At 57.9% G+C, this 55,773-nt stretch carries 54 protein-coding genes and 4 tRNA genes (2 of these 58 cut by a window edge); 24 read left to right on the forward strand and 34 right to left on the reverse strand.

The window, feature by feature from the left end; translation table 11 throughout:
• From ACQR3R_RS26950 to ACQR3R_RS26960, 3 genes are all read right to left on the reverse strand, one after another.
• Positions 1-219, reverse strand: partial view of an ATP-binding protein gene (locus ACQR3R_RS26950; RefSeq protein WP_428277121.1) — the beginning only. 1,368 nt of this gene lie to the left of the window's left edge; 219 of the gene's 1,587 nt are visible here — the first part of the coding sequence; it begins with the start codon at positions 217-219; the stop codon falls past the left edge of the window.
• The gene (locus ACQR3R_RS26955) at positions 209-442 is read right to left on the reverse strand and encodes a PP0621 family protein (RefSeq protein WP_428277123.1); all 234 of its coding nucleotides are present in this window, start codon (positions 440-442) and stop codon (positions 209-211) included. Before ACQR3R_RS26955 ends, ACQR3R_RS26950 begins: the two co-directional genes overlap by 11 nt.
• A 134-nt stretch (positions 443-576) precedes the next feature.
• Complete coding sequence (locus ACQR3R_RS26960; protein WP_428277125.1) at positions 577-1,599, reverse strand: outer membrane protein assembly factor BamD; 1,023 nt, start codon at positions 1,597-1,599, stop codon at positions 577-579.
• Positions 1,600-1,750: 151 nt separating this feature from the next.
• Here ACQR3R_RS26960 and rluD point away from each other — a divergent pair, with 151 nt between their 5' ends.
• The 7 genes from rluD (at position 1,751) to ACQR3R_RS26995 (ending at position 6,840) form a co-directional block, all read left to right on the forward strand.
• Entirely contained in the window at positions 1,751-2,713 is a 963-nt protein-coding gene (gene rluD / locus ACQR3R_RS26965) for a 23S rRNA pseudouridine(1911/1915/1917) synthase RluD (RefSeq protein WP_007942311.1), read from the forward strand.
• Entirely contained in the window at positions 2,710-3,435 is a 726-nt protein-coding gene (gene pgeF, locus ACQR3R_RS26970) for a peptidoglycan editing factor PgeF (RefSeq protein ID WP_428277127.1), read from the forward strand. Before rluD ends, pgeF begins: the two co-directional genes overlap by 4 nt.
• A 131-nt stretch (positions 3,436-3,566) precedes the next feature.
• Positions 3,567-6,131 carry an ATP-dependent chaperone ClpB gene (gene clpB, locus ACQR3R_RS26975; RefSeq protein ID WP_428277129.1) on the forward strand — a complete coding sequence of 855 codons (2,565 nt, stop codon included), beginning with the start codon at positions 3,567-3,569 and terminating at the stop codon, positions 6,129-6,131.
• Between the two features lie 294 nt (positions 6,132-6,425).
• A tRNA-Asn gene (locus ACQR3R_RS26980) sits at positions 6,426-6,501 on the forward strand.
• Between the two features lie 9 nt (positions 6,502-6,510).
• A tRNA-Pro gene (locus ACQR3R_RS26985) sits at positions 6,511-6,587 on the forward strand.
• Positions 6,588-6,592: 5 nt separating this feature from the next.
• Positions 6,593-6,668 (forward strand) — tRNA-Lys (locus ACQR3R_RS26990).
• Positions 6,669-6,763: 95 nt separating this feature from the next.
• Positions 6,764-6,840: transfer RNA gene (locus tag ACQR3R_RS26995), tRNA-Pro, on the forward strand.
• Positions 6,841-6,953: 113 nt separating this feature from the next.
• Here the strand turns inward: ACQR3R_RS26995 and ACQR3R_RS27000 are convergent.
• The 3 genes from ACQR3R_RS27000 to ACQR3R_RS27010 form a co-directional block, all read right to left on the reverse strand.
• The gene (locus ACQR3R_RS27000; RefSeq protein WP_428277131.1) at positions 6,954-8,252 is read right to left on the reverse strand and encodes an FAD-dependent oxidoreductase; all 1,299 of its coding nucleotides are present in this window, start codon (positions 8,250-8,252) and stop codon (positions 6,954-6,956) included.
• Between the two features lie 60 nt (positions 8,253-8,312).
• Complete coding sequence (locus tag ACQR3R_RS27005; protein ID WP_032833555.1) at positions 8,313-8,486, reverse strand: DUF3094 domain-containing protein; 174 nt, start codon at positions 8,484-8,486, stop codon at positions 8,313-8,315.
• Positions 8,487-8,587: 101 nt separating this feature from the next.
• On the reverse strand, positions 8,588-9,214 hold the full coding sequence (locus ACQR3R_RS27010; protein WP_428277133.1) for a DUF1780 domain-containing protein: 627 nt from the start codon (positions 9,212-9,214) through the stop codon (positions 8,588-8,590).
• Between the two features lie 242 nt (positions 9,215-9,456).
• Here ACQR3R_RS27010 and ACQR3R_RS27015 point away from each other — a divergent pair, with 242 nt between their 5' ends.
• Genes ACQR3R_RS27015 through ACQR3R_RS27025 form a run of 3 tightly spaced genes read left to right on the forward strand, consistent with a single transcriptional unit; the run spans position 9,457 to position 13,326 of the window.
• Positions 9,457-10,824, forward strand: coding sequence for an aromatic acid/H+ symport family MFS transporter (locus tag ACQR3R_RS27015; protein WP_428277135.1), 1,368 nt, complete (start codon positions 9,457-9,459; stop codon positions 10,822-10,824).
• Positions 10,821-12,041: a benzoate/H(+) symporter BenE family transporter gene (locus ACQR3R_RS27020; RefSeq protein ID WP_428277137.1), complete on the forward strand. Its 1,221-nt coding sequence runs from the start codon at positions 10,821-10,823 to the stop codon at positions 12,039-12,041. Before ACQR3R_RS27015 ends, ACQR3R_RS27020 begins: the two co-directional genes overlap by 4 nt.
• A 16-nt stretch (positions 12,042-12,057) precedes the next feature.
• Complete coding sequence (locus ACQR3R_RS27025; RefSeq protein WP_428277139.1) at positions 12,058-13,326, forward strand: OprD family outer membrane porin; 1,269 nt, start codon at positions 12,058-12,060, stop codon at positions 13,324-13,326.
• A gap of 39 nt (positions 13,327-13,365) precedes the next feature.
• On the opposite strand, the gene ACQR3R_RS27030 is transcribed toward ACQR3R_RS27025, so the two are convergent.
• Positions 13,366-13,605: a DUF2790 domain-containing protein gene (locus tag ACQR3R_RS27030; protein ID WP_428277141.1), complete on the reverse strand. Its 240-nt coding sequence runs from the start codon at positions 13,603-13,605 to the stop codon at positions 13,366-13,368.
• A 204-nt stretch (positions 13,606-13,809) separates the two neighbouring features.
• Here ACQR3R_RS27030 and ACQR3R_RS27035 point away from each other — a divergent pair, with 204 nt between their 5' ends.
• The gene (locus tag ACQR3R_RS27035; protein WP_428277143.1) at positions 13,810-14,499 is read left to right on the forward strand and encodes an energy-coupling factor ABC transporter permease; all 690 of its coding nucleotides are present in this window, start codon (positions 13,810-13,812) and stop codon (positions 14,497-14,499) included.
• A 63-nt stretch (positions 14,500-14,562) separates the two neighbouring features.
• Complete coding sequence (locus ACQR3R_RS27040) at positions 14,563-14,778, forward strand: hypothetical protein (RefSeq protein WP_428277145.1); 216 nt, start codon at positions 14,563-14,565, stop codon at positions 14,776-14,778.
• 3 nt (positions 14,779-14,781) lie between these two features.
• Here ACQR3R_RS27040 and yacG read toward each other — a convergent pair whose 3' ends face one another.
• The 5 genes from yacG to pilB are packed head-to-tail and all read right to left on the reverse strand — an operon-like array spanning position 14,782 to position 19,393.
• Positions 14,782-14,982, reverse strand: coding sequence for a DNA gyrase inhibitor YacG (yacG, locus tag ACQR3R_RS27045; RefSeq protein WP_428277147.1), 201 nt, complete (start codon positions 14,980-14,982; stop codon positions 14,782-14,784).
• Positions 14,979-15,602, reverse strand: a complete 624-nt coding sequence (gene coaE, locus ACQR3R_RS27050; RefSeq protein ID WP_428277149.1) for a dephospho-CoA kinase — start codon at positions 15,600-15,602, stop codon at positions 14,979-14,981. The genes yacG and coaE overlap by 4 nt, the downstream gene beginning before the upstream one ends.
• Positions 15,599-16,471, reverse strand: coding sequence for a prepilin peptidase (locus ACQR3R_RS27055; protein ID WP_428277151.1), 873 nt, complete (start codon positions 16,469-16,471; stop codon positions 15,599-15,601). Before ACQR3R_RS27055 ends, coaE begins: the two co-directional genes overlap by 4 nt.
• A 1-nt stretch (position 16,472) precedes the next feature.
• The gene (locus tag ACQR3R_RS27060) at positions 16,473-17,690 is read right to left on the reverse strand and encodes a type II secretion system F family protein (protein WP_428277153.1); all 1,218 of its coding nucleotides are present in this window, start codon (positions 17,688-17,690) and stop codon (positions 16,473-16,475) included.
• A gap of 2 nt (positions 17,691-17,692) precedes the next feature.
• Positions 17,693-19,393, reverse strand: a complete 1,701-nt coding sequence (gene pilB / locus ACQR3R_RS27065) for a type IV-A pilus assembly ATPase PilB (RefSeq protein WP_428277155.1) — start codon at positions 19,391-19,393, stop codon at positions 17,693-17,695.
• A 225-nt stretch (positions 19,394-19,618) separates the two neighbouring features.
• On the opposite strand from pilB, the gene ACQR3R_RS27070 reads away from it, so the two are divergent.
• Both ACQR3R_RS27070 and ACQR3R_RS27075 read left to right on the forward strand, forming a co-directional pair.
• Positions 19,619-20,023 (forward strand): pilin, encoded by a 405-nt coding sequence (locus tag ACQR3R_RS27070; protein ID WP_428277157.1) that lies wholly within the window; start codon positions 19,619-19,621, stop codon positions 20,021-20,023.
• Positions 20,024-20,357: 334 nt separating this feature from the next.
• Positions 20,358-20,714, forward strand: coding sequence for a BON domain-containing protein (locus ACQR3R_RS27075; RefSeq protein WP_428277159.1), 357 nt, complete (start codon positions 20,358-20,360; stop codon positions 20,712-20,714).
• A 180-nt stretch (positions 20,715-20,894) separates the two neighbouring features.
• On the opposite strand, the gene ACQR3R_RS27080 is transcribed toward ACQR3R_RS27075, so the two are convergent.
• The 16 genes from ACQR3R_RS27080 to dksA all read right to left on the reverse strand — a co-directional run bounded on the left by ACQR3R_RS27080 (position 20,895) and on the right by dksA (position 41,381).
• Complete coding sequence (locus ACQR3R_RS27080) at positions 20,895-21,191, reverse strand: DUF2845 domain-containing protein (protein WP_428277161.1); 297 nt, start codon at positions 21,189-21,191, stop codon at positions 20,895-20,897.
• The gene (locus tag ACQR3R_RS27085; RefSeq protein WP_428277163.1) at positions 21,191-24,136 is read right to left on the reverse strand and encodes a DUF748 domain-containing protein; all 2,946 of its coding nucleotides are present in this window, start codon (positions 24,134-24,136) and stop codon (positions 21,191-21,193) included. Before ACQR3R_RS27085 ends, ACQR3R_RS27080 begins: the two co-directional genes overlap by 1 nt.
• Before the next feature lie 105 nt (positions 24,137-24,241).
• Positions 24,242-25,258 (reverse strand): class I SAM-dependent methyltransferase, encoded by a 1,017-nt coding sequence (locus tag ACQR3R_RS27090; RefSeq protein WP_428277165.1) that lies wholly within the window; start codon positions 25,256-25,258, stop codon positions 24,242-24,244.
• Positions 25,259-25,314: 56 nt separating this feature from the next.
• On the reverse strand, positions 25,315-26,187 hold the full coding sequence (locus tag ACQR3R_RS27095; RefSeq protein WP_428277167.1) for an oxygenase MpaB family protein: 873 nt from the start codon (positions 26,185-26,187) through the stop codon (positions 25,315-25,317).
• 50 nt (positions 26,188-26,237) lie between these two features.
• Positions 26,238-28,175, reverse strand: a complete 1,938-nt coding sequence (gene acs / locus ACQR3R_RS27100; RefSeq protein ID WP_428277169.1) for an acetate--CoA ligase — start codon at positions 28,173-28,175, stop codon at positions 26,238-26,240.
• A 195-nt stretch (positions 28,176-28,370) separates the two neighbouring features.
• The gene (gene pgi, locus ACQR3R_RS27105; RefSeq protein WP_428277171.1) at positions 28,371-30,035 is read right to left on the reverse strand and encodes a glucose-6-phosphate isomerase; all 1,665 of its coding nucleotides are present in this window, start codon (positions 30,033-30,035) and stop codon (positions 28,371-28,373) included.
• A gap of 230 nt (positions 30,036-30,265) precedes the next feature.
• Positions 30,266-30,646 (reverse strand): aspartate 1-decarboxylase, encoded by a 381-nt coding sequence (gene panD / locus ACQR3R_RS27110; protein WP_003228271.1) that lies wholly within the window; start codon positions 30,644-30,646, stop codon positions 30,266-30,268.
• Positions 30,647-30,680: 34 nt separating this feature from the next.
• Positions 30,681-31,541, reverse strand: a complete 861-nt coding sequence (panC, locus tag ACQR3R_RS27115; RefSeq protein ID WP_428277174.1) for a pantoate--beta-alanine ligase — start codon at positions 31,539-31,541, stop codon at positions 30,681-30,683.
• Positions 31,538-32,338 carry a 3-methyl-2-oxobutanoate hydroxymethyltransferase gene (gene panB / locus ACQR3R_RS27120; RefSeq protein ID WP_428277176.1) on the reverse strand — a complete coding sequence of 267 codons (801 nt, stop codon included), beginning with the start codon at positions 32,336-32,338 and terminating at the stop codon, positions 31,538-31,540. The genes panC and panB overlap by 4 nt, the downstream gene beginning before the upstream one ends.
• A gap of 256 nt (positions 32,339-32,594) precedes the next feature.
• Complete coding sequence (gene folK, locus ACQR3R_RS27125) at positions 32,595-33,086, reverse strand: 2-amino-4-hydroxy-6-hydroxymethyldihydropteridine diphosphokinase (RefSeq protein WP_428277178.1); 492 nt, start codon at positions 33,084-33,086, stop codon at positions 32,595-32,597.
• 3 nt (positions 33,087-33,089) lie between these two features.
• Positions 33,090-34,490, reverse strand: coding sequence for a polynucleotide adenylyltransferase PcnB (locus ACQR3R_RS27130; protein ID WP_428277180.1), 1,401 nt, complete (start codon positions 34,488-34,490; stop codon positions 33,090-33,092).
• A gap of 708 nt (positions 34,491-35,198) precedes the next feature.
• Positions 35,199-36,635, reverse strand: a complete 1,437-nt coding sequence (locus tag ACQR3R_RS27135) for a sigma 54-interacting transcriptional regulator (RefSeq protein WP_428277182.1) — start codon at positions 36,633-36,635, stop codon at positions 35,199-35,201.
• A gap of 22 nt (positions 36,636-36,657) precedes the next feature.
• Positions 36,658-39,606: an ATP-binding protein gene (locus tag ACQR3R_RS27140; protein WP_428277184.1), complete on the reverse strand. Its 2,949-nt coding sequence runs from the start codon at positions 39,604-39,606 to the stop codon at positions 36,658-36,660.
• The gene (locus tag ACQR3R_RS27145; RefSeq protein ID WP_003176118.1) at positions 39,596-39,772 is read right to left on the reverse strand and encodes a hypothetical protein; all 177 of its coding nucleotides are present in this window, start codon (positions 39,770-39,772) and stop codon (positions 39,596-39,598) included. The genes ACQR3R_RS27140 and ACQR3R_RS27145 overlap by 11 nt, the downstream gene beginning before the upstream one ends.
• A 77-nt stretch (positions 39,773-39,849) precedes the next feature.
• On the reverse strand, positions 39,850-40,737 hold the full coding sequence (gene gluQRS, locus ACQR3R_RS27150) for a tRNA glutamyl-Q(34) synthetase GluQRS (protein ID WP_428277187.1): 888 nt from the start codon (positions 40,735-40,737) through the stop codon (positions 39,850-39,852).
• Positions 40,738-40,937: 200 nt separating this feature from the next.
• A complete protein-coding gene (gene dksA, locus ACQR3R_RS27155) occupies positions 40,938-41,381 on the reverse strand; it encodes an RNA polymerase-binding protein DksA (RefSeq protein ID WP_030130357.1) in 444 nt (147 codons plus the stop codon).
• A 333-nt stretch (positions 41,382-41,714) separates the two neighbouring features.
• On the opposite strand from dksA, the gene ACQR3R_RS27160 reads away from it, so the two are divergent.
• Together ACQR3R_RS27160 and sfsA are read left to right on the forward strand one after the other, a co-directional pair.
• A complete protein-coding gene (locus ACQR3R_RS27160) occupies positions 41,715-42,887 on the forward strand; it encodes a pyridoxal phosphate-dependent aminotransferase (protein ID WP_428277190.1) in 1,173 nt (390 codons plus the stop codon).
• Positions 42,887-43,600, forward strand: a complete 714-nt coding sequence (gene sfsA / locus ACQR3R_RS27165) for a DNA/RNA nuclease SfsA (protein ID WP_428277192.1) — start codon at positions 42,887-42,889, stop codon at positions 43,598-43,600. The genes ACQR3R_RS27160 and sfsA overlap by 1 nt, the downstream gene beginning before the upstream one ends.
• On the opposite strand, the gene ACQR3R_RS27170 is transcribed toward sfsA, so the two are convergent.
• Positions 43,597-43,914, reverse strand: coding sequence for a Rieske 2Fe-2S domain-containing protein (locus tag ACQR3R_RS27170; protein ID WP_428277194.1), 318 nt, complete (start codon positions 43,912-43,914; stop codon positions 43,597-43,599). The genes sfsA and ACQR3R_RS27170 overlap by 4 nt on opposite strands.
• Positions 43,915-44,080: 166 nt before the next feature.
• Here ACQR3R_RS27170 and ACQR3R_RS27175 point away from each other — a divergent pair, with 166 nt between their 5' ends.
• Genes ACQR3R_RS27175 through ACQR3R_RS27190 form a run of 4 tightly spaced genes read left to right on the forward strand, consistent with a single transcriptional unit; the run spans position 44,081 to position 47,626 of the window.
• Positions 44,081-44,953: an ABC transporter substrate-binding protein gene (locus tag ACQR3R_RS27175; RefSeq protein WP_428277196.1), complete on the forward strand. Its 873-nt coding sequence runs from the start codon at positions 44,081-44,083 to the stop codon at positions 44,951-44,953.
• Complete coding sequence (locus ACQR3R_RS27180; protein WP_428277197.1) at positions 44,950-45,987, forward strand: iron chelate uptake ABC transporter family permease subunit; 1,038 nt, start codon at positions 44,950-44,952, stop codon at positions 45,985-45,987. The genes ACQR3R_RS27175 and ACQR3R_RS27180 overlap by 4 nt, the downstream gene beginning before the upstream one ends.
• Before the next feature lie 44 nt (positions 45,988-46,031).
• Positions 46,032-46,754 carry a heme ABC transporter ATP-binding protein gene (locus ACQR3R_RS27185; protein WP_428277229.1) on the forward strand — a complete coding sequence of 241 codons (723 nt, stop codon included), beginning with the start codon at positions 46,032-46,034 and terminating at the stop codon, positions 46,752-46,754.
• A gap of 20 nt (positions 46,755-46,774) precedes the next feature.
• Positions 46,775-47,626: a ChaN family lipoprotein gene (locus tag ACQR3R_RS27190; RefSeq protein ID WP_428277199.1), complete on the forward strand. Its 852-nt coding sequence runs from the start codon at positions 46,775-46,777 to the stop codon at positions 47,624-47,626.
• 233 nt (positions 47,627-47,859) lie between these two features.
• On the opposite strand, the gene ACQR3R_RS27195 is transcribed toward ACQR3R_RS27190, so the two are convergent.
• From ACQR3R_RS27195 to ACQR3R_RS27210, 4 genes are all read right to left on the reverse strand, one after another.
• Entirely contained in the window at positions 47,860-48,660 is an 801-nt protein-coding gene (locus ACQR3R_RS27195) for a cyclic nucleotide-binding domain-containing protein (RefSeq protein WP_428277201.1), read from the reverse strand.
• A 15-nt stretch (positions 48,661-48,675) separates the two neighbouring features.
• Positions 48,676-48,948, reverse strand: coding sequence for a TfoX/Sxy family protein (locus ACQR3R_RS27200; RefSeq protein ID WP_007971093.1), 273 nt, complete (start codon positions 48,946-48,948; stop codon positions 48,676-48,678).
• Positions 48,949-49,155: 207 nt separating this feature from the next.
• A complete protein-coding gene (locus tag ACQR3R_RS27205; RefSeq protein WP_428277204.1) occupies positions 49,156-49,500 on the reverse strand; it encodes a pentapeptide repeat-containing protein in 345 nt (114 codons plus the stop codon).
• A gap of 91 nt (positions 49,501-49,591) precedes the next feature.
• Entirely contained in the window at positions 49,592-51,148 is a 1,557-nt protein-coding gene (locus ACQR3R_RS27210; protein WP_428277206.1) for an AAA family ATPase, read from the reverse strand.
• Between the two features lie 117 nt (positions 51,149-51,265).
• On the opposite strand from ACQR3R_RS27210, the gene mrcB reads away from it, so the two are divergent.
• Genes mrcB through ACQR3R_RS27225 form a run of 3 tightly spaced genes read left to right on the forward strand, consistent with a single transcriptional unit; the run spans position 51,266 to position 54,679 of the window.
• Complete coding sequence (mrcB, locus tag ACQR3R_RS27215) at positions 51,266-53,590, forward strand: penicillin-binding protein 1B (RefSeq protein ID WP_428277208.1); 2,325 nt, start codon at positions 51,266-51,268, stop codon at positions 53,588-53,590.
• Between the two features lie 16 nt (positions 53,591-53,606).
• A complete protein-coding gene (locus tag ACQR3R_RS27220; protein WP_428277210.1) occupies positions 53,607-54,344 on the forward strand; it encodes a tetratricopeptide repeat protein in 738 nt (245 codons plus the stop codon).
• Entirely contained in the window at positions 54,344-54,679 is a 336-nt protein-coding gene (locus ACQR3R_RS27225; RefSeq protein ID WP_428277211.1) for a YqcC family protein, read from the forward strand. Before ACQR3R_RS27220 ends, ACQR3R_RS27225 begins: the two co-directional genes overlap by 1 nt.
• An 18-nt stretch (positions 54,680-54,697) precedes the next feature.
• On the opposite strand, the gene ACQR3R_RS27230 is transcribed toward ACQR3R_RS27225, so the two are convergent.
• Complete coding sequence (locus tag ACQR3R_RS27230; protein WP_428277213.1) at positions 54,698-55,120, reverse strand: DUF4124 domain-containing protein; 423 nt, start codon at positions 55,118-55,120, stop codon at positions 54,698-54,700.
• A gap of 400 nt (positions 55,121-55,520) precedes the next feature.
• Here ACQR3R_RS27230 and ACQR3R_RS27235 point away from each other — a divergent pair, with 400 nt between their 5' ends.
• Positions 55,521-55,773, forward strand: partial view of an acetolactate synthase 3 large subunit gene (locus tag ACQR3R_RS27235; protein ID WP_428277215.1) — the 5' end (the start) only. 1,472 nt of this gene lie beyond the right edge of the window; only the first 253 of its 1,725 coding nucleotides appear in the window; its start codon is at positions 55,521-55,523; the stop codon falls past the right edge of the window.

Raw genomic sequence — 55,773 nt, forward strand, 5'->3', positions numbered from 1 at the left:
GGTGTTTTCGAGAAATACCACCAGGAAAATATTTAGCACCAGGTACAACCAACTGCCGCTGCGCAGCAGATCATCCTTGGCGGCCGTCAGCAAATGGTTGTCCATGTTGCTGGAAATCAACAGCACCAGCGTGATGCCGATGCTCAAACGGTAGAGGTGGTAAAGGCGCAGCAACCGCTGGGCCTGTTTGCTGCCGGGACTGGACGTCTCAGCGATCACTGGAACCCGGGCCTTGCTCTAGGTGAGCCTGGCTGCAATACCACTGCTGTTGAACGGCCAGCGCGCGGTCGCGAGGCAGATGAACGCCGCAATGAGCGCAGCGGACCATGGGCGCCGCTTCCAGCTCGGCGGAAGATTTGGGTGCAGAAGCCGATCCCTTGAACTTGCGCCAGAACCATACTGCAGCGGCAATCAAGGCGATCCAGAACAATAAACGAAGCATGGTGAGCTGCTTTTTGACTAATGATTCGGCAGTTTAGCCAAGGTCGGGTCACGCGCACAGCGCAATAGCACGACAATAAAAAACGCCCAATAAAAAGGAGCCCCGAAAGGCTCCTTTATTCACAACCGCAGGTGTCAGTCGAACACACCGAAGGTCATGTAGCTGAACCACGAGCGGTCGCTGTTGTTGCCGGCTGCTTCGTGTTGTTCTTCTTCGATCACGTCGCCATTCGAATCTTTAGGCTTGAGATCCTTCGGAATAGCGTCTTTGGCGTCCTGGAATTGCTTCTGCACGTCCTGGTTGGCGCGGGTTTCACCCGGCGGCAGCGGTGGACGGGATTCGATCAGGCCCAATGTTGCCTTGCTCAGCCACGAGCGGTTGTCTGCTTCGGCAACCGACGGCTTGAACTGACCGTCCACCAGGCTTGGGTGGTTCGGGTAGTTGAGCTTCAGGGTTTCGAGGCTGGTATTGGCCAGTTCGTCCAGATGCAGGCGCTGGTAGGACTCGACCATCACCGCCAGACCGTCACCGACCGAAGGGGTTTCCTGGAAGTTTTCTACCACGTAACGGCCACGGTTCGCGGCGGCGACGTAGGCCTGACGGGTCAGGTAGTAGTCGGCAACGTGAATTTCGTAGGAAGCCAACAGGTTGCGCAGGTAAATCATGCGCTGCTTGGCGTCCGGCGAATAACGGCTGTTCGGGAAGCGGCTGGTCAGCTGGGCGAACTCGTTATAGGAGTCGCGAGCGGCGCCCGGGTCACGCTTGGTCATGTCCAGCGGCAGGAAGCGCGCCAGCAGGCCAACGTCCTGGTCGAAAGAGGTCAGACCCTTGAGGTAGTAAGCGTAATCCACGTTCGGGTGCTGCGGATGCAAACGAATAAAACGCTCGGCGGCGGACTTTGCAGCCTCAGGCTCGGCGTTTTTATAGTTGGCGTAGATGAGCTCGAGTTGAGCCTGATCGGCGTAACGACCGAACGGATACCGCGATTCCAGAGCCTTCAGCTTGGCCGTGGCGCTGGTATAGCTGTTGTTGTCCAGGTCGGCCTGAGCCTGCTGGTACAGCTCGACTTCACTCAGGTTTTCGTCTACGACTTCCTTCGATGAGCAAGCAGCGGTCAATGCGAGGATGGCGATCAGCAGCAGGTGTTTCACTTGCATGGCGGCTTGCGTCCCTATGACGGCCGCTGTCTTGGGCGGGGCCGTCCTGTTATGATGAGCGCCCCGTTGAATAGCCTCGGGGCAAAAGACGCCTTATTTAACCACAAGCGCGCAGCCGAAACCAAAGGCTGTGCCGACGCCTAGTCTGAGCATGTCCGATAAAATTGAACTTCGCGCAGAGGTGCCGTCCGAATTGGGCGGCCAACGCCTCGATCAAGTCGCCGCACAATTATTCGCTGAGCACTCGCGCTCGCGCCTTTCCGCCTGGATCAAAGACGGCCGCCTGACTGTGGATGGGGCGGTTATCCGCCCGCGAGACATCGTTCATGGTGGCGCCATACTTGAGTTGACTGCCGAGCAGGAAGCTCAGGGTGAATGGATCGCCCAAGACATCGAACTCGACATCGTCTACGAAGACGACGACATCCTGGTCATCAACAAGCCTGCGGGCCTGGTGGTGCATCCGGCTGCCGGCCATGCCGATGGCACCTTGCTGAACGCCTTGCTGCACCACGTGCCGGACATTATCAATGTGCCTCGCGCCGGTATCGTGCATCGCCTGGACAAGGACACCACCGGCCTCATGGTGGTGGCCAAGACCATTCAGGCGCAAACGCAGCTTGTCACTCAATTGCAGAGCCGTAGCGTCAGCCGGATCTACGAATGCATCGTGATCGGTGTGGTGACTGCCGGTGGCAAGATCAACGCGCCGATTGGTCGTCACGGCCAGCAGCGCCAGCGCATGGCGGTAATGGAAGGTGGCAAGCAGGCCGTTAGCCATTACCGTGTGCTCGAACGTTTCCGCTCCCACACTCACGTGCGGGTGAAGCTGGAAACCGGTCGGACGCACCAGATTCGCGTGCACATGGCTCACATCAACTATCCGTTGGTCGGAGATCCCGCTTATGGCGGCCGTTTCCGCATTCCGCCAGCTGCCAGTGTGACCATGGTTGAATCGTTGAAGGCGTTTCCGCGCCAGGCACTGCACGCGCGGTTCCTGGAACTGGATCACCCGACGACCGGTAAGCGCATGAGCTGGGAATCGCCACTGCCCGACGATTTTGTCTGGTTGCTGACGCTGCTCAAGCAAGACCGTGAGGCGTTCATCGGATGAGCGACTGGCTGATTCCCGACTGGCCTGCGCCTGCCGGGGTCAAAGCCTGCGTTACCACCCGTGCGGGCGGCGTCAGTCTGGCGCCGTTCGACAGCCTCAATCTCGGCGATCACGTCGACGACAGCCCTGAAGCCGTCGCCGAAAACCGCCGTCGTCTCACCGATCATTTTTCTATTCAACCGGCCTGGCTACAGCAGGTTCACGGCATCGTCGTGGCGCATGCAAACCCAGGCCAGGTAGACGCAGCCGACGCCAGTTGGACTGCAACCCCCGGTATTGCCTGTACGGCGATGACTGCCGATTGCCTGCCCGCGCTGTTCTGTGACCGCGCCGGAACACGTGTGGCGGCGGCGCACGCGGGTTGGCGCGGATTGGCGGCGGGCGTGCTTGAAGCCACGCTCGACAGACTGGCCGTACCGCCGGCCGAGGTTCTGGTGTGGCTTGGCCCGGCCATTGGCCCGCACGCCTTTGAAGTTGGCCCCGAAGTGCGCGAAACCTTCGTCCAGCAATTGCCCGAAGCCGCCGATGCCTTTGTGCCGAGTCAAAACGCCGGTAAATTCATGGCTGACATCTATATGCTGGCGCGCCTGCGCCTTGCCGCTCGCGGAGTAAACGCTGTTTATGGTGGCGGTTTCTGCACCGTGACCGATCCGCGTTTCTTTTCTTACCGCCGTCACCCGGTCACTGGTCGATTTGCCTCCCTTATCTGGCTCGAGCGCTAAACTTCGCTGACCTGCATCAATTGTTTGATGCTTGAAACTCCCAGAATTGACCGCATCTATAAGGGTATCTGGCAGGTTTCTTCATTCAGGATGGTTTCTTAGGTCCGGCCTGCTCAAAAGGAAGGTGACTTATGCGTATAGACCGTTTAACAAGCAAATTACAATTAGCGTTGTCCGACGCCCAATCCTTGGCCGTCGGCCTTGATCATCCCGGCATTGAACCGGCGCACTTGATGCAAGCCATGCTTGAACAGCAGGGTGGTTCGATCAAGCCTCTGCTGATGCAGGTAGGGTTTGACGTCAACAGCCTGCGTAAAGAGCTGACTAAAGAGCTCGATCAACTGCCGAAAATCCAGAACCCGACCGGCGACGTCAACATGTCGCAGGACTTGGCGCGCCTGCTCAACCAGGCCGATCGTCTGGCACAGCAGAAGGGCGACCAGTTCATCTCCAGTGAGCTGGTATTGCTCGCCGCCATGGATGACAACAGCAAACTCGGTAAGTTATTGCTGGGCCAGGGCGTGAGCAAAAAAGCCCTGGAAAACGCTATCAACAACCTGCGTGGTGGCGAGGCAGTCAATGACGCCAATCATGAAGAGTCGCGCCAGGCGCTGGATAAATACACCGTCGACCTGACCAAGCGTGCCGAAGACGGCAAGCTCGATCCGGTGATTGGCCGTGACGACGAAATTCGCCGGACGATTCAGGTGCTGCAACGCCGTACCAAGAATAACCCGGTACTGATCGGTGAGCCGGGGGTTGGTAAAACAGCCATCGCCGAAGGTCTGGCGCAGCGAATCATCAATGGTGAAGTGCCGGATGGCCTGAAAGGCAAACGTCTGCTGTCCCTCGACATGGGGGCGCTGATTGCGGGTGCCAAGTATCGCGGCGAGTTCGAAGAGCGCCTGAAATCGCTGCTCAATGAGCTGTCGAAGCAGGAAGGGCAGATCATTCTGTTCATCGACGAACTGCACACCATGGTCGGCGCCGGTAAAGGCGAAGGATCGATGGATGCGGGCAACATGCTCAAGCCTGCGTTGGCTCGTGGTGAGTTGCACTGTGTCGGCGCAACCACGCTCAATGAGTATCGCCAATATATAGAGAAGGATGCCGCCCTCGAACGGCGCTTCCAGAAAGTGCTCGTGGATGAGCCGAGCGAAGAAGACACCATCGCTATTTTGCGTGGCCTGAAAGAGCGCTACGAGGTTCACCACAAGGTGGCGATCACCGACGGCGCGATCATCGCTGCGGCCAAGCTCAGTCATCGCTACATTACCGATCGTCAGTTGCCTGACAAGGCCATCGACCTGATCGACGAAGCGGCCAGCCGTATCCGCATGGAAATCGACTCCAAGCCGGAAGTGCTTGATCGCCTGGAGCGTCGCCTGATTCAGCTGAAGGTGGAATCCCAGGCGCTGAAGAAAGAAAGTGACGACGCGGCGAAGAAACGCCTGGAAAAACTCCAGGAAGAAATCGTTCGGCTCGAGCGTGAGTATTCTGATCTGGAAGAAATCTGGAACGCAGAGAAAGCAGAGGTTCAAGGATCTGCTCAGATTCAGCAGAAAATCGAGCAGTCCCGTCAGGAGCTTGAAGCTGCGCGCCGTAAAGGCGACCTGAACCGTATGGCCGAGCTGCAATACGGGGTCATCCCGGACCTGGAGCGCAGCCTGCAAATGGTCGACCAGCACGGCAAAACCGAAAACCAGTTGCTGCGTAGCAAGGTGACTGAAGAGGAAATTGCCGAAGTCGTCTCCAAGTGGACCGGTATTCCAGTGTCGAAAATGCTCGAAGGCGAGCGCGACAAACTGATGAAGATGGAAAGCCTGTTGCACCAACGCGTGATCGGTCAGGACGAAGCGGTGATTGCCGTTTCCAACGCTGTGCGACGTTCGCGAGCCGGATTGTCGGACCCGAACCGTCCGAGCGGGTCGTTCATGTTCCTCGGCCCGACCGGTGTCGGTAAAACCGAGTTGTGCAAAGCGTTGGCCGAGTTCCTCTTTGATACTGAAGAGGCGATGGTGCGAATCGACATGTCCGAGTTCATGGAGAAACATTCCGTGGCTCGATTGATCGGTGCGCCACCAGGATACGTGGGCTACGAAGAAGGTGGTTACCTGACCGAGGCTGTGCGTCGCAAGCCTTATTCGGTGATCCTGCTGGATGAGGTCGAAAAGGCCCACCCGGACGTGTTCAATATCTTGCTGCAAGTGCTTGAAGATGGCCGATTGACTGACAGCCATGGCCGTACGGTGGATTTCAAGAACACCGTGATTGTCATGACTTCCAACCTGGGGTCGGTTCAGATCCAGGAGTTGGTCGGTGATCGTGAGGCGCAGCGTGCAGCGGTGATGGATGCGATTTCCACGCACTTCCGGCCGGAGTTCATCAACCGGGTCGATGAGGTGGTGATCTTCGAGCCGTTGGCTCGTGATCAGATCGCCGGTATCACCGAGATCCAGTTGAGCCGTCTGCGCAGTCGCCTGACCGAACGTGAGCTGAAGCTTGATCTCAGCCCTGAGGCCATGGATAAGCTGATTGCCGTAGGTTACGACCCTGTGTATGGCGCCCGTCCTCTGAAACGAGCGATTCAACGCTGGATCGAAAACCCGTTGGCACAGCTGATTCTGTCGGGTCGGTTCATGCCGGGCGACACTGCCAAAGGCGTCGTGAAAAACGACGAAATTGTCTTCGACTGATCCACGTCGGCGGCAAAATGAAAGAGGCCTCGCATTGCGAGGCCTTTTTTTCGTTAGGCTGTTGAACTGAAAGGAAAAGGCTTGTAAAGTGCGCCCCGCAGTAAGTCACCCGGAAGGGTTTCTGCTCCCCAAGCAGGAATCTGAAATAAGTTGCAAATCATTAACTTGAATGCGATTTAGGGGGTTGACAGAGGTGCTTAAGATTGTAGAATAGCGCGCCTCAGCACACGAACGCAGCGATGCGAACGGGTCGAGATGCAGCAAGCTTCACCGTTGTAAATTGAAATATGTAGTTCCGTGATAGCTCAGTCGGTAGAGCAAATGACTGTTAATCATTGGGTCCCAGGTTCGAGTCCTGGTCACGGAGCCAATTTCAAACCGGGGTATAGCGCAGTCCGGTAGCGCGCCTGCTTTGGGAGCAGGATGTCAGGAGTTCGAATCCCCTTACCCCGACCATTTTTGGGTCGTTAGCTCAGTTGGTAGAGCAGTTGGCTTTTAACCAATTGGTCGTAGGTTCGAATCCCACACGACCCACCATTTTTGAAACCAGTTAACGCTGGAATCGAATCTTAAGATCAGCGGCCAAAAGCCATGATCGAAGAAGGCGACTGTAAAGGTCGCCTTTTTTTTACCGGGGTATAGCGCAGTCCGGTAGCGCGCCTGCTTTGGGAGCAGGATGTCAGGAGTTCGAATCCCCTTACCCCGACCATATTAAAAATCCTCGTATCGAAAGATACGGGGATTTTTTTTGCCTGCGAAAATATAAAAGGCACTGCTAAAACAACGGTGGGAGCCAGCAGGCCGGCCCCCACAGGTTTTATATCAATGCAGCTTCAGGCGGGGCTCGGTACCACGGCCGATCTTGCTGCCCAGCATCAACATCGCGGTGCGAAACGCGCCATACAGCGCCACTTGGTGCATGCGATACAGCGACACATAAAACATCCGCGCCAGCCAGCCTTCCAGCATCACGCTACCGGTGAGGTTGCCCATCAAGTTACCCACAGCCGAAAAACGCGACAGCGAGATCAGCGAGCCGTAATCGGTGTACTTGTACTCCGGCAGCGCCTTGCCTTCGATCCGCAGTTTCAGCGATTTGGCCAGCAACGAAGCCTGCTGATGTGCGGCCTGGGCGCGTGGCGGCACATTACGATCAGTGCCCGGTTGTGGGCACGCTGCGCAATCGCCGAAGGCAAAGATGTTTTCGTCACGGGTGGTTTGCAGCGTCGGCAGCACGTGCAGCTGGTTGATGCGATTGGTTTCCAGGCCATCGATGTCCTTTAGGAAACCCGGTGCCCGAATACCTGCAGCCCAGACTTTCAGGCTGGCATTGATCACTTTGCCATCAGCCGTAATCAGGCTGTCGGCGGTGACTTCACTGACCGCTGCATTGGTCATGACGTTAACCCCGAGTTTCTCCAGGGTTTTATGCACCGGTCCGCCAATTCGCTCTGGCAGCGCAGGCAGTACACGCGGGCCTGCTTCGATCAAGGTGATGTGCATGTTTTCCGGTTTGATCCGGTCCAGCCCGTAAGCGGCCAGTTCATGCGCGGCATTGTGCAGCTCGGCGGCCAGTTCCACACCCGTTGCGCCGGCGCCGACGATGGCCACGCTGATTTGTTGCACATCATCGGTTTGGCCCGCGTGAGCGCGCAGGTAATGGTTGAGCAGTTGCTGGTGAAAGCGCTCAGCCTGCTTGCGGGTGTCTAGGAACAGGCAATGCTGCGCCGCACCTTGTGTGCCGAAGTCGTTGGTGGTGCTGCCCACCGCAATCACCAATGAGTCGTAACCCACTTCACGCGCCGGCACCAGTTCCAGACCGGCCTCGTCATACGTTGCGGCCAGCTGAATTTTTTTCTGGGTGCGGTCCAGCCCACTCATGCGCCCCAACTGGAACTCGAAGTGGTTCCATTTCGCTTGGGCAACATAGTTGAGTTCATCTTCGGAGGAGTTCAGCGAACCGGCAGCCACTTCATGCAACAGCGGTTTCCAGATATGGGTCAGGTTCGCGTCGACCAGCATCACACTGGCCGTGCCGCGCTTGCCCAGAGTCTTACCCAGACGGGTAGCCAACTCCAGACCGCCGGCGCCGCCGCCAACGATAACAATACGGTGAGTCATGGGGATATCTCGCAAGGCTAAAAGAAATCGGTGCAATTACCCGAGCGAGCGCAAGGCAGCTCATAGCGTCAGGTAACTGATAAATCGGCTCAACAGGCCTAAACCAATGGTCACTGCCAACACCACAACAAGGAGCATCCACGGCCGGAAAGGTCGGCGCTCAACCTGGTGCTGGGACAGGTGCAGGTATTCTTCGACATGCTTCTGGTCATCGGGGTTCAGGCGGCTGGTCATTTCGGGCCTCGTCAGGGGTAGACGTTGCTTAATGTGAAGAAGCTACAGGGAATTATTCCCTCTGTGAACGGAGCATAGTCGCTGGCAGGGAAGGGCGATGCTCACAGGCTTATTCCGACATCAAAGACAATGCTGCGCCCCAGGTTGCTGCGCAAAAAATCCGGTGCATCGGGATGCGCAAACAGTACGCGGGCGAACGTCGGGCCAACCAAAGACAATGAACGCCAGCCCTGGCGCAAGTATTCAGTGGGCGGCGGAAAATGACTGTTGAGGTCCAACACTTCGCGCTTGAGGCTGGCGAACGCGATGATGTCCAGTTCTCCCAAATCCATGCCGCGTTCTTTGTAGTTGTGGGCTTTTTTACGCAGCGTGGGCGCCAGCCTCAGCAGGAATTCATTGGCCGGGATGCGTTTTGGCTTGGCTTCGCGGCGCACCAGCGAGCTGAGGGAAAACGCGCTGCGCCGACGCTGCAGTTCGTCACGCCATTCATCGTTGAGGCGTCGACCTTCATCCAGCACAAAGAACACCTCGAAACTGGCATCGCGAAACAGCACATCGGGCGGCTCGCCGGCAGGGGCAAACTCGTCGGTGCGGTAGGGAATGTTCAAGCCTTGCAGCAGGCGTTGGCAGACCCAACGCTCACGCTCCCATTTGCGGGCATTGGAGAGAAACGCGTTGGCTTGCTCGGCCGCAACGGTCAGCAGGCGTAAGTAATCTGAGTCATCCATAGGCCCAAGCTTAGCGTTCAAATGCGCTCGCAAAGAAGACAGTTTGTCGGAGAACAGCAAAAGCCTGCCTCAGCACCCTGCGCAAACTCGTGATCAAAGCCTGACAGGGCACTGCACAAAACGGATAGCGATCTGCGCTAAGCGGATATTGCTGCGTGCAGCTCAACCCTACCCTCGGCGTCAGGGACGTTAGCCGCTTTACCGACGCTCTTATAAAAAAACAACAACAAGAGATAAATGCCATGCGCAAGATCGACGTACATGAGGTTATCGACAACGCACGTTTCAACCGTTTTCACTGGATGGTGCTGTTCTGGTGTGCCCTGATCATCATCTTCGATGGTTACGATTTGGTGATTTACGGCGTTGTGCTGCCGATGCTGATGAAAGAGTGGGGGCTGAGCCCGCTGCAAGCCGGAGCCCTTGGCAGTTACGCGTTGTTCGGCATGATGTTCGGTGCGCTGTTTTTCGGCCCGCTGTCGGACAAGATCGGACGCAAGAAAGCCATCACGCTCTGCGTCATGCTTTTCAGCGGTTTTACCGTGCTCAATGGATTTGCCCGTAATCCGACCGAGTTTGGAGTTTGCCGCTTTATTGCCGGGCTGGGGATTGGCGGTGTCATGCCAAACGTCGTGGCGTTGATGAACGAATACGCGCCGAAGAAAATCCGCAGCACACTCGTGGCGATCATGTTCAGCGGTTATTCGGTGGGCGGCATGCTGTCGGCGGGCCTGGGTATCGTACTGATCCCGAGTTTTGGCTGGCAGTCGGTATTCTACGTAGCGGTGCTGCCGCTGTTGCTGCTGCCATTGATCATGTACTTCCTGCCCGAGTCGGTGGGTTTCATGCTGCGCCAAGGGCGTAATGACGAAGCGCGCGCCATCCTTCAACGAGTGGAGCCGGCTTACGTTGCGCAATCCGGCGATCTGTTGGAAATGAATGAAGTGAAAGGCACCGGCACGCCAGTGTTGCAGCTGTTTCGTGAGGGCCGGGCGCTGCGTACGCTGATGCTGTGGCTGGCGTTTTTCTGCTGCTTGCTGATGGTTTATGCCCTGAGTTCCTGGTTGCCGAAACTGATGGCTAACGCGGGTTATAGCCTGGGATCGAGCCTCTCATTTTTGTTGGTGCTTAACTTCGGGGCGATCTTTGGCGCGGTGGGGGGCGGTGTACTGGGTGACAAGCTCAACCTGCCGCGGGTGCTGGCGGTGTTTTTCGCGTTGGCTGCGGTGTCGATTACCTTGCTGGGCTTCAACAGCCCGATGCCGGTGTTGTACTTGCTGATCGCGATTGCCGGCGCCACCACTATTGGCTCGCAGATCCTGTTGTACGCCTGCGCCGCACAGTTTTACTCCATGACGATTCGCTCCACCGGTTTGGGTTGGGCTTCGGGCATCGGGCGCAATGGCGCAATTGTTGGTCCGTTGTTGGGCGGGGCGTTGCTTGGAATCAGCCTGCCACTGCAACTGAACTTCATGGCGTTTGCGTTACCGGGTGCGGTGGCTGCCATTGCCATGACTGTGTTCGCCATCAGCAGTCAACGCAGCGCGAAAAACGTGCCGGCGGACCAACGCAACGCATCGTCCAACGAGGCGGTAGGCGACGTTTCATGAAAACGTTACTCCGGGACTTTTCCCTGTCGGCTGCGGTGGCCGGATTTATCGCCACGGTGATTTCCTACGCGGGCCCCTTGGTGATTATTTTTCAGGCGGCCAACAGCGCGCATCTGTCGCACGACGTGTTGTCGTCCTGGGTGTGGGCGATCTCCATTGGCAGCGCGGTGTTGGGCATTGGCTTGAGCCTGCGCTACCGCGTGCCGGTGATCATTGCGTGGTCGGCGCCAGGCTCGGCATTGTTGGTGGCGCTGTTACCGGGCATCTCGATGCCGGAAGCGGTAGGCGCTTATCTGGTCAGTAGCCTGATTATCTTTGTGGTCGGGGTGTCGGGTGCCTTTGACCGAATCATCAGCAAACTGCCCGCCGCCATTGCTGCGGCAATGCTGGCAGGGATTCTGTTCAGTTTTGGCACCGGATTGTTCGTGTCACTGCAGGGCAAACCTCTATTGGTGCTGGCGATGTTTGCCACGTACCTGATCTGTAAGCGGGTGATGCCGCGTTACGCGGTGTTGATGGTGCTGCTGGTGGGCGTGTCGATAGCCTTGCTTGCCGGTGATCTGCACCGCGAAGCGTTGGTGATCGGCTTCGCTACGCCGGTATGGATTACGCCTGAGTTCACCGTGGGCGCAACCCTCAATATCGCGCTGCCGTTGGTGATGGTGGCGCTGACCGGACAGTTCGTTCCCGGCATGGCGGTGCTGCGTGCCAGCGGCTATGACACTCCCGCGAGTCCGATCATTGCCAGCAGTGCGTTGGGCTCTGCGCTGTTGGCGCCGTTCGGCTGTCACGGACTCAACCTGGCGGCGATCACTGCCGCTATCTGTACCGGTCGCGAGGCTCATGAAGACCCGGGTAAACGCTACGTGGCTGGCGTGGTCGGCGGCCTCTGTTACCTGGTGCTGGGGATCTTTGGTGCGACGCTGGTTTCGCTGTTTTCGGCATTCCCCAAGGAGTTGATCGCGGCATTGGCGGGGCTGGCGTTGTTCGCAGCGATTGCGGGCGCGTTGGCCGGCGCAATGGCGGTTCCCCGTGACCGTGAAGCCGCGCTGGTGACCTTTTTGGCCACCGCATCGGGTATGTCGTTGTTTGGTTTGTCTGCGGCTTTTTGGGGGCTGATTTTCGGCATGGCCACGCACCTGCTGTTAAGCGTCCGACGCCCCGTCCCTCGCAGCGAAAGGGCTGCCAGTGAAAATCTTCAACCTGTCGATCAATAACAATAAGAGAAAAACGATGAAACAGATTCTTCCAACAACCGGTTCAGTGTTGTCCATTTCTGTCGTCTGCAGTTTGTCCGCCGGGGCGATAGCCGCCGAGCGTGGTTTCATCGAAGACACCACGGCTACCTTGCAGGCACGTAACTATTATTTCAGTCGCGACTTCTCTGACATCGTCGGGGCCAATCAGCAATCCAAGGCTGAAGAGTGGGCACAGGGCTTCATCCTCAACGTTAAATCCGGTTACACCCAAGGCACAGTCGGTTTTGGCGTGGACGTCATCGGTTTGCTCGGCCTCAAACTTGATAGCAGCCCGGACCGTGTCAACACCGGCCTGTTACCCGTGCAGGATGATGGGCGAGCAGCCAATGATTACAGCCGTCTCGAGGCAGCGTTGAAAATGCGTTACTCGAAAACCGAGTTGAAGGTGGGCGAGTTGCAACCCAACCTGCCGGTGCTGGCCTTCAGCGATATTCGCCTGCTGCCGCCCAGTTATCAGGGGGCGAGCATCAGTTCGAACGAGATCAATGGCTTGACCTTGCAGGGCGGTCACTTGAGTTCGACCAGCCTGCGCAACGAGGCCGGTGACGAAAAAATGCAAGCCATGCTCGGACACGTTCCGCAGCGCCAGGTCAGCAGCGATGGTTTCAACTTTGCGGGCGCCGATTACGCCTTCAACGATAAACGCAGTTCGGTCAGTGCCTGGTTTGGGCAACTGGAAGATATCTACAACCAGCGTTTCCTGGGCTTCAAGCACAGCGAGCCGTTGGGTAACTGGACGTTGGGCGCCAACCTCGGGTACTACGATTCACGCGAGGACGGTAAAAAGCTGCTGGGTAATATCGACAACCGGGCGTTCTTTTCCTTGCTGTCGGCCAAGCGTGGTGGCCACACGTTTTATGTCGGTTACCAAGGCATGTATGGCGACAGCGCCTTCCCACGGGTTTTTGCCAACATCACGCCGCTGGGCAACGAAGTACCGACTTACGAGTTCGCCTACACCGATGAGCGTTCCTGGCAGGTGCGGTACGACTACGATTTTGCCGCACTCGGTATGCCTGGCCTGACCAGCACCGTGCGTTACATCACAGGCAACAATGTCGACACGGGCAAAGGATTCGAAGGCCGGGACCGTGAGCGCGACCTGGACCTCGGTTATGTGCTGCAAAGCGGCACTTTCAAAGGCCTTGGCATTCGTGTGCGCAATGCAATGGCACGGTCCAACTACCGCAGCGATATCGACGAAAATCGCTTGATTCTCAGCTACACATGGACGTTGCTCTGAGCGTCATAGGGTGCGGTTGAGCGGTGCTACGCATCAGTATCAGCCGGCGCTGCAGTTGCCCATGACTTTATAGGTCACGCTGTGGGTCTGGCCCTGGTGATCGACATAAACCATGGTCGCCGGCACAACGTCGCACGAGTTTGCAGTGTCGGTAATGGAAACCACTTCGGCGACGTCTAGAGGCTGTGCAGGATCGTACGCGGTCGTCGCCGGAATGCTATTGGCGGCCATGGCCGAGGTGGCTGCGACGGTTAAAAACAGGACCATTAAGGTTTTCATTTTGGTGTGCTCTGTGTTGATTCTGATGCTGGAAGTTTAGTCGTTGCCTGTGAGGGATAAAGTAGGGTTGGGCTGATTCAGTGTTGCGCAGAATGTAACAATCATCTGTTTTGTGCCTCGGTGGCCGCTAAATCCAGCCCGGGCAAACCCGGGTGTAAACTAAGACCCTGTCAAAGTCGGCCACATAAAGGAGTGCGCCCAGCGATGATCGGCGCCGATTTACTTTCATCTGAAACCCTCTCGGTGGGATGGCTGATCTACGTCTGCGCGCTGATCTGGGCGATTGTGCGGGCACCTTGGGTCGAACTTTTCAGTGACAACCGACGCCAACACCTGTTGTTTGGCACGGTGTTCGCGCTGTTCATGCTGTGGCTGGTACGAAGGGATTTTGATACCGGCGTGTCTTATCACTTCATCGGCCTGACAGCGGTGACGTTGCTGCTGGATTGGCCGTTGGCGATTGTGGGTGGCTTGATCGCGCAGGTGGGTTTGGTGTTGCTCGGGCGTCAGGACTTCGCTGCGATGGGGGTCAACGGCGCGCTGCTGATTCTGCTGCCGGTATTGGTGACCGAGTGCTGCGCAATCCTTGTGGAGCGTGCGCAGCCACGCAATCCCTTCGTGTATATCTTTTGTTCCGGATTCTTTGCGGCGGCGCTGGCGGCGTTGCTGTGCCTGCTGTTGACGCTGTGGTTATTGTGGTTCGACGGACAATTTGAAATGCCGTACTGGCTGGAAGATTTTGTCGGTTATATATGGCTGTTGATTTTTCCGGAGGCGTTTATCAATGGCGTAGTAATCACCGCGCTCGTGGTGTTTTGCCCCGATTGGCTGGAGACCTTCAATCGCACACGCTACCTTTCGGCGCCATGGAAAGACGACGATCCGAACTCTTGACCCACATCAAACCGCCACGGTGCTGACGCTCGCATGCTCCGCAAAACCTTCAGGAGCATCGTCATGAGTGTCTACGAGTGGGCAAGGCAGGAACTGCGCCAGAGTCTGGATACAGCGCAAGAAGTAGGATTTGATCCGGGGCTGAGCCTGCGCGCCTTGCTCAGCGCGGTGGTGCAGCAGAGCAAGGCTGTGCGCAGTGTCGAGGACCTGGCCGATGAGTTGCGTTTTCTGGCGGAAAACCTCGATGACGGTCAGGACTACGGTTTCATGCGGCCATAACGGTCAGTGACGTGGTTCGAAGTCTTCGCTGAACAGGTCGTCTTCGGCATCCGGGCTTACCGGAATCTTGTGTTCTTCAGAGGCCCAGGCCCCGAGGTCGATCAGTTTGCATCGGTCCGAACAAAACGGGCGGAAGGTACTGGCGGCGTTCCATTCAACAGGGGCGCCGCAGGTTGGGCATAGAACGATAGGGGGTTGGCTCATGACTGGCCTCCACGCAAAGTAAGGTAAAAGTTATGCAGGCGTTCGACCTCGCTGTGCAGCCAGGCGAGGTCGCGGTCGTTGACCACTACATCGTCGGCATGGCTCAAGCGGTCCTGGCGGCTGGATTGCACCTTGAGAATCGCCTGGACCTGTTGCTCGCTGGTCTGGTCACGTTGCAGCGTGCGTTCGATCTGTAGTCGCTCGGGAGCGTCGATCACCAACACCCGTTGGGTCATGGCGTACTGCCCGGACTCTATCAGCAATGGCGACACCAGAATCGCGTAAGGCGATTGTGCCTTGGCCAGGCTCTGCTCGATTTCCTGGTTGATCAGCGGGTGCAGCAGCCCCTCGAGCCAGCGGCGTTCATCCGGCACTTCAAAAATCAGCTTGCGCAGCGCCGCGCGATCCAGTTGCCCATCAGCCTGCAACACGCCAGGGCCGAAGTGCCCGGCGATCTCTGCCAGGGCTGGACGCCCCGGTTCCACGACCCAGCGCGCCGCGTGATCGGCGTCCACCACGTGCACACCAAGATCGATGAAGTGCTGGGCGGCCGCACTTTTGCCGCTGCCAATGCCGCCGGTCAATCCGAGAATCCAGGGTTTTTCCACAGGGGTATTCATTTCAAACCGACAAACTGCCAATAGAAGTCGGTTATTTGACCACCCCAGAGCAACGCAATCCAGCCGGCAATCGCCAGATAGGGACCGAAGGGGATAGGCGTTGAGGTATTTGCGTCACGCATACGCAACAAAATCACCCCGACCACCGCGCCCACCAAGGATGACAACAACACAGTCAGCGGCAAAATATGCCAGCCGCCCCATGCCCCGAGCATGGCCAGCAGCTTGAAGTCGCCTTGGCCGATGCCGTCCTTGCCGGTGATCAGCTTGAACACCCAGAACACCGACCACAACGCCACGTACCCGGCTACTGCACCCCACAGCGCGTCATGCAGCGGCACGAACAGCTCGAAACTGTTGACGATCAGCCCCAGCCACAGCAGCGGTAGCACCAGCACATCCGGCAGCAGTTGATGCTCGGCATCGATCAGGCTCATGGCTAACAGGCCCCATGTCAGCACCAGCGCCATCAAGGCCGGCCAGCCGAAGCCAAAATGCCAGGCAATGAATGCCGACAGCAAGCCACAGGCCAGCTCGGTCAACGGATAACGTGCGCTGATCGGCGCCGCGCAGCGTGAGCAACGGCCGCGCAGGAAGACAAAACTCAGCAATGGAATGTTTTCCCACGCCCGAATCCGATGCGCGCAGTGTGGGCACTGAGAGTGCGGCAGCATCAAGTTGTAGGTGGGTAGCGATGCTTCGGCGGGCAGGCCCAGAATCTCGTTTGCCTGGCCCCGCCACTCACGCTCGAGCATTCTTGGCAGGCGCCAGATCACCACGTTCAGGAAGCTGCCAATCAGCAGGCCAACCACCAGGGCGATGGCGACAAAGGCCAGTGGGTAAATCGTCAGTACTTCATTCAGTGGCATGTCAGATCGCAGAGCCCAATTGGAAGATGGGCAGGTACATCGCGACCACCAGGCCGCCGACGATAACACCCAGCACCACCATGATGAACGGCTCCATCAGGCTGGTGAGGTTATCGACCATGTTGTCGACCTCGGCCTCATAGAAGTTCGCGACTTTGTCGAGCATGTCATCCAGTGCGCCGGACTCTTCGCCAATCGCAGTCATCTGGATGGCCATGTTCGGGAAAATCCCCGAGGTGCGCATGGCGAAATTAAGCTGCATGCCCGTCGAGACTTCCTGCCTGATGCGCAACACCGCGCGTTTGAAAACGATGTTGCCGGTGGCGCCGGCCACTGATTCCAGTGCCTCCACCAGCGGTACGCCAGCGGCGAATGTGGTGGACAGCGTACGGGCGTAACGAGCCACCGCCGACTTGTACATCAGCGTGCCAACCAGCGGTAGTTTCAGCAGCCAGGTGTCTGTCCAGTCCCGGAAGGCTTGCGAAGTCCTGAACGCGCGGCGTACACCAAAGATTCCCGCAATCAGTGCGCCGAGGAGTATCCACCACCATTGCTGCATGAATTCCGAAAGGCGAATCACCATCACCGTGAAGGCCGGTAATTCGGCGCCAAACCCTTTGAAAACCGATTCGAACTGAGGCACGACCTTGACCAGCAGGATCCCGGTCACAATGATCGCCACGAAGACCACGGCCAGTGGATAGGTCATGGCTTTCTTGATTTTGGCCTTGAGGCTTTCGCTCTTTTCCTTGTACGTAGCCACCCGCTCCAGCAGCGTGTCCAATGCCCCCGCCTGCTCGCCTGCATCTACCAGGTTGCAGTACAACTCGTCGAAGTATTGCGGCTTTTTGCGCAGCGCCGCAGCGAAACTGTTGCCCGCCGCGACTTCCTGTTTGACCTCGTCCACCAATTTGCGCATGGCCGGGTTATCGAAGCCTTCGCCGATGATGTCGAAGGACTGCAGCAGCGGCACGCCGGCCTTCATCATGGTTGCCATTTGCCGGGTGAACAGTGCGATGTCCTGGGCTTTGATACGTTTGCCCAAACTGAAAATCGAAATCGACTTCTTGCGCACCTTGCCGGGATTGATCCCCTGTTTGCGCAGTTGAGCCTTGATCAATGCCGGGTTTTGACCGCTCAGCTCACCGGTCATTTTAGTGCCCTTACGGTCCGTGCCTTCCCAGGCATACACACTTATTTTTGCTGCTTTGACCGCCATGTTCAGTCCTTGGTGACCCGGTTGATTTCTTCGAGACTGGTGATGCCTTGCATGGCCTTGATCAGGCCTGAGGTGCGCAGGTCATCGAAGCCGTCCTTGCGCATCTGGGTATCGATTTCCAGTGAGTTGCCTTCGGCCATGATCAGCCGTTGCAGGTCCGGGGTGTTTTTCACCACTTCATAAATCCCGACGCGTCCTTTGTAGCCGCCGTTGCATAGATCGCAACCGACCGGTTCGTAGAGGGTGAACGAGCCGATGCGTTCCGCGGGGAAGCCTTCCTTGATCAGCGCCTCACGCGGGACGTCGATGGGTTTACGGCAATGGGTGCACAGTTTGCGTGCCAGGCGTTGAGCGATGATCAGGCTGACGGAGGTAGCGATGTTGAACCCTTGAATGCCCATGTTGTGCAAACGGGTGAGGGTTTCTGCGGCGCTGTTGGTGTGCAATGTGGACAACACAAGGTGACCGGTCTGGGCGGCTTTGATCGCGATTTCGGCGGTTTCCAGGTCGCGGATCTCACCGACCATGATCACGTCCGGGTCCTGGCGCAAGAACGAGCGCAGCGCTTGGGCGAAATCCATGCCTTGACGCGCGTTGACGCTGACCTGGTTGACGCCCTCCATGTTGATTTCCACGGGGTCTTCGGCGGTCGAGATGTTGATGTCCACGGTGTTGAGAATGTTCAGCCCGGTATAGAGCGACACGGTTTTACCCGAACCGGTGGGACCGGTGACCAGAATCATGCCCTGTGGCTGCTTTAGCGCTGCCATGTACAGGTCTTTCTGTGCTGGCTCGTAGCCGAGTGCATCGATACCCATTTGCGCGCTGGACGGGTCGAGAATACGGATCACCACTTTCTCGCCCCACAACGTGGGCAAGGTATTGACCCGGAAGTCGATGGACTTGCTCTTAGACAAGCGCATTTTGATCCGCCCGTCCTGGGGACGGCGACGTTCGGAAATATCCAGGCTGGCCATGACTTTCAAGCGAGCGGCGATGCGGCCGGCCAATTGAATCGGCGGTTTGGCAACTTCACGCAACATACCGTCAGTGCGCATTCGCACACGGTAGGTTTTTTCATACGGTTCGAAGTGCAGGTCGGAAGAACCACTCCTGATCGCATCCAGCAACATCTTGTGGACGAAACGCACCACCGGCGCGTCATCGGCGTCTTGCCCGGGAATGGTGTCCTGGTTTTTGTCGTCCATCGAGTCGATATCAACGCCATCGAGGTCAACGTCCGCCATGTCCTCGAGGCCGGTGGTGTGGGTGTCGAAAAACTTTTCGATGGCATCGCTGAGTTTGTCGTCCTCCACCAGAATGGCTTCGGTAGTGAGCCCGGTGCTGAACTGGATGTCATTGATGGCTTGATGATTGGTCGGGTCGGAAACCCCGACAAACAGTTTGTTACCGCGACGCCACAAGGGCAGGGCGTGGTGCTGGCGCACCAGTTTTTCGCTGACCAGGCCGCGGGGTTGCGTTTCTTTATCGAGGCAGCTCAGGTCAAACAGCGCCATGCCGAAGTGTTCCGAGGCGATCTCGGCAACTTGCCGGCTCCTCACCTGTTTGTTTTGCACCAGGTAGCTGACCAGCGAGGTGCGGTTGCGTTGGGCTTGCTGATACGCCTGTTGCGCGCTTTTTTCAGTGAGCAGCTCGGCCAGGACCAATTGCTTGGCCAGACCGCTAAGGGCGATGTCATTCATTGGGATACCGGACGCAGACAGTTCATGACTTATAGCCTAGTCAACGGATTGAGCCAAACCAGCGGTGCTCAAGTGACAAAAAATGTCAGATAGTGCGTTTTTCGAGGGCTGGCGGATCCTGTGTTCGGTGTTCATCCCCTGTCAGCAGGGCTTTGGACGGTTGGCATGCACTGTGCTGTGGCTAATTCAGATCATGAGATTTCGACTCATGCATGGAGCCTGTCTATGAATACACAAAAAGGTTTTACCCTGATCGAGCTGCTGATCGTGGTGGCGATTATCGGGATTCTGGCGACGTTCGCGTTGCCGGCGTACTCGAAATACCAGGCGCGGGCGAAGGTGACAGCTGGGGTGGCTGAAGTTTCGGCGCTTAAAGTGAATTATGAAGACAAGATCAACTCGGGAACCGCTGCCCCAGCTGTTACTGACATTACTTCGAATGCCACCACGCAAAACTGCACAATTACCGTCTCGGCAAGCCCTAACAATGGCATCATCTGTACGCTTGTCGGTGCGCCCGCGCAGGTGTCCGCCGCGACTATTACCTTGACTCGTGATGCCACTGCGGGTTGGTCCTGCAAAACCAGCGCCGCCGCTGATTTCGCCCCGGCGGGTTGCCCTCATGGCTAATGCCGGCTAACTAATCAGTAGCAGAAGACCAAGCCCCGCTCTCAAGAAGCGGGGCTTTTTTTGGTGGATTGCTTGAGAGTTGGTGTGCTGGTTACGTAAAAGTAAAACTTTCGTGAATTCATGGCCTTAGGCCTGCGATAAAACCCGCAACTTGCATGTAGATAATTTCCAAGTCATGCAATTTGCATGAATCCGAAAATTAACATTTTTCATAACTTTATGATTTATAAGGATTTATTGCGCTCTCAAAAGTTGGCACAGCGTTCGCAATATATCTGGCAACCCTGCTGACAAGACACGCAGCAGACTTTCCAGAAAAACAGGAGTTACTCGTATGAAGAAGTTTGCCATTACCGCCGCTGCTGCTACCGCGCTGACCCTGACCATGGCCGGTGCTGCATTTGCACAGACTACCCAAACCACCCAAGCGCCAATGACTCTGGCTGCCGGTGAAATGACCAAGGCTAAAGAAACCACTTCCGATACCTGGATCACCACCAAAGTTAAAAGCGACCTGGTAACCGAAAAAGGCATTCCAGGTACCGACATCAAAGTTGAAACCAACAAAGGTGTTGTATCGCTGTCGTCGACTGTAGCGATCACCGAAGCTCAGAAAACCACCGCAGTCGCTATCACCAAGAAAATCAAAGGCGTTAAAGCGGTCTCCGCTGACGGCCTGAAAGCCGAGTAAGGCAAGACTTCTCGCCTGGACTGGGAGAAGGCGTGGCAGACGGGCTGAGCAATACGTCTGCCGCCTCTTAGGAGTTCATGCGAAGGCCACAAGGACGTGGCCATTACAGGCCCCGGACATTCGTGTCAGGGGCCTGTTCTATTGTGGGTGGCGAAAAAGCACTGAGGAATTTTGATTCGTTCAGTTACCGCGTTTGCTGGTGATTTGCACCAGCCGGTTGCCTTCGAAACGCAGGTACTGGTACATCCCTCCGTTGGGCCCGTAGGTCCATTCCTCGACCTGAAACTCCTCACGTCGGTTGGCGCTGCGTTTGTAACCCAACGGATCCCGAGCGGCAGGTTGCCCGCACTTCTGCAGGACCTCGCTTGAGCGGTCACCCACGCTGATCAGTTGACTGCCACAGCGTAAGGTGTCGGCAGCCGACGCATAACTGGCAGCCATCGCGACGGCCAGGCCTATCAGCAAGCGCTTGATCATCACTCGGCGTCCAAGTGCATTGGCGTGATCACTCGACCGTCACTTTCAGCTTCGCCGAGGTTGGCGTCGATGAAGTACACGCGGTCATCAGCCAACTGGCCCTTGTCGACCAGATAATCCTTGATGCTGCTGGCCCGATCCTGTCCGAGCTGACGTAGCAACACCTCGCTGCCGCTCCAGAACTTGATCACGTCGGCGCGCATTTTGGCGGTGCGCTCTTCCTTGCCCAGGTCCTTCCATTCGGCGGGTGGCTGGATTTTCAGGCGCGTGCGGTAAATCCCTTCCAGCAACGGGCCTTTTTCACCGTCCGGCACCTGCAGCAAGGACGCTTGAGCAGGCACTTTGTCACCGCGCCGCTGGAGCATTTTGAAGTAGTTGTATTGGTATTCCCGCTCCAGGCGTTGCTCGGCAATCAAGGGGCCGTCGCTGCTCGCCGCTGCAGTGCCTTCAATTTCCAGGCGCAATGCCGGACGTGCCTTGAGCGCCTGCGACAGTTTGATCAGCGAACCTTCGGCGTCTTTGTTCAAATCGCTTGAACCCGGTGCGAACGAAACAGTGCCCAAGTCTTCAGAGCCACCGCCGCTGATCAGCCCGCCAATCAATTTGAACGGCGCGGCGGCGGCTTTGACGATCAGGTTGCGCAGGGTTTGCCAGACAATCGGCATCACGCTGAACTGTGGGTTGTTCAGATCGCCGGTAACCGGCAGTTCGATGGAAATCTTGCCGTCGACGTCTTTCAACAAGGCGATAGCGAGTTTCAACGGCAGGCTTACCGCGTCGGGGCTGTCGACTTTTTCACCCAGTTGCAGCTGCTCGATCACCACTTTGTTTTCGGCTTTGAGCTGGCCTTTGGTGATCAGGTAATGCACGTCCAGGTTGAGTCGGCCCTTGCGGATACGGTATCCGGCGAATTTGCCGGAGTAGGGCGTCAGTGTCGTCAGCTCTACCCGTTTGAAACTGGTCGCAATGTCGAGGCTGGCCATTGGGTCGAAGGGGTTGACCGCACCTTTGATGGTGACAGGCGCATAGCGGTCGACCTTGCCTTTGATATCGACACTGGCCGGTTTCGCCTGACGGCTGTCGATGGTGCCGATTTGACCGTTGAGTTGTTGAATGGCCGTCGCGAAGTTCGGTGTCAGGCTGAAGTCAGCGAAGTTGGCCGAACCGTCATTGATGGCGACGCCGCCAATGTGGATGCCCATCGGTTTCTCTTTGCTGGCCGGTTTGCTCACAGCGGTCTTGGCGCCGTTGTCGGCGGGTTGCGCAATCAACAAGTCATCGATGTTGGTGGTGCGGTCATCGTTGATCATGAATCGGGCATACGGCTGGTAGAGGTTGACCTTGTCGATCGACAGGCTGTCGCCGTGCTGATAGTTGAGGCCTTCGAGCACCAGTTGTTGCCACTTGAGGAAGTCGCGGGTTTTAAGGGTGTCGAGGGTGTGCAACTGATCGATCTGCGCTTTGCCTGTCACGCTGAATGCCAGCGGTTCAGTGCTTTTGAGGTCGACTGCCAGGTCACTGCCGAGCATACCGCTGCGCAGTTCAAGGCGAATGAACGGGTTGATATACGACTGGGCGACACGCAGGTCGATGTCTTTGGTCTGCACCTTCAGCTTGGCGCTGACCGGCGCCAGATTGACCACGCCGTCTGCTGAAATCTTGCCTTGCTTGCCCACGCCGGTGTCGAGCTTGAGGTTGAAAGGCGAGCCATTGAGGCTGTCGAAGTTCTTTAAATCCAGGTTCAGCGGGCCGACGTCCAACGCTACCGGCGGTTGTGCCTTGCGATCGGCCAGGTGCACCTGGTAATCGCGCAGTTGCACGTCTTTGAGCAGCACTTGCCAAGGTTTGCCCGGTGCGGCCGGCGCTGCTTTGGGGGAGTCGGCTGCTGCCGGAGTGCTGGCAGGTTCGGCATCTGCCTTGGCTTTGGCTGCAGGTTTTGGCGGCTGGCTGGCGAACAGTTTTTGCCAGTCAAGTTGCCCATCCGCCTCCAGAGCGGCCCAGGTTTCCAGTTTGTTGCTACGAATTTTGCCGACCACCACTTGCTGCTTGGCCAGGTCTATCGTGGTTTCACTGACGTCCAGGCGTTCGAGTTTCGCCAAGGGCCGACCATCGGGCGCCTTGATCGCGAACGGCGCCACACTGACCGCAACGTTACTCAGCAACAACTCGGTTTCTTTGGCCAGGTTCAGCTTGTAGTCGGTGCTGAGGTTAAGCACGCCGTTTTCCAAGACCAGCGGCAGCGCATCCCGTACGTAAGGCCACCAGACTTTCATCTGGCCATCGGTGATTTTCAACTTACCTTCGGAGGCAATCGGGATCAGGCTGAAGTTGCCGGTCCAGTCGATTTGGCCGCCCGCGGGGCCGGCCGCAACCAGCGTCATGTCAGCGTTATCATCGGGTAGTGTGCTGAGGTTCTTCAGCTCGAAATCGAGTTTGTCGTAGAGGAACTCAATCGGCTCGCTCGGCCGTGCGTCCTGAAAGTGCACGTAACCGCCCGCCAGTTTGATGCGCTCAATGCGCAGCGGAAACGGTTTGGCGTTTGGATCGGCGGGCGTTGGTTCACTGGCGGGCAGTTTGAACAGGGCAAGCAGGTTGAGTTTTCCGTCCTTGGCGAAGAGGATCTCGGTCTTGGGTTTGTCCAGTTCGATATCGGACAGATGCAGTGCTTTTGTCCACAGGCTATCGATTTGCAGGTTGGCGTAAAGACGTTCGAACCCGACCTGTTCCTTGCCGGGATCGCCGACGATCAAGCCCCACAGCGTGACTTCAAGGCTGAACGGGTTGAGTTCGATCCTTTGAATGTGCGCGGGTACCGTCGCGTAATTGGCCAGTTGCTGGTTGGCAATTCGCAGTGCGATACCCGGTAAAACCAGAAACCCCAGCAGGCTGTAGAGCGCCAGAGCAGTCAACAAGGCGCCGATAGCGCGAATCAATCCTTTGGGCATGTGCGGCTTCATCTGTCTGTTCGGAGTGTCTTGGAGTATGGCACGCGAATTAGGTTGCGAAGTGTTCATGGTTTTCAGGATGACGCTGATGGTGCGGTTGTGCCGTTAAAGTTGCAGGATCAGTGTCTTCAACGGCGGCTGTTGATCCATCGATGGAAAGTCGCCGCCCGGCTTCATCACCGTCCATTCACGGACCGGCCGGCCGGCCTTTTCAGCGCAACGCAACACCTGCTCGCGCCAGTCGTCCATGCTGACTTTTGCCAGGTTGTTGCAGCAAATCAGCACGCCATTTTCGGCGGTGGCGAGCAATGCCGGTTTCAACAGGCTCTGATAATCGCGCAGCAAGTCGACGGTACCGAACGCGCTCTTGGCCCAGGCTGGCGGGTCCAGCAGCACGAGGTCGTACTGACGCTGATCCAGACGCGGATAGCTCGGCAGTTTTTGTCCACGACGCTGGCTGATAGGCAAACCGGCCAACTGACGGATCGCCGGGAAATAATCGGACTGGATGAACTGCATGGTCGGCAACTGCGGGTTGAGCAGACCATTCTCGCGGCCGACAGCCAGATTGCCTTCTGCGAAGTCCAGGTTGCACACCTCGCTCGCGCCACCGGCAGCGGCACTGAGGCCGACGCCACAGGTGTAGGCAAACAGGTTGAGCACGGTTTTGTTATGGCTGTGTTCCTTGACCCAGCCACGTGTGTTGCGCAAGTCGAGGAACAACAGCGGATCTTGCCCGGCGTGACGCCCGCGAACGCGGTAGTTGAGGCCCCATTCGTGGCCGACCAGATCTTGCAGCGCGGCCTCGTCGGCACGGTAAACCGTATCTTCGCGGTCAATGCGCGAGTTGCCACGGGCGCGGTCGTTATAAACCAGCAGGGTTTCAAGGCCCAAGTGTTGGTTAATGATGTCGTGCAGTTGCAGCAACACCTCGCGTTCCAGTGACTGGTGAAAGCTCTGTACCAGCAATTGCGGGCCATAGCGGTCGATGGTCAGGCCGCCGGCACCTTCCTGGCTGCCGTGGAACAGACGATAGCAATCGGTACCTTGCTGATGCAGTTCACCAAGAAGATCCTGGCGATGTTCAAGGGCGGCGCGCAGCGCCTGATTCAAGGAAGACATGCGAGGCGCCTTGCAGAAGGGAATTTTGCGCGGCAGTTTAACACTGTGTCGAGGCCTCAGGTCAGCAAGCCCATCCGCCGTTTGGCCCGCTGCACCGACCCATTGCGCACTGCCCAGCGCAGCATGGGCGCGCTGCGGTTGACGCTGGCGCGGATCATTTTGCGCTGCAGTACATTCTGGCGAACACCGAGCATGTCACTCGCCCAGTCTGGCAGCAGGTCGATACCGGCCTGCATCATCAAGCTCCCGAAAGGTTTGGCTAAACGACTGGGCGAGGGTGCGGCCAACAACAGTCGAAGCACTTCGCGGCTGCGCTGATCGCACAACAATTGTGGGCGAACCCGCTGCAGGTAATCAGCGATCTCCTGGCGCGAACGCGGAACGTCGCGGGCGCCCAAACGTTCGGCGACCACGGCGATTTCAGCGTAATAACGGTCCTGATCAGCCGGCGACAGGTCCGGATTGCGGTAGCGCAAGTGTGCGCCGAGGAAGTTACTGACCTCGGCCACATGCACCCAGGTCAGCAGATCGGGATCACTGGCGGCGTACGGACGGCCATCCGGCGCCGTGCCGGTGACTTGCAGGTGGATGGTGCGCACTTTTTCGATCAGCCACTCAGCGTCCTTGCGTGAGCCGAACGTAGTACCGGAAATGAATTGTCCGGTACGTCTTAACCGGCCGAGCATGTCTTCCCTGAAATTGGAGTGGTCCCACACGCCCGCCAGTGCCAGCGGATGCAGTGCTTGCAGCATCAAGGCGCTGATGCCGCCGATCAGCATGCTGCTGAAATCGCCATGAACTTGCCAGCTCACCGAGTCCGGGCCGAACAGGCCGGGGTCACCCTTGGGATTTTCCAGGTCGAGTTGGCCGAGCGACAAACCGGTCAGGCTCATGATTTGGGTTTCGATGCGGGTGCGGATGAATTCCATGGCAACTCGGTTGGAAAGGAAGGGCGCGGCCAGTGCTGGCCGCGCAAAAGTTACGGGTTCAGGCGCGTATCGATCAAGCCCTGAACCACACTCGGATCAGCCAGCGTCGAAGTGTCGCCCAAACTGTCCAGTTCGTTGCAGGCAATTTTGCGCAGGATGCGACGCATGATCTTGCCCGAACGGGTTTTCGGCAAGGCTGGCGCCCACTGAATCAAATCAGGTTTGGCGAAACTGCCGATTTCCTTGCTGACATGATCCAGCAGTTCTTTCTTCAATTGGTCGTTGGGCTCAGCGCCGTTCATGGGGGTGACGAAGGCATAAATACCCTGGCCTTTGACGTCGTGCGGATAACCGACCACCGCCGCTTCGGCAATGCTGTCGTGCAACACCAGGGCGCTTTCCACTTCGGCGGTGCCGATGCGATGCCCGGAAACGTTGATCACGTCGTCGATGCGCCCGGTGATCCAGTAGTCGCCATCTTCGTCGCGGCGAGCACCGTCGCCCGTGAAGTAGTAGCCGGGGTAAGGTTTGAAATAGGTGTCGACCATGCGCTGCGGGTCGCCGTAGACGCTGCGAATCTGTGCCGGCCAACTGGATTTGATCGCCAGCACGCCGCTGCCGGGCCCGGTGATTTCCTTGCCGGTTTCATCGAGCAGCACCGGTTGCACGCCGAACATCGGCTGCGTGGCGCAGCCGGGTTTGATCCGTTGGGCGCTGACCAGAGGGCTGAGCATGATGCCGCCGGTTTCGGTCTGCCACCACGTATCGACAATTGGGCAGCGCTGCTCGCCGACCGCGTTGAAGTACCAATCCCATGCTTCGGGGTTGATCGGCTCGCCGACACTGCCTAGCAGCCTCAGGCTGGCGCGGGACGTTTCTTTCAAAGGCTCGGGGCCTTCGCGCATCAAGGAGCGCAGGGCGGTCGGCGCGGTATAAAAGATGTTGACGTGGTGCTTGTCGATCACTTGCCAGAAGCGTGAGCTGTCGGGATAGCTCGGCACACCTTCGAAAATCAACGTGGTCGCCCCATTGGCCAGCGGGCCATAGACGATGTAACTGTGCCCGGTCACCCAGCCGACATCGGCGGTGCACCAAAACACTTCGCCATCGCGGTAATCGAGCACGTATTTGAAGGTCATCGCCGCTTGCAGCAGGTAACCGCCGGTGGTGTGCAATACGCCTTTGGGTTTACCGGTGCTGCCGGAAGTGTAGAGGATGAACAGCGGGTCTTCGGCGTCCATAGGCTCTGGTGGGCAATCGTCGCTCACATCACGCAGGGCCTGGTGATACCAGATGTCGCGGCCTTCAACCCAAGCCACTTCGCCTTGGGTACGCTGCACCACGATGACGGTGCTGACGTCCGGGCAACTGTGCAGTGCTTGGTCGACCTTTTGCTTGAGTGCCACGCACTTGCCGCCGCGTACGCCTTCATCGGCAGTGATCACGGTGCGACAGTCGGCGTCGAGAATTCGGTCGCGCACAGAGTCCGGCGAAAAACCGCCGAACACCACCGAGTGCACTGCGCCGATCCGCGTGCAGGCGAGCATTGCGTAAGCCGCTTCGGGAATCATCGGCATGTAAATACACACGCGGTCGCCTTTTTTTACACCACGGCTTTTGAGCACGTTGGCCAGGCGGCAGACATTGTCATGCAGTTTTTTGTAGGTGATCTGGGTGGAATCGGCGGGGTCGTCGCCTTCCCAAATAATCGCGACCTGATCGCCACGCGTTTCCAGATGACGGTCGATGCAGTTGTAGCTGACATTCAACTGGCTACCTGCGAACCAGGTGGCTTCACCGGTTTTCAGGTTATAGCGCTGGACGGTGTCCCACGGCTTGCTCCAGTCGAGAAAGCGCTGAGCCTGCTCGCCCCAGAATTCAGTGGGATGTTCGATGGACTGGCGATACAGGCGCTTGTAGTCGTCTTGACTCAAATTCGCAGCCCGGCGTACGGCATCGGCTTTGGGGAACGTGCTGATATCGAACATGACGGTTCCTTATTCTTGTTTTGGTAAACAAGTAATAAAGATGCGCCGAGTGCCCAATGGGTTCAAGTCATACACAAAGCAAAGTGGGAGCGGGCGTGCTCGCGAAAGCGGTGTGCCAGCCAACATCATAGTTGAATGAGCAACTGCATTCGCGAGCACGCCCGCTCCCACAATGGGTAGCGGGGTGACTAACAGTCAGCCGCGGTGACGGCCGCGGAAGTAGTTGATCAACCCTTGAGTCGACGCGTCGTCGGCCGGGGTTTCTTCGCTGCCGACCAAGCGGTTATAGACGCCTTTGCCAAGCTCTTTGCCCAACTCCACGCCCCATTGGTCGAAGGCATTGATGCCCCAGATAACGCTTTGCACGAAGACTTTGTGTTCGTACATCGCCACCAAGGCGCCCAGTCGACGCGGGCTGATGCGCTCGACCACCAAGGTATTGCTCGGACGGTTACCCGGGATCACCTTGTGCGGCGCAAGCTTGTGTACTTCTTCTTCGCTCATGCCCTTGTCGCGCAATTCGGCTTCGGCTTCAGCCAGGGTCTTGCCGAGCATCAACGCCTGACTTTGCGACAGGCAGTTGGCGTAAAGCCATTGATGGTGATCGGAAACCGGGTTGAAGCTGACAATCGGCACGATAAAGTCAGCCGGAATCAGCTGCGTGCCTTGGTGCAGCAACTGGTGATAGGCATGCTGACCGTTGCAACCCACGCCACCCCAAATCACGGGGCCAGTGTCGGTCGACACCGGAGTACCGTCCTGGCGCACGCTCTTGCCGTTGGATTCCATGTCCAACTGCTGCAAATGCTTGGTGATGTTGCGCAGGTAGTGGTCGTACGGCAGGATCGCGTGGCTCTGCGCACCCCAGAAGTTACCGTACCAGACGCCAAGCAATGCCAGCAGAACCGGCATGTTCTGTTCGAATGGCGCGCTCTGGAAGTGCTGGTCCATGGTGTAGGCGCCAGACAGCAGCTCCTTGAAGTTCGACATGCCAATGGCCAGTGCAATCGGCAAACCAATCGCCGACCACAGCGAGTAACGGCCGCCAACCCAATCCCACATCGGGAAGATGTTTTCTTCGCGGATACCGAACGCCACGGCCGCCGCATTGTTGCTGGAGACGGCAATGAAGTGGCGATACAGCTCGGCCTCGGAACCGCCCTGAGCCAGGTACCAGGCGCGTGCAGCCTGAGCATTTTTCAGCGTTTCGAGGGTGTTGAAGGATTTCGACGAAACAATAAACAGCGTGGTTTCGGCACGCAGCTTCATGGTCAGTTCGTGGAATTCACTGCCATCAATGTTCGCCAGGTAGTGGCAACGCACACCTTTCTGGGCGTAGGACAGCAGCGCTTCGGACACCAATTCTGGCCCGAGGAACGAGCCGCCGATGCCGATGTTCACCACGTCAGTGATCGGCTTCTCGGTGTAACCGCGCCACAAACCGTCGTGGATGCGGCCCACGAGGTCGGTGATCTGGTTCAGTACCTTGTGCACTTCCGGCATCACGTTGACGCCATTCACCGACAGTTTGTCACCTACCGGGCGGCGTAATGCGGTGTGCAGTGCTGGACGACCTTCGGAGGAGTTGACGATTTCGCCTTCGAACAACGCCTTGATTGCGCCTTGCAGGTCAACTTCGTTGGCCAGGCCCACCAGCAGGTCACGGGTCTGGGCGTTGATCAGGTTCTTCGAGTAGTCCAGAAACAGGCCGCAGCTGCTGAGGGTAAATTGGGTAAAGCGCTGCGGATCAGCATTAAAGGCTTCGCGCATGCTGAAATCCTGCATGGCTTGGCGGTGATCATTCAACGCTTGCCAAGCGGGCAGAGCGGTCACGTCTTGAGGAGTGCGGTAGTACGCCATCGCTGCGGGTTTCCTTTTACTGAGCGGCCTTTTGAACACTATAAATCCCGGAGCGCTGCGGGTGGGCGATCCGGTCAACTGCGTCGATGCGATTTCATGGCGCAGGGCGAATACAGTAAACCTCGCGCTGCGATCTGTCTTGACTTTGTCTGACCCGTTCCCGGTACTTTTTTATACATCAAAGCAGGGAACGGTCCGACAAACGGAAGGGATAATGCCTACAAGCGTGATCAGGCGACCTGGACGGGGATGGCGTTGCTGGTGTGACTCAATTCGTTGCCCGGCGCCATGTACAGCATGCGCGGCTTGAAATTGAGCAATTCGGCCTCGCTGTAGTGGGCGTAGGCACAAATGATGACGCGGTCGCCGACCTTGGCTTTGTGAGCTGCTGCGCCATTGACCGAAATCATGCGCGAGCCTTCCTCGCCGCGAATGGCGTAGGTCGTGAAGCGCTCACCGTTGTCGACGTTATAGATCTGGATTTGCTCGTATTCACGGATACCGGACAAATCCAGCCATTCGCCGTCGATGGCGCAAGAGCCTTCGTAATCGAGGACAGCGTGGGTGACTTCGGCGCGGTGCAGCTTGGCCTTCAGCATGATGGCGTGCATATTTTTATTTTTCCGGGTGTTTTGTATTTAAGGCTCAGGCAGGAGCGTCGAGGTTCAGGTGCAGGTTGTCGATCAACCGCGTAGTGCCCAGGAAAGCAGCCACCAGAATCACCAGGTCACGATCCTGCGCCGTCGCCAGGCGTAACGTCTGAGCGTGGCGGATTTCCAGATAATCGGGACGCAAACCGGCAGCCTCAAGTTGCTTGCTTTGCGCCTCGATCAACGCCGGGTACTCGCGCTCGCCTCGCTTGATCGCGTCGGCAATCTGGCTCAGCGTGCGATACACAACCGGCGCCACGGCGCGTTGTGCTTCGCTGAGAAAACCGTTGCGTGATGACAACGCCAAGCCGTCGGCGGCCCGCACGGTTGGCTCGCCAATGATCTGCACCGGCATGTTCAGGTCATGCACCAGGGATTTGATCACGGCCAATTGCTGGAAGTCTTTCTGGCCGAAAACCGCGAGGTCCGGCTGAACCATGTTGAACAGCTTGCTGACCACGGTGGCCACACCTTCGAAATGGCCCGGGCGACTGGCGCCGCACAGACCTTCGGAAAGATGAGGAACACTGACCAGCGTCTGATCAGCCATGCCGTCCGGGTACATTTCTTCGACAGAAGGCGCGAACAGCAGGTGGCAACCGGCCTGCAGCAGTTTTTCCTGGTCGGCGGCGAGGGTTCGCGGGTACTTGTCGAGGTCTTCACCGGCGCCAAACTGCAGCGGATTGACGAAAATACTCGCGACCACGAAGTCGGCCCGCTGCGAGGCTTTGGCGATCAGCGCGATATGGCCGCTGTGCAGGTTGCCCATGGTCGGCACGAAGCCGACACGTTTGCCTTCACTGCGGGCACGGGCTACGGCGGCCCGCAGCTCGCGTACGGTTTTTACGGTGTTCATGCAGAGAATCCGTGTTCGGTACCTGGGAAAGTCACCGCTTTGACTTCTGTGACATAGGCGCTCAGCGCTGCTTGAATGCTGGTTTGGCCATTCATGAAGTTCTTCACAAACTTGGGCACCCGGCCGGTAATCGACAGGCCTAGCATGTCGTGAACCACCAGTACCTGACCGTCGGTAGCACTGCCTGCGCCGATGCCAATGACTGGAATTCTCACGGCCTGGGTGATTTCTGCCGCAAGTTCGCTCGGCACGCACTCCAGCAACAACATCGAGGCGCCGGCCTGCTCGAGGGCAATTGCGTCTGCGCGCATCTGCCGTGCCTGGTTTTCATTGCGACCCTGAACTTTGTAACCGCCCAGAATGTTAACTGCCTGTGGGGTCAGGCCCATGTGTGCGCACACCGGAACGCCGCGTTCGGCCAGGAGCCGGATCGAGTCCGCCAGCCACAGTGCGCCTTCGACCTTGATCATGTGCGCGCCCGCTTGCATCAGGGTTGCGCTGTTGACCATGGTTTGATCGAGGGTGGCGTTTGCCATAAAGGGCAGGTCGGCGAGGATCAGCGCATCGCTGTTGCCGCGTTTGACGGCCGCCACGTGGTAAGCCATCTCGGCAGTGGTCACCGGCAGGGTGCTGTCGTGACCTTGCAACACCATGCCGAGGGAGTCGCCCACCAGCAGCACTTCGACGCCAGCCTCATTAGAGGCGTGGGCGAATGTTGCGTCATAGCAGGTCAGCATGGTGATTTTTTCACCTTTTTGCTTCAGACCTTGCAGGGTGGTCAGGGTGATGGCTGGCATGAAAAGTTCCTCATTCAGGCGCTATGGAAACTACTGCGAGTAACGCGCGTGATTCTTCGTTTAAATACAGGCGCACGGTCTTTTGTCGTGCTTTTAAGGCCTGGATTGCGCACTTCAACGCCGTGTTGGCGGCAACGGGACGCCTATAGTCGTGAGGAGAACTCGGGAAGTCAATTGTGTGTGTTACCGCATTGTTACGGCAGAGGTGTTACCGGGGTAACTGATGCGTTTCAGCAGGTTTTTGCTGATGCACCGTTTACGACGAGATTGGCGAGAGGCGTTCCAGCCCGACGAACGGGCAGGCTGCCAGCAGTTCGCTCAGGGTGCGGCCATCCGCCAGTCGCAAATCAGCGGGCGCCACTTCAGCGAGCGGATACAGGACAAAGGCGCGTTCCTGCAGATGGTAATGCGGGACTTTGAGGCGGGGTTCGTCGATCAGGCGATCACCGAACAGCACGATGTCCAGATCAAGCGTGCGAGGCCCCCAGCGTTCAAGGCGTTCGCGGCCCTGATCGTTCTCGATGGCTTGCAAGGCATCAAGCAAATCCAGCGGTTTCAGGGTGCTGGACAGCGCGGCTATCGCGTTGGTGTAGCGCGGTTGGCCGGGCAGCAGCGAGTCACTTTGATAGAAGGCCGAGACCGCCACCAGTTCTGTCTGCGGTAGCTGTGCCAGCGCCTGGACTGCGCTGCGCAATTGCTCGGCGGGGTCAGCCAGATTGCTGCCCATGCCGATGTAGATGCGTTCCATCAACTACTCGCCTGTAGCGCTCGGTGCCCCGGCAACGCGTTTGCGCTTGGCACCGCCACTGCGACGGCGTTTGCGGGGGGCGCCAGTGCCGTCGTCTTTGCCGCTGAGGTCACGAATCATGTCGCGGCGCTCGCTGTCGTTGGCGTCCTGATAATCCGTCCACCATTCGCCCAGGCCGTCGGTCTGCTCGCCCGCGCTTTCACGCAGCAGCAGGAAGTCGTAACCGGCGCGGAATCGTGGGTTGTCCAGCAACAGGTCGGCGCGCTTGCCGCTGCGACGTGGCAGGCGCTCCTGCATGTCCCAGATTTCGCGGATCGGCAGGGTGAAACGCTTTGGAATCGCGATGCGCTGGCACTGTTCGGCAATCAACTCATGCGCCGCTTCCTGCATCGCCGGAATCGGCGGCATGCCACGTTCTTGCAGGCGTAATACGCGGGCCGGCAGGGCAGGCCACAGCAGGGCAGCGAACAGGAACGCCGGCGTCACCGGTTTATTCTGCTTGATCCGCAGATCCGTATTGATCAGGGCTTCACTGATGAGCGTGTGGGTGTAAGTCGGGTTGTGTTCCAGTGCTTCGGCGCTGGCCGGGAACAGTGGATCGAACAACTGCAGGTCGACCAGCATCTCAAAGGTGTCGGCGGCGTGACCGGACAGGAACAGTTTGAGCACTTCTTCGAACAGGCGTGCCGATGGTATCTCGCGCAGCATTGGCGCCAGTTCGCGAATGGGCGCCGCGCTGTGTTTTTCGATGCCGAAATTGAGTTTTGCGGCGAAGCGCACGGCACGCAGCATGCGCACCGGGTCTTCCTGGTAGCGCTGCTTTGGATCGCCGATCAGGCGGATCAGATGATTACGGATGTCGTGGACGCCATTGGCGTAATCGAGAATGCGTTCGCTGACCGGGTCGTAATACAGGGCATTAATGGTGAAGTCGCGACGTTGCGCGTCTTCTTCCAAAGTGCCGTAAACGTTGTCACGCAAGATCCGGCCGCTTTCGTTACGGGAAGACTGGTTGCTGTCTTCTTCCTCGTCGTTTTGCGGATGATTGGCGCGAAAGGTCGCGACTTCGATGATTTCGCGACCAAAGTGGATATGCACCAGTTTGAAGCGACGACCGATGATGCGTGCGTTGCGAAATTCTGCACGGACCTGTTCAGGCGTGGCACTGGTAGCGACGTCGAAATCTTTGGGCGTGATGCCCAGCAGCATGTCACGCACGCAACCGCCGACCAGGTAAGCCTGATAGCCGGCGTTCTGCAGGCGTTCGACGATATTCACCGCGTAACGGCTGAATTGGCCCTTTTGCAGCGAGTGTTGGCCGCTGTTCAGGACTTCAGGCGTGCTGCGTATGTGTTGCGTATGACGCTTGGGAGAACGGAATGACTGGAACAACTTCTTCAGCATGGGATGCACTGTTTGAAGGAATATTCGGCCATAAATAAGAATGACCGCATGATGGGCGGGGATTCTAGCATTTAGTCGAGGGATGGTGTAGGAAGCTGCGCAAGCGCTTGAAGGGGATGTCCGTGGCCGGCTTAAACGCCGGAAACTACAAGGGGAGCCGAAGCTCCCCCAGAAGTAGTTGCATGCTCTATTTTTATTATTGGTTTCGGGCTTTTTGTTTTTGTTAAGTGCCCTCGCCATGAAGCTTTTCCTTCATGACCCTCCCAATCGGGAGCCAAGAGCAAACGGATTGCTTTGGTCGCTGTGCTGCAGTGATCTATCGATCCAACCAGTTCAGGCTCTGTCTTAGGACAGTTTTTGTTGTTCTCGGCCTGGTTGCGGGGCAAGCCCCAAATACAACGCCTCTCCAAAAGAATCAGTTAGCTGCGCCTCTCGCCGTCTTGTTTTTATTGTGCGTGAGTCGATACGTCTTATTTTTATTGTCTTATGCATTGCTTGTTATTGTTCTTGTACCAAACATATAGCAGGGCCCGTGCCAACTTTTGCAAAGCCCAGCAAAACAAGGGGTTTGGCTGGTTGGGAGAGATTTCCGAGGCCCCAAAAAACCGGGGCTTCGTTACCGTAAGCCCCGGCTTCTGTTACGTGAAAAATCTGAGGTAACAGTTTTTTCACATCTTCATCTGTTACCCGCACATTGTGGGGTGACGCTTAGCTCTCGCTTGCGACACCGGTCTTGCGCCGCGGGATACCCAAGCGCTGGCGGCGCTCCCACAGGCATTTGCGGCTGACGCCGAGTTTGCGTGCAAGCTCCGTCTCGGTCATGTGGTCCTGATGCTCAAGCACGAAGTGCTGGAAGTAGTCTTCCAGTGACAGATCTTCGGTCGGCTCGTGGCTGTTGTTACCGGTGCTGTTGCCCTGTTGAGGGGGCAGGCCGATGAAATCATCGTCGTCCAGGTCACTCAGCTCGATATCGATGCCCAGCAGCTCGGCGGAAATCTCCGGGCTCTCGCACAGAATGACCGCGCGCTCTACGGCATTCTCCAGCTCACGAACGTTACCGGGCCAGGCGTAATGACGAATGGCCTGCTCAGCGTCCGGAGCGAACTTAAGATCGGTGCGGTTAACCCGCGCACTTTGCCGAGCCAGGAACGCATTGGCGATTTCGTTGACATCTGCACCGCGCTCGCGCAGCGCCGGCAGTTTCAGGGCGATGACGTGCAGGCGGTAATACAAGTCTTCACGGAACTGGCCGATCTTGGCCAGGCTCTTGAGGTCCCGGTGAGTCGCAGCGATCAAGCGTACGTCGACTTTCTGCGACTGTACCGAGCCGACCCGGCGAATTTCGCCTTCCTGCAAAACGCGCAGCAAGCGCGCTTGGGCCTCGAGCGGTAACTCGCCGATTTCATCAAGAAACAGAGTGCCGCCGTCTGCCGCTTCCACCAAACCGGCACGCCCGGCGCTGGCGCCAGTGAACGCGCCTTTTTCGTGGCCGAACAATTCGGATTCGATCAGGCTTTCCGGAATGGCCGCGCAGTTCACCGAAATCATCGGCGCTTTGGCACGCCGGGAAAGGTTGTGCAGCGCACGCGCCACGAGTTCTTTACCGGTGCCGGACTCGCCCTGGATCAGGACATTGGAGTCAGTCGGCGCAACCTTGCGAATCTTGCTGTAGAGGTCTTGCATCGGCGGGCAAGAGCCGATGATGCCGATCTCGCCATTGCTGTTGTCGACGCTTGGTTTTACCGCACCATTGGCGGCTTTGCCGATGGCAGGTTCGCCGCTGGCTTGCACCGATTGGCGATCACGCAAGATCCGCGCGACGGCTTGCAGCATCTCGTCATGATCGAAAGGCTTGGCGATGTAATCCACCGCGCCCATCTTCATGGAGTCGACTGCCGAACGCAGGCTGGCGTAGCTGGTCATGATCAGCACCGGAGTGCCCTGGCCAAGCTTTATCAGCTCGGTGCCGGGGGCGCCAGGCAGGCGCAGATCGCTGACGATCAGGTCGAACGTGGGAATGGTGAAACGTTCTTGTGCTTCCTGCACGGAACCGGCTTCGCTGACCTGGTACTGATTACGTTCCAACAGTCGGCGCAAGGCGGAGCGGATAATTGTTTCGTCTTCGACGATCAAAATGTGCGGCATTGATTCGATACTCTCGACGGTCTCAGTTCACAGCGGACGTCGCTTCGACATGGCGCGGCAAGGTCACCCGGATTCGGGTGCCGCGCTGGCTTTGAACATCAGCCGGGCTGTCGATGGTGATTTGTCCATAATGCTCTTCAACGATGGAATAGACCAGTGCAAGGCCCAGACCGGTGCCTTCGCCAGGGTCCTTGGTGGTGAAGAAAGGTTCGAACAATCGGTCCATGATGTTCTTCGGAATTCCGGTGCCTTCATCTTCGACGATCAAATCGACCGTGTGTTCAGAGGCTTCGCTCTTGACGCGTACTGCGCTACCCGGAGGCGAGGCGTCGCGGGCGTTCGAGAGCAGATTGATCAACACTTGGGCGAGGCGTTGTGGATCACCTTCAACCCAGTGATCCGGATCGCAGAGGTTATAGAACTGCACCTCGAAATTGCGTCGGTTAAGGGCCAGCAAACCGATTGCGTCCTGGGCCACTTCTGCCAGACAGACGGGCTCGTCGCTGTGCTGATGACTGCCAGCGTGGGCGAAACTCATCAGTGATTGAACAATGCGCGACACACGTTTTGTCTGTTCGAGGATCTGGCCGCTGATTTCTTTCAGTTCGATATCTTCTTCGCGCTCTTCACGCAGGTTTTGCGCAAGGCAGGCGATACCGGTAATCGGGTTGCCGATTTCGTGAGCCACACCGGCGGCGAGTCGGCCGATGCTGGCCAGGCGCTCGGAGTGCACCAGTTTATCTTCGAGCATCTGCGTTTCGGTCAGGTCTTCCACTAGCAACACCAAGCCACTGTTGCCGGGTGCCAGCGGCTCATCGATCGCGGCTTTGTGCAGGTTAAGCCAACGCGTCTGGCCATCCAGCGCCAAATGTTGTTTGTGCAAGTGTTCGTCTGGGAGGTTGATGAAACCCTGCAGCAGCTCTTTCCACGGGTCGGCGATGGTGCTCAGGCGCGAACCGACCACACGCTGCGCCGCGATACCGGTCAGTTCCTCCATGGCTTTATTCCACATGAGGATTTCCTGGTCCTTGGCCAGAGAGCACACGCCCATCGGCAGTTCCTGCAACGTCTGGCGGTGATAACGGCGCAGGGCATCGAGCTCGGCGGCCAGGCCGGTCAGGCGCGAGTGGTAATCCTCAAGGCGACTTTCGATGAAGTGGATGTCTTCAGTAACGTAGTTTTCGCCGCTGGCCTTATAAGGCAGGAACGTCTCGACCATGTCCTGCGCCACACTCGGCCCCATCAGGCCGGAAAGGTTAGCTTCGATGCGGTCACGCAAGCGGCGCAAGGCGTAAGGCCGGCGTTCATCGAAAGGCAGATAAAGGTCGCGCAACGCCTGTTCGACCTCTTTCTGGGCCGCCTTGGCGCCCAACGGCTTGGCCAGTTGCGTGGCGAATTCCTGGGGTGAGGCTGCATGCAGCTCGCGGCGTTGCGGCCGGCGTACGTTGTCTACGGCGCAGGCTTCGGCAGCACTGGCCTCTTCCGAGCTTGCATTGGTGAACAGCGAGATGAGTGTGAACATCAGGACGTTGGCGGCCAGAGACGCAATCGCAGCCATGTGCCAACTGGTGTCGTCCAGCACATAAATCATGTTCAGCAACGGTATATAGAAGCCTTGCAGGTTGCCGACCAGCGGCAGCAGCATGGTGACCAGCCACACCAGGATCCCCGCGAGCAACCCGGCGATAAAGCCACGACGGTTGGCGGTCGGCCAATAAAGAACCGACAGCACGCCCGGCAGGAATTGCAGGGTTGCCACAAATGCGACGATGCCGAGGTTGGCCAGATCCTGCTCTGCACCCAGCAACAGGTAGAAACCGTAACCGGCCATGATGATCGCTACGATCAGTGCCCGGCGCGTCCATTTCAGCCAGCGGTAGATATTGCCTTCGGCCGGTGGCTGGTAAAGCGGCAGCACCAAGTGGTTCAGCGCCATGCCGGACAGGGCCAGCGTGGTGACGATGATCAAGCCACTGGCTGCGGACAATCCGCCAACGTAAGCCAACAGTGCCAGCGCCCTGTTATTGGCGGCGATACCGATGCCCAGTGTGAAATATTCCGGGTTGGTGGTTGCGCCAAGTTTCAACCCTGCCCAGAGAATCAGCGGCACGGCCAGGCTCATCAGCAGCAAAAACAGTGGCAAGCCCCAACTCGCGCTCACCAGCGAGCGCGGGTTAAGGTTTTCGGTAAAGGTCATGTGGTACATGTGCGGCATCACAATCGCCGAGGCGAAGAACACCAGCAGCAGCGTGCGCCACGGACCTTCCTGCAACGGGGTGTGCAAAGCGGCGAGGGCGGTCTGGTTTTGCAGCAGCCAAAGTTCAAGCTGCTGCGGGCCATCGAACACGCCATAGAGCGCGTATAAACCAACGCCGCCAATGGCGATCAGCTTGATCACCGACTCAAAAGCAATCGCGAACACCAGGCCTTCATGCTTTTCGCGGGTGGCAATGTGGCGCGAGCCAAAGAAAATCGTGAACAGCGTAATCAGCGCACAGAAGCTCAAGGCGACACGATGCTGTACCGGTTCGCGCGTGAGGATGCCGATAGAGTCGGCCACCGCTTGAATTTGCAGCGCCAGCAGAGGCAGCACACCGATCAGCATGAAAATGGTGGTCAGCGCACCGGCCCACGTACTGCGAAAGCGAAAGGCGAACAGGTCCGCCAGCGATGACAGTTGATAGGTGCGGGTAATTTTCAGAATCGGGTACAGCAACACCGGTGCCAACAGAAACGCACCTGAGACGCCCAGGTAACTGGATAAAAAGCCGTAGCCGTACTGATAGGCCAGCCCGACGGTGCCATAGAACGCCCAGGCGCTCGCGTAAACGCCCAGCGATAGCGTGTAGGTCAGCGGATGGCGAATGATCGCCCGGGGGATCATGCCCCGTTCACTGATCCAGGCCACACCGAACAGCACCGCCAGGTAGGCGGCGCTGATCAGGATCATCTGGGTCAGGCTAAAGCTCATCGGCATCTTTTTGGCTCTGCAGGATGAAGGTCACGACGATCAGAATCAGCCAGAGCAAATAAGGGCGATACCAGGCGCCTGTGGCGTCGATCCACCAATCCATGATGGCCGGGGAGAACAGATAAATCCCCACTACCAGGAGCAGGACCAAGCGATAGATGTACATCCCGGCCTCTCTTTTTTATGCGCGTGCCCGAAAACGTGCGGCGATGGTAACGGATGGGCGCGCCACTGCAAGCACGATCACTGCAGTTGCGCTTCAGGCAGGCACAGTGTGCGCGGGATCTGAGACGCATCCCAGTGGACGATGCCCCAATCGAGCACTTCGCGCGCACTGGCATAAGAAAGTTCTGCGCCTGGATTTTGCCCGAGTGCTCGCAGGGCGCGCAGCAACAGCGGTGTCGCCTGGTCTTCGGTTAACGGTGGTGAACGGTAGGATTTGCCGAGCTTGTTGCCATCGGGCTGGGTAATCAGCGGGATGTGCAGGTAGCGTGGTTGCGCCAGGCCAAGCAGTTCCTGCAAATACAGCTGACGCGGTGTGGAGTCCAGCAAGTCGGCGCCACGCACGATATCGGTGACACCTTGCCAGGCATCGTCCAGCACCACCGCCAGTTGATACGCGTACAGCCCGTCGCGACGACGGATCACGAAATCCCCGACATCCCGGCCCAGATGCTGTCGGAACTCGCCCTGCACACGGTCTATAAAATGGTATTCGAGTTCGGGGACACGCAAGCGAATAGCGGCGTTGTCCGTGCCATGGCCAGCGTTGCGGCAGAGGCCCGGGTAAATCCCGTGATAAGGCTCAAGTTCCTTGCGCGAACAGGTGCAGGCATAAGCAAGGCCATGACTGAACAAGCGATTGAGGACCTCGGCATAGGCATCGTGGCGATCGCTCTGGCGGACCATCTCGCCATCCCACTCGAAACCATAGCTTTCCAGCGCCTTGAGAATGGCCCGTTGAGCACCAGGTTCTTCACGTGGCGGGTCGAGGTCTTCCATGCGCATCAACCAGCGGCCACCCACCGAGCGGGCGTCGAGGTAGGAGGCCAGCGCGGCGACAAGCGAGCCAAAGTGCAGATGACCACTTGGCGTGGGAGCAAAGCGCCCGATGTAGGAGGTGGCAGTCATGAGTGCGATGTTACTTTTCCAGGCTTGGGCCAGCCCCCTGTGGGAGCGAGCATTCGCGCGAAGGGGCCGTCAGCCCCAACATTAATATTGCCTGATACACCGCTTTCGCGAGCAGGCTTGCTCCCACAGGTTGTCTCGTCTGACAAATTGCAGAAACAAAAACGGAGCGTTCGCACGCTCCGTTCTGGTTCAAGTCGCTATTACTTGCCGACTTGCTTTTCCTTGATTTCCGCCAAGGTCTTGCAATCAACACACATATCGGCGGTAGGACGGGCTTCCAGTCGCTTGACGCCGATTTCGACGCCGCAAGACTCGCACCAGCCATATTCTTCGTCTTCGATCAGTTGCAGCGTCTTGTCGATCTTCTTGATCAGCTTGCGCTCGCGGTCGCGGGCGCGCAGCTCGAGGCTGAATTCTTCTTCCTGGCTGGCACGATCTGCCGGGTCAGGGAAGTTGGCCGCTTCGTCTTTCATGTGATCAACAGTACGGTCGACTTCCTGCATCAAGTCCTGTTTCCACTTGTTCAGGATCTTGGTGAAGTGAGCGCGCATAGGCTTGCCCATGTACTCCTCGCCCTTCACTTCTTTGTAGGGTTCGAAGCCGCTGATCGACTGGTTTTGCTGTTGCTTTGCTTGGGTGGGCATGAAATGGACCGCCTCTACTCTTGTAATCCATTGCGCAGGATTGCTCCATCACCGGCACCTGCCGGCCCTGCGGCTGCAAGCGGGCGAACTTACCAGATCAAATCGGAGCGCGCTACTCCCGGATGTCGAGGCGGCGCTGCGAGGCGCTTGCAAATCATTGCAAACCCTTGTCTGGTGGCGATGGAGACCTGATCAAATATTGATTTTAGTCAAACCTGGGACACACGCTTCAGTCGTTTGAGACCAGAGTTATAAGGCTGTGACCGCTTTAGGCTCTCGCTCGTTCCGGCGCTTGGGTAGAATCGTTTTTTTTATTCTGTTGAAGGAAGGCTAATGGCTCAGCCCTACAGTGCCCGCAGTCGCGCTATCGAACCTTTTCATGTCATGGCGTTGCTGGCGCGGGCAAATGAACTGCAAGCGGCCGGCCACGATGTGATTCATCTGGAAATCGGCGAGCCGGATTTCACCACTGCCGAGCCGATCATTCAGGCCGGGCATGCAGCGCTGACTGCCGGTAAAACCCGTTACACCGCTGCCCGTGGTATTCCCGAACTGCGCGAGGCCATCTCCGGTTTCTATCAGCAGCGCTACGGTTTGAACATCGATGCGCAGCGAATCCTCATCACCCCAGGTGGTTCAGGCGCGCTGCTGCTGGCCAGTGCATTGCTGGTGGATCCGGGCAAGCATTGGTTGCTGGCCGATCCGGGTTATCCGTGCAACCGGCATTTTCTGCGCTTGGTTGAAGGTGCGGCGCAGCTGGTTCCGGTAGGGCCGGAGGTACGTTACCAACTGACGCCAGACCTGGTGGCCAGGCATTGGGACCATGACAGCGTCGGCGCTTTGGTGGCGTCGCCTGCCAACCCGACCGGGACCCTTCTGACGCGTGACGAACTGGCCGGTTTGTCTGCGGCAATCAAGGCGCGCCACGGTCATCTGGTGGTGGATGAGATCTACCATGGCCTGACCTACGGCACGGATGCGGCCAGCGTGCTGGAAGTGGACGACAGTGCTTTTGTCCTCAACAGTTTTTCAAAATATTTTGGAATGACCGGGTGGCGGCTGGGCTGGTTAGTGGCGCCGCAAGCAGCGGTGGGTGAGTTGGAAAAACTCGCGCAAAACCTCTACATCAGCGCACCGAGCATGGCGCAGTATGCAGCGCTGGCCTGCTTTGAACCCGCCACCATCAATATTCTTGAGGAGCGTCGCGCAGAATTTGGTCGGCGTCGCGACTTCCTGCTGCCAGCCCTTCGAGCGCTGGGGTTCGCCATTGCGGTCGAGCCTGAAGGTGCCTTCTATTTGTACGCCGATATCAGCCAATTCGGCGGAGATGCCTTCGCGTTCTGCCGGCATTTTCTTGAAACAGAACATGTAGCCATCACGCCGGGACTGGATTTCGGGCGGTATCAGGCAGGTCATCACGTGCGATTTGCGTACACCCAAAGCCTTCCACGCCTGCAAGAGGCGGTCGAGCGAATTGCTCGTGGGTTAAAGAGCTGGCAAGGCTGATGCGTTTTAATCCTCCCCTCGAAGAAGGACGTCTGATTCGCCGTTACAAGCGTTTTCTTGCGGATATCGAAACCGTTAGCGGCGAGTTGCTGACCATTCACTGCCCTAACACGGGTTCGATGCTCAATTGCCAGGTAGAGGGCGGACAGGTTTGGTTCAGCCGTTCCAATGACCCCAAACGCAAGCTTGTGGGCACATGGGAAATCGGCGAAACCCCGCAAGGACGTTTGTTTTGTGTGAATACAAATCGGGCGAACGGGTTGATCGAAGAGGCGCTACGCGCTGGCGTCATAACCGAACTGAGTGGATTCACCGAGCTCAAGCGGGAAGTGGCCTACGGTCAGGAGAACAGCCGCATCGATTTTCGCCTCGATTACCCGAATGGGTCGGCGTATGTGGAAGTAAAGAGTGTCACTTTAGGTTTTGACGGTACGTCGGTGGCTGCGTTTCCTGATGCCGTTACCCAGCGTGGGGCCAAGCATTTGCGAGAATTGGCGCATTTGGCGCGGGACGGGATTCGCGCAGTCCAGTTGTATTGCGTCAACTTAAGCGGGATTGACGCTGTGCGTCCGGCAGAAGAAATCGATTCAGCCTACGCGGCGGCGCTGCGCGAGGCGGTGGCGTGCGGAGTTGAAGTGCTGGCCTATGGCGTGCAGTTGAACCATGAGCAAATGGTGGTCGATCGGCGTCTGGAGGTTTTGCTCAACGGCTAGAGGCCAATCCAGATCCCTTTTGCGTCTTCGCGGCAGGCCACTGCGCTGAGGGATTTGCCGGCGCACGGGCCGGCGACGCATTCGCCGTCTTCAATCAGAAACAATGCGCCGTGAGTCGCGCATTGTATCAGGCTGTTGCTGGGGTCCAGAAACTGGTCGGGCTGCCATTCCAGTGCAACGCCACGGTGCGGACAGCGGTTGATGTAGACATAAACCCGGCCGCCACGGCGCACGGCAAAGAGTTTTTGCCCTTCGATGTCGAACCCACGACTGCTGCCATCGGACAGTTCAGCGCCGTCACACAGAAACTTCATGTCTATCCTCAGATGCCGGTTCGTGTCGTAGGAGATGTCCGTACTTGACGTGCAAATGCAAACAATTATCAAATGCCCGCTTCGTCCGTGGACTGCGTATTCCAGGCGCCAAGGATACTTGGCCTGTCTGCTCGATGTCCGGGAAATACCTTAAAGGAAGCTGTTTATGCGCTTGAGTACCCGATTCGTTGCGCTGTGTATCGGTTTTCTCGTCAGCCTTCATGCCGTCGCTGCCGAACTGCCGCAACGCTGGGTCAGCGCCGGCGGCGCCCTGTCGGAGTGGGTCAGTGCGTTGGGCGGGGAGCCAAAACTGGTCGGTGTGGATACCACCAGCCAGCACCCGGACACGCTCAAGTCGCTGCCAAGCATCGGTTACCAGCGTCAACTGTCGGCGGAGGGCATTTTAAGCCTGCGTCCGCAAATACTGGTCGGCACCGAAGAGATGGGGCCGCCGCCAGTGCTGTCGCAAATCCGCAATGCGGGTGTGCAGGTCGAGTTGTTCTCGGCTCGGCCTGATTTGCCAACACTGCAGGCTAATTTGCAGCATCTGGGTAAGCTGCTCGGTGCTGAAAATCAGGCTGCACAGCTGTTCCAGTCTTATCAAGAGCAATTGGACCAACAAAAAATTCGCCTTGAAAAGTCTCAGTCGACGGGCAAGTCACCGGGCGTTTTAGTACTCATTGGGCATGCGGGCGGCAAACCTCTGATCGCCGGTAAAGACACGGCGGCCGACTGGCTGTTGCAGCAGGCAGGTGGACACAATCTGGCGACACACACTGGTTACAAGCCGTTTTCCGTTGAGTCGATGGTCGGCCTGGATCCACAGGTGCTGGTGTTTGCCGACCGCGCGTTGACCGGTGATGCGGCGAGGGCCGCGTTGTTCAAGGAGAATCCGATGCTGTCCTCGACCCGCGCAGCTAAGGAAGGACGAGTCCTGGAGATTGATCCAACCTTGCTGGTGGGAGGGTTAGGCCCACGGTTGCCCGAGGCGGTGAAAAAACTTGCGGATGGTTTGTACCCAGGCATTGCCGGCCAATGACTGTTCTGGTTAAGCCGCGAACCTTGTTCATTGGCTTGAGTGCACTGTGTTTGCTGGCGACCTGGTTATCGTTGGCGTTGGGGCCGGTGAGCCTGCCATTGCTCGACACCTTGCGCGCATCGCTGCGCATGATCGGCCTGCCAATTGCCCCTGATGGATTGGAACAGGCTGAGTTGATCCTCGGCCAGATTCGTTTGCCGCGGACCTTGTTGGGGTTGGCGGTGGGCGGCGTGTTGGCGCTGTCGGGCGTCGCGATGCAGGGTTTGTTCCGCAACCCATTGGCGGATCCCGGGTTGGTAGGCGTTTCCGGTGGTGCGGCACTGGGCGCTGCGATTGCGATTGTCGGCGGCTCGGTGTTTGGAGGGCTGCCCGAATCCGTTGGGCCTTATTTATTGTCGTTGTGTGCGTTTCTCGGCGGGCTCGGCGTAACAGCGATTGTCTATCGGTTGGGTCGGCGTAACGGGCGAACCGATGTGGCGACCATGCTGTTGGCCGGGCTGGCCTTGACGGCGCTGGCGGGCGCGGTCGTGGGACTGTTCACCTACCTGGCCGACGATACGACCCTGCGCACGCTGACCTTCTGGAACCTGGGCAGCCTGAACGGTGCCAGTTATTCGCGACTCTGGCCGTTACTCCTGATAAGTGCCGGCGTGGCGCTGTGGTTGCCACGGCGGGCGAACGCGCTGAATGCGTTGTTGCTGGGAGAATCGGAGGCCGGTCACTTGGGCATTGACGTCGAAGCGCTGAAGCGGGAGTTGGTATTTTGCACCGCGCTGGGTGTGGGTGCAGCTGTGGCCGCGGCGGGGATGATCGGTTTTGTCGGCTTGGTAGTGCCGCATCTGGTGCGCCAGCTATCCGGTCCGGATCATCGAGTGCTGCTGCCGGCCTCGGTGCTGGCCGGTGCCAGTTTGTTACTGTTCGCCGATTTGGTGGCACGATTGGCCTTGGCGCCAGCCGAGCTGCCGATCGGAATCGTCACGGCCATGATCGGTGCGCCAGTCTTCCTGTATTTGCTGCTTCGAGGGCGCGCCTGATGTTGCGAACGCAAAATCTGCAAATCACTCGCGGTCGCAAAATCGTGCTATCGGACATTACGCTTGAACTCAAACCGGGCGAGGTGTTGGGAGTACTCGGCCCTAACGGTGCAGGTAAAAGCACGTTGCTCGGTGCGTTGTGTGGTGAGTTGCAGCCTGATCAGGGAAGCGTCTGGTTAGGTGAGCGCCATTTAGCACAGTGGGCCGGGGCATTGCGGGCGCAGCGTCTGGCGGTGCTGCCTCAGGTTTCGACGCTGGATTTTGGCTTTCGTGTCGAGGAAGTCGTCGGCATGGGGCGGTTGCCCTATCAAAGTGGCCGGGTTCGGGATGGCGAAATCATCGCGTCCGCTTTGCAGGCCGCCGACGCCGGGCATTTAAGCGGACGCAGTTATCTGGCGTTGTCCGGTGGTGAACGGCAGCGGGTGCATCTGGCACGAGTGTTGGCGCAGCTATGGCCGGGTGAGGCAGGGCAGACTTTGTTGCTGGATGAGCCGACGTCGATGCTCGACCCACTGCATCAGCACACCACGTTGCAAGCGGTACGAGAATTCGCCAATCGCGGTGCAGCGGTATTGGTGATCCTGCATGATCTGAATCTGGCAGCGCGCTATTGTGATCGTATCTTGCTGCTTGAAGGCGGGCGGCCGATTGCGCTCGATACACCAGAGCAGGTATTGCGTCCGGAGCCGTTAAAAGCAGTGTTCGGGCTGGAAGTGCTGGTGCAGTCGCATCCGGAGCGTGGGCATCCGCTGATCATCGCCCGTTGAGCTATTGATAGAGGTGAGGCATGCGCGCGATTTTCGTTCTGGCTCTATTGCTGCTGAGCGCCTGCCAGCATGTTGCCACGCCGCCGCCGATCACCGGTCAGATTCGCGACTTGCACAACGGTCAGACGCTGACACCGCAGGAACTGCTTGTGCGGCTGGCCAAACCATCGCGGCTGATCGTCGGTGAGCAGCATGACAATGGCGATCATCATCAGCTGCAATTGTGGTTGTTGAAGTCACTGGGCGAGCAGCGACCTCAAGGCAGCCTGTTACTGGAAATGTTGACGCCCGATCAACAAGTGCGCGTCGATGACGTGCGCCGTGCATCGACGCCGCCGATTGATGTGTCCTCCGCCCTGGCCTGGCAGTCCGGTTGGGACTGGAATCTTTACGGGCCGATCGTCCGTTTCGCCCTTGCTCAACCATATCCATTACTGGCCGCCAACCTGGACTCGCAGGAAGTGCGCTCTTTCTATGCCAGGCCTCCAGCGTTGAGTGGTTCGCGCTCGAATGCGCGGTCGGTCAAGGAGGAGCTTTTGGCACAGATAAGCGGCGCTCATTGCGGCTTGTTACCCCTTTCGCAAATGCCAGCAATGCTTGCCGTGCAGCAGCAACGAGATCGGCGCATGGCCGAAAGACTGTTGTCGGCACCCACTCCTTCACTGTTGTTTGCCGGCGCATACCACGCACGCAAGGATGTGGGTGTGCCGCTGCATGTGCTTGATCTGGGTGAACCCGAGGCACCCACAGTATTGATGCTGGCGCAGGAGGGTGGGGAAGTCACGCCCGCCATGGCGGACTATGTCTGGTACACCCCTGCAACCCTGGCCCCGGATTATTGTGCGCAAATGCGTAAGCAGTTCGGCAAATAAAGGAAGTATTTTTCTACGGGCAAAAAAAGACCCGGCAAGAGCCGGGTCAAATAACCGTGATTAGCCTGATGAGGAGATATCTGAGAGTCCGAACCAAGGGCTTTTCAAATATCGACCAGTCTCGCGACCAGTTGTGATAATCATAGCGATTCTCATTACCATGTCAACCGCTGTTTTTTCATTTATTTCAGAATCGCCCTTGGGTCGCCTGGAAGCCCCGTGAACGCCGGGTTTTAAGCTGATTTGCCGAGGGTGCTCAGCTGTATGATCTGCTGGTTCAGCAAGCCAATACGTCTGGCCATGCTCTCGATCAGGCTGTGTGCGATCTTCGGGTTGCTTTGGGTCAGGCTGAGAAACTGGTCTTTGGGGATCAACATGAGGGTGCTGGGTTCGCTGGCGACGACCGTGGCGTTGCGTTTCTCGCCGGTGAACACTGCCAGGGCGCCGAAAATCTCGTCCTTCGCAACATCCCCCACTTTAAGCCCGTCGACAAAAGCTTCGGCATGGCCTTCGACAATAACGAACACGTGATCGGCATCGTCGCCCTGTTGGATCAATACCTCGCCACCGGCCACCCGTTTGAATCCGTTTGTGCTGCGAAACTCGGGTTGTTTCAGGCGTGCTACCGCGTCGGCCAGCAAGCTGTTTTGACCCATCAGATACTGCAGCAATAACTCTGAGCGCTCCGGGTCTGCATAAATGTGCTGGAAAACCTCGGACCGCAGATAGGGCGTTAACGTCAGCGGGCTGGTGCTGCGCAAGTCATGGCGTGGCAACTGCGCGCCCTGATGCAGGCCGACCAGATCGCCTTCGTGTAAATAGAACAAGGCGCGCTGATTGACGTACCCCTGCAGCAATCCGTTTTCCAGCATAAATAACTGATCGTCGGGCAATGAGGCGGCCAGGTCATCGACGGCAGAAAACTCCAACGCTGCACTGCAAGGGGCCAAACCCGCCAACAGTCGCGCGGGGATGTTCTGCAATCGGTTGATCAATGCATCGGCGTAGGCCGGTTGTTCCCCTAATAAATACATGGCGGATGCGCCCGTTCAGTTCTTGTGGCGGGACGAAATAGCCTCAAGCTGTTTATTCAAGGCTTCCTTGCGCTCGGCGGGAATGTCATTCCAGTGCACATCCATCAGGGCGCCTTCGATCGCATACAACAACACCTTGGATGCACGAAACCCGCGCGTGCGCACGGCCCGATAAGCATCCACCGCCCCCAGTCGCCGCAAGTCCGAGGCACTGTGGATGCCCACGGCATGCAACCACTGTGCTGACGTCTTGCCAAGATTCTTCAGGTGCTGCAGTTCATCATTCATCAAGCCTCCTTGCGACGGCCGAATGGTGCGTGGGCGAGCTTCTGAGGAGTGTAGCCATCAGTAGGAAAAGCGTGATTGTTTGGTCGGTTTTGACGCGAATGCTTCTAAGCGAAGCGTTCGTAGAAGCTGCGAATGCAGTAAGGGAGGGCAGCGCAATCCCCGTTTTCACAGGGCTTGCGTCATGACTGGCAAGTGAAGCGGGGGAGATCAGCGAGTGCGGTAACGCAGCCGGGTACCGAAGTTCATCGACATCAATATCTCGTCGGCACTCAGTTCTGGGGGAAAGTAGGCACCTGAGATTTGCGCGTGAGCCAGGCTTGCGCCTTCAAGGTTTGAATTGCGAAAGTCGATACCGCGCAAGTCTGCAGAACGAAAATATGCGTCGGTAAAGTCGACGCCGTCGGCATTCAACTCGCGCAGATCCAGGCCCCGGAAATCTCCGCCGACCATGTCGACAGACCCTTCTTTTGCGCGTTCTTCGTTGAAACCCTTGATGTCGTCTTTGTGCAGCAAGGCATAAAGCGGCGTGTCGAGAAGTTTGGGCTGGCTCATGTTACATCACCTGTTGGTTTTATGACGCCAGTATAGTGCCACTATTTGACAGCCGTGAAGCCGATGAGGGCGTCACGGCTGAAATACTTGCTTACAGGCCGGGCAGGCGCTGACGGATTTGCGCAACAACCGTGTCGAGCGTGCCGCTTTCATTGGTCTGAACGCGCTTGCTGCAGAGGATTTCTGCTGGCGTCAGCGGCTCGCGATTTTCCTGTTGAGCTGCGATAACGGCCAGGTTGGCGTCGGAAGGATCCGTTTTGTCCGCTTGGCGCAGTGCCAGCCAGCTCTCGATCACTGCTTGTGGCGCATTGCAGTCAAGAATCAGGAACGGTGCCCCCGTAGCTTCGGCGACTTTCGCCGCGCCATCACGTTGATCGCGCTTGAGGTACGTCGCATCGACCACGACCGGGAAACCCGCACGCAGAATCACGGCGGCAATTTCATGCAGGCGGGTGTACGTGGCGGCGCTGGCGTCGGCGCTATAAATACCGGCCTGTGGGTCGTTCTCCACGGTTTGCTCGCCGAACAGGCGCTTGCGCTCTACATCGGAACGCAGGCGGATGGCGCCCAACGCTTCAACCAGGCGCATGGCGACACGGCTTTTGCCGACGGCTGAAACACCGTGGGTAATCGCCATGAAGCGCGAAGGAATGGTGCTATAGCTTTCTGCCAGGTTGGCGTAGTTGCGGTATTGACGCAGGGTGGTGGCGCGCTGCACCGGGTCGGCTTCAGCAGGCATGCTGAAGAGGCTGACCTTGGCGCGAACCAGGGCGCGATAGGCTTTATAGAAGTTGAGCAATTCCAGGCCCTGGTAATCGCCGGTCAACTCCAGGTATTGACTGATGAAACGACGCGCCAGGCTTTTCAAGCCGCGGTCTTCGAGGTCCATCGCCAGGAAACCGGTGTCGGCATACACATCGGTGAAGCGGAACGGTTCGTTGAATTCGATGCAGTCGAAAATCACCACCTTGCCGTCGATCAACGTGGCGTTGCCGAGGTGAATGTCGCCGTGGCATTCGCGAATGAAACCGTCGCTCTTGCGTTGGGCGAACAGTGGCTTGAGGCGTTCGAAGCTGCTTTCAGCCCAGGCTTGCAGCGCATCGAGTTGCAGCAGGTCGGCCTTATCGCTGAGAAACGGGCGGATCTGTTCGAAGTTTTGACGCACAGGCGCCATCACACTGTCCGGAGTGCCCGCTTCGTGTTCGGCAGGTACTTTAGGGGCCGTGAGGTGGAACTGGGCGATTTGCGCGGCCATCTCGTCGATGTGCGCAGTGGTCAATTCGCCATTGGCCTGCAGTGTGCTGAGCAACTGGCTTTGCGGGAACTGGCGCATTTTCAGCGCGTAGTCGATGACGGCACCTTCGCCGCCCAACTGAGGTGCTTCAGCGCTGCCGGTGATGGGCAACACTTCCAGATACAAATCATTGGTCAGACGCTGGTTCAGACGCAGCTCTTCACCACAGAAGTGCTCGCGAGCATCGAGGCTGGTGAAATCGAGAAAACCGAAGTTCACCGGTTTCTTCACTTTATAGGCAAAGGGACCGGTAAGAATCACCCAGGAAATATGGGTCTCGATGACCTGGAACCCGTCTACAGGATGCGGATAAAGGGCAGGGTTTTGCAGGGCAGCGATCAGTGACTGGCTCACAGGCGATCCTTCAGAGTCTGGAAAAATTCAAGGCCGCCATTATGGCTACAAGTCCGCCTGACGCAAACCTCGGAGCGCTCCTGTTGAGTATGAATAAAGTGCGTATAATCCGCCGCCATGACTCGTACTCGATCCCCTCGCACTAAAAAAAAGCCACCTTCCAAGGGCCTGCGCCCTTGGCTGGGCTGGGCCCTTAAACTCAGTCTGGTCGGCCTCGTGGTGCTGGCCGGGTTTGCGGTTTACCTCGACGCAATCGTCCAGGAAAAGTTCTCCGGCAAGCGCTGGACCATTCCTGCCAAGGTGTATGCGCGCCCGCTTGAGCTGTTCACCGGCCAAAAGCTGAGCAAGGATGACTTCCTCACCGAGCTCGACGCCCTGGGCTATCGACGCGAAGCCGTGAGTAACGGCCCCGGCGCAGCGGCGGTCAACGGCAATACCGTCGATTTGAATACCCGTGGCTTCCAGTTCTACGAAGGCCTCGAGAAGGCGCAGCCTGTGCGCGTGCGATTCTCGGGCGACTATGTGGCTGAGCTCTCGGCGACCAACGGTTCGAAGCTTTCGGTGGTGCGGCTGGAGCCGCTGTTGATCGGCGGCATCTACCCGAAAAACCTCGAAGACCGAATCCTGATCAAAATCGATCAGGTACCGCCCTATTTGCTGGAAACCCTGGTCGCGGTCGAAGACCGGGATTTTTATAGCCACTGGGGCGTGTCGCCCAAATCGATTGCCCGCGCCATCTACGTCAACACGTCTGGCGGCAAGATGACCCAGGGCGGCAGTACGCTGACCCAGCAGTTGGTCAAGAACTTCTATTTGACCAGCGAGCGCAGTCTGACCCGCAAGCTCACCGAAGCCATGATGGCGATGTTGCTTGAGCTGCATTACGACAAAAAAGAGATTCTTGAGGCTTACCTCAATGAAGTGTTCGTCGGTCAGGATGGCCAGCGAGCTGTGCACGGTTTCGGTTTGGCGAGCCAGTTTTTCTTTGGGCAACCTCTGTCCGAATTGAAACTGCACCAGGTTGCCTTGCTGGTCGGCATGGTCAAGGGACCTTCCTATTACAATCCTCGACGTAACCCGGAACGGGCGATGGAGCGGCGCAACCTGGTGCTCGATGTGCTTGAGCAGCAAGGCGTCGCAACCGCCGAGCAGGTCGCAGCGGCGAAAAAAATGCCACTGGGTGTAACCACTCGCGGCAAGCTGGCTGACAGTTCATTCCCGGGTTTCCTTGATCTGGTTAAACGTCAGCTTCGCGAAGACTATCGCGACGAAGACTTGACCGAAGAAGGCCTGCGGATTTTCACCAGTTTCGATCCTATCCTGCAGATGAAAGCCGAAGCGTCGGTCAACGACACGTTCAAACGTCTGTCTGGGCGCAAGGGTTCCGAGGATGTTGAAGCGGCTATGGTCGTCACCAACCCGGAAACCGGCGAAGTCCAGGCCATGATCGGCAGTCGGCAAGCAAGCTATGCCGGGTTCAACCGGGCACTGGATGCGGTGCGTCCTATCGGCTCGTTGATCAAGCCTGCGGTTTACCTGACGGCCCTTGAGAAACCAAGCCAGTACACATTGACCAGTTGGCTGTCGGACGACGCGTTCTCGGTCAAAGGCGCGGACGGTCAGGTGTGGAAGCCACAGAATTATGACCGTCGCTCTCACGGTACGGTGTTCTTGTATCAAGGCCTGGCGCATTCCTACAACCTGTCGACTGCACGTCTTGGTTTGGCGGTAGGCGTGCCCAATGTCCTTAAAACGCTGGCTCGTCTGGGCGTAAGCCGTGAGTTTCCGGCGTTCCCTTCGATGTTGCTGGGCGCTGGTGGTTTGACCCCGATCGAAGTCGCGACCATGTATCAGACCCTGGCCAACGGTGGTTTCAACACGCCGATGCGCGGGATTCGTAGCGTGCTGACCGCGGAAGGAGAGCCGCTCAAGCGTTATCCGTTCCAGATCGAGCAGCGTTTTGATCCTGCGTCCATATACCTGATCCAGAGCGCCATGCAGCGGGTAATGCGTGAAGGCACCGGCAGTTCTGTTTACAACGTGCTGCCGAAAACCCTGACGCTGGCGGGTAAAACCGGTACCAGCAACGATTCGCGTGATAGCTGGTTCGCCGGTTTCAGTCAGGATTTGCTGGCAGTGGTGTGGCTGGGGCGCGATGACAATGGCAAGACGCCATTTACCGGCGCCACTGGTGCGTTGCAGGTCTGGACCAGTTTCATGCGCAAGGCTGATCCGTTGCCGCTGGACATGCCGCAGCCAGACAACATTGTTCAGGCCTGGGTTGATTCGCGCACCGGGCAAGGCTCTGATGCCAATTGCCCGGGTGCGGTACAGATGCCGTATATTCGCGGCAGCGAGCCGCCTCCCGGCGCTGCGTGTGGTGGCGAAAGCCCTGCTTCCGGCGAAACGGTGATGGATTGGGTCAAAGGCTGGATGAATTAAGCAAAGAGGGTTTCAAGTGAACAAGTGGTTGATTCCAGCGGTTACCGCCGTGGCTTTGCTCAGCGGTTGCTCCACCGTTCAACGTGGTTCGATCCCGGTTGTGGATTCGGGCAGTGCCGTTTCCAACAGTGAGCGCGTGTCGGCGAATGGCGGTTTCCGTCAAACAACGGTCAAGCGTCCTGCGCAAGGCCAGGCTCAAGCCATTCCCCAAGGTGATTCCGGCGTCGTCGTCATGGTCCCGGGTGGCGGCGCAGTGACGTCGGCACCGATCAGTACTTCGCCGATTACCCCTGGCCCGATTACGCCGGGGCCGATTGATACGTCCCCGGTTCAGTCTGCGCCGATCAATCAAGGCAGCTACAGCATGCCGGCGACGCCAAGCGGTATTCCTTCGGCGAGCACCGGCGGCGGTCTGTCTGCCGATGAACAGCTGGACGGTCCGGTGTTGGCGTTGTTGACCACAGCCCAGCAACAACAGGCCGGCGGCGACCTGAACGGTGCGTCCTCCAGCCTCGAGCGCGCTCAACGTGTCGCTCCGCGTGAGCCGCAGGTGCTTTATCGCCTGGCTCAAGTGCGCATGGCCCAAGGCGATGCGCCGCAAGCCGAGCAGTTCGCGCGTCGTGGCCTGACTTTCGCCAATGGTCGTCCGGATCTTCAGGCCAGCCTGTGGGGGTTGATCGCCCAGGCTCGGGAGAAGCAAGGTGATTCCGCAGGTGCTGCGTTGGCCCGTCAAAAGGCCAAGGTTGCGCTGTGATGGACGCACGCTTTCCAAAGATTGCCGAGCAGTTGTTGTTGATCGAGCGCGAGCTGCGCGTTCAGGGATGGTGGGATGAAGTCTCGCCATCGCTTGAAGCGCTCTCCAGTGTCGAGCCATTTTCGGTCGATACGCTTGATTTCGAGCAGTGGCTGCAATGGATCTTCTTGCCCCGCATGAAGGCGATCCTGGAGCAGGACCTTCCGTTACCCAGCGCGTCGGGCATTCAGGAGATGGCCGAAATGGTCTTCGCCGCCCGTAATGTTCAGGGCAAGGACCGCCAACTTCAGGTGTTGCTCAAAGAGTTCGACCTGCTGATTACGTCTTCCCGCTGACGCGGAAGTCGCCTGAATCTACTGGCAGTTATCCGCAATTTGTTTCTGCGCCTCGGTGGTGCGCTCCTGACGTTGTTGGTCGGTCAGGCGGCGCATCTCACCGTCAACTTCCTCTCTTAATCGCGGATTGTTTTGCAATTGGGCAAGGTTGGTTCGTGCCTGCTCGCAGAACCCCTTGAGTTGGGCCTCTTGCTCGGCGACCTGTTTTTTCACTGTCTTGTCTATCGCCTGTTGGTCGCCAAGCGTTGTGTTGTCCACCGGCGTAGCGGTTTTGCCGACAGGCGGGGCGGGCGTTACGACAGTGGTAGCCTGCTGGCCTTGTGGCGGTTGTGCGTCAAAATGAGTAACGCCCTGCGCATCGACCCATTTATAGATCTGAGCGGCCATGCATAAAGGGCTCAGGCTAATCAGCACGCTGGCGGTGAAGAAGATGATTCGCATGGCGTTTCCTTGTCTTTAGTTGCGCAATTGAAGCTAACACAGTCGCCGTTTACAGGTTTTTTCTTGCGTTCTCATGTGCTTACTAGAATAAAGCACATAGACGACTTGACTTGCAGGGGACGAAACAGAAGAATCCAAAGTCCGCTGTAGAGGGACTGCCAGAAGCAGACCCACTCAGCAGATCATGAGGCGCATATCCGCGCCGACCTGCTACACCCGCAACGCGTTACCTCGCGCTGGGTGGGAAAGCCCCGCAACACTTGGGACGATCCCAATACTTGCTCAGTCAGTGCTGACGTAGTCGGCGACCACCGTCGCTCATGCTCTGCTGGGAAGTAAACCTATTAAGACCCGTCCTCTTTGAAGTGGGCGGTATTCTGGCGTTTTAGAGGTGAACAACGTGGAGCTTTTATCTGGCGGTGAGATGCTCGTCCGCTTTTTGCGTGACGAAGGCGTCAAGTACATCTACGGGTACCCGGGTGGTGCTCTTCTTCATGTCTACGATGCCTTGTTCAAAGAACCGGAAGTGACCCATATTCTGGTTCGTCACGAGCAGGCTGCGACCCATATGGCTGACGGTTATGCCCGTGCCACCGGTAAAGCCGGCGTGGTACTGGTTACCTCCGGCCCGGGCGCAACCAATGCTATTACCG

The sequence above is a fragment of the Gordonia sp. IEGM753 genome, from assembly GCF_050321825.1.
Taxonomy (GTDB): Bacteria; Pseudomonadota; Gammaproteobacteria; order Pseudomonadales; family Pseudomonadaceae; genus Aquipseudomonas.

Coding starts and splice junctions, on each gene's coding strand:
- ACQR3R_RS26955 (WP_428277123.1), bottom strand. CDS start 442: ATGCTTCGTTTATTGTTCTGGATCGCCTTGATTGCCGCTGCAGTATGG.
- ACQR3R_RS26960 (WP_428277125.1), bottom strand. CDS start 1,599: ATGCAAGTGAAACACCTGCTGCTGATCGCCATCCTCGCATTGACCGCT.
- rluD (WP_007942311.1), top strand. CDS start 1,751: ATGTCCGATAAAATTGAACTTCGCGCAGAGGTGCCGTCCGAATTGGGC.
- pgeF (WP_428277127.1), top strand. CDS start 2,710: ATGAGCGACTGGCTGATTCCCGACTGGCCTGCGCCTGCCGGGGTCAAA.
- clpB (WP_428277129.1), top strand. CDS start 3,567: ATGCGTATAGACCGTTTAACAAGCAAATTACAATTAGCGTTGTCCGAC.
- ACQR3R_RS27000 (WP_428277131.1), bottom strand. CDS start 8,252: ATGACTCACCGTATTGTTATCGTTGGCGGCGGCGCCGGCGGTCTGGAG.
- ACQR3R_RS27005 (WP_032833555.1), bottom strand. CDS start 8,486: ATGACCAGCCGCCTGAACCCCGATGACCAGAAGCATGTCGAAGAATAC.
- ACQR3R_RS27010 (WP_428277133.1), bottom strand. CDS start 9,214: ATGGATGACTCAGATTACTTACGCCTGCTGACCGTTGCGGCCGAGCAA.
- ACQR3R_RS27015 (WP_428277135.1), top strand. CDS start 9,457: ATGCGCAAGATCGACGTACATGAGGTTATCGACAACGCACGTTTCAAC.
- ACQR3R_RS27020 (WP_428277137.1), top strand. CDS start 10,821: ATGAAAACGTTACTCCGGGACTTTTCCCTGTCGGCTGCGGTGGCCGGA.
- ACQR3R_RS27025 (WP_428277139.1), top strand. CDS start 12,058: ATGAAACAGATTCTTCCAACAACCGGTTCAGTGTTGTCCATTTCTGTC.
- ACQR3R_RS27030 (WP_428277141.1), bottom strand. CDS start 13,605: ATGAAAACCTTAATGGTCCTGTTTTTAACCGTCGCAGCCACCTCGGCC.
- ACQR3R_RS27035 (WP_428277143.1), top strand. CDS start 13,810: ATGATCGGCGCCGATTTACTTTCATCTGAAACCCTCTCGGTGGGATGG.
- ACQR3R_RS27040 (WP_428277145.1), top strand. CDS start 14,563: ATGAGTGTCTACGAGTGGGCAAGGCAGGAACTGCGCCAGAGTCTGGAT.
- yacG (WP_428277147.1), bottom strand. CDS start 14,982: ATGAGCCAACCCCCTATCGTTCTATGCCCAACCTGCGGCGCCCCTGTT.
- coaE (WP_428277149.1), bottom strand. CDS start 15,602: ATGAATACCCCTGTGGAAAAACCCTGGATTCTCGGATTGACCGGCGGC.
- ACQR3R_RS27055 (WP_428277151.1), bottom strand. CDS start 16,471: ATGCCACTGAATGAAGTACTGACGATTTACCCACTGGCCTTTGTCGCC.
- ACQR3R_RS27060 (WP_428277153.1), bottom strand. CDS start 17,690: ATGGCGGTCAAAGCAGCAAAAATAAGTGTGTATGCCTGGGAAGGCACG.
- pilB (WP_428277155.1), bottom strand. CDS start 19,393: ATGAATGACATCGCCCTTAGCGGTCTGGCCAAGCAATTGGTCCTGGCC.
- ACQR3R_RS27070 (WP_428277157.1), top strand. CDS start 19,619: ATGAATACACAAAAAGGTTTTACCCTGATCGAGCTGCTGATCGTGGTG.
- ACQR3R_RS27075 (WP_428277159.1), top strand. CDS start 20,358: ATGAAGAAGTTTGCCATTACCGCCGCTGCTGCTACCGCGCTGACCCTG.
- ACQR3R_RS27080 (WP_428277161.1), bottom strand. CDS start 21,191: ATGATCAAGCGCTTGCTGATAGGCCTGGCCGTCGCGATGGCTGCCAGT.
- ACQR3R_RS27085 (WP_428277163.1), bottom strand. CDS start 24,136: ATGCCCAAAGGATTGATTCGCGCTATCGGCGCCTTGTTGACTGCTCTG.
- ACQR3R_RS27090 (WP_428277165.1), bottom strand. CDS start 25,258: ATGTCTTCCTTGAATCAGGCGCTGCGCGCCGCCCTTGAACATCGCCAG.
- ACQR3R_RS27095 (WP_428277167.1), bottom strand. CDS start 26,187: ATGGAATTCATCCGCACCCGCATCGAAACCCAAATCATGAGCCTGACC.
- acs (WP_428277169.1), bottom strand. CDS start 28,175: ATGTTCGATATCAGCACGTTCCCCAAAGCCGATGCCGTACGCCGGGCT.
- pgi (WP_428277171.1), bottom strand. CDS start 30,035: ATGGCGTACTACCGCACTCCTCAAGACGTGACCGCTCTGCCCGCTTGG.
- panD (WP_003228271.1), bottom strand. CDS start 30,646: ATGCACGCCATCATGCTGAAGGCCAAGCTGCACCGCGCCGAAGTCACC.
- panC (WP_428277174.1), bottom strand. CDS start 31,541: ATGAACACCGTAAAAACCGTACGCGAGCTGCGGGCCGCCGTAGCCCGT.
- panB (WP_428277176.1), bottom strand. CDS start 32,338: ATGCCAGCCATCACCCTGACCACCCTGCAAGGTCTGAAGCAAAAAGGT.
- folK (WP_428277178.1), bottom strand. CDS start 33,086: ATGGAACGCATCTACATCGGCATGGGCAGCAATCTGGCTGACCCCGCC.
- ACQR3R_RS27130 (WP_428277180.1), bottom strand. CDS start 34,490: ATGCTGAAGAAGTTGTTCCAGTCATTCCGTTCTCCCAAGCGTCATACG.
- ACQR3R_RS27135 (WP_428277182.1), bottom strand. CDS start 36,635: ATGCCGCACATTTTGATCGTCGAAGACGAAACAATTATCCGCTCCGCC.
- ACQR3R_RS27140 (WP_428277184.1), bottom strand. CDS start 39,606: ATGAGCTTTAGCCTGACCCAGATGATCCTGATCAGCGCCGCCTACCTG.
- ACQR3R_RS27145 (WP_003176118.1), bottom strand. CDS start 39,772: ATGTACATCTATCGCTTGGTCCTGCTCCTGGTAGTGGGGATTTATCTG.
- gluQRS (WP_428277187.1), bottom strand. CDS start 40,737: ATGACTGCCACCTCCTACATCGGGCGCTTTGCTCCCACGCCAAGTGGT.
- dksA (WP_030130357.1), bottom strand. CDS start 41,381: ATGCCCACCCAAGCAAAGCAACAGCAAAACCAGTCGATCAGCGGCTTC.
- ACQR3R_RS27160 (WP_428277190.1), top strand. CDS start 41,715: ATGGCTCAGCCCTACAGTGCCCGCAGTCGCGCTATCGAACCTTTTCAT.
- sfsA (WP_428277192.1), top strand. CDS start 42,887: ATGCGTTTTAATCCTCCCCTCGAAGAAGGACGTCTGATTCGCCGTTAC.
- ACQR3R_RS27170 (WP_428277194.1), bottom strand. CDS start 43,914: ATGAAGTTTCTGTGTGACGGCGCTGAACTGTCCGATGGCAGCAGTCGT.
- ACQR3R_RS27175 (WP_428277196.1), top strand. CDS start 44,081: ATGCGCTTGAGTACCCGATTCGTTGCGCTGTGTATCGGTTTTCTCGTC.
- ACQR3R_RS27180 (WP_428277197.1), top strand. CDS start 44,950: ATGACTGTTCTGGTTAAGCCGCGAACCTTGTTCATTGGCTTGAGTGCA.
- ACQR3R_RS27190 (WP_428277199.1), top strand. CDS start 46,775: ATGCGCGCGATTTTCGTTCTGGCTCTATTGCTGCTGAGCGCCTGCCAG.
- ACQR3R_RS27195 (WP_428277201.1), bottom strand. CDS start 48,660: ATGTATTTATTAGGGGAACAACCGGCCTACGCCGATGCATTGATCAAC.
- ACQR3R_RS27200 (WP_007971093.1), bottom strand. CDS start 48,948: ATGAATGATGAACTGCAGCACCTGAAGAATCTTGGCAAGACGTCAGCA.
- ACQR3R_RS27205 (WP_428277204.1), bottom strand. CDS start 49,500: ATGAGCCAGCCCAAACTTCTCGACACGCCGCTTTATGCCTTGCTGCAC.
- mrcB (WP_428277208.1), top strand. CDS start 51,266: ATGACTCGTACTCGATCCCCTCGCACTAAAAAAAAGCCACCTTCCAAG.
- ACQR3R_RS27225 (WP_428277211.1), top strand. CDS start 54,344: ATGGACGCACGCTTTCCAAAGATTGCCGAGCAGTTGTTGTTGATCGAG.
- ACQR3R_RS27230 (WP_428277213.1), bottom strand. CDS start 55,120: ATGCGAATCATCTTCTTCACCGCCAGCGTGCTGATTAGCCTGAGCCCT.